The organism is Pararcticibacter amylolyticus (genome assembly GCF_003130405.1).
Classification (GTDB): Bacteria; Bacteroidota; Bacteroidia; order Sphingobacteriales; family Sphingobacteriaceae; genus Arcticibacter; species Arcticibacter amylolyticus.
In genome coordinates this window covers 111276-168946 of sequence record NZ_QEAS01000001.1, presented here as the reverse complement: position 1 = coordinate 168946, position 57671 = coordinate 111276, and the positions used below count along the sequence as shown (strand labels likewise).

General features: G+C 45.4%; 45 protein-coding genes and 1 riboswitch (1 of these 46 only partly in view). Of the genes, 20 read left to right on the top strand and 25 right to left on the bottom strand.

Translation table 11 applies throughout. From position 1 onward, the window contains the following. On the top strand, positions 1-664 hold the 3' portion of the coding sequence (locus tag DDR33_RS00790) for a universal stress protein (protein WP_109413856.1). 188 nt of this gene lie to the left of the window's left edge; the window shows 664 of its 852 coding nt (coding positions 189-852); the start codon falls outside the window, past its left edge; it ends in the stop codon at positions 662-664. A gap of 89 nt (positions 665-753) precedes the next feature. On the opposite strand, the gene DDR33_RS00785 is transcribed toward DDR33_RS00790, so the two are convergent. The 3 genes from DDR33_RS00785 to DDR33_RS00775 all read right to left on the bottom strand — a co-directional run bounded on the left by DDR33_RS00785 (position 754) and on the right by DDR33_RS00775 (position 6472). After that, positions 754-4506: an MBG domain-containing protein gene (locus DDR33_RS00785; RefSeq protein WP_109413855.1), complete on the bottom strand. Its 3753-nt coding sequence runs from the start codon at positions 4504-4506 to the stop codon at positions 754-756. 69 nt (positions 4507-4575) lie between these two features. Beyond that, entirely contained in the window at positions 4576-5490 is a 915-nt protein-coding gene (locus DDR33_RS00780) for a PorP/SprF family type IX secretion system membrane protein (RefSeq protein ID WP_109413854.1), read from the bottom strand. A gap of 67 nt (positions 5491-5557) precedes the next feature. Continuing rightward, positions 5558-6472, bottom strand: a complete 915-nt coding sequence (locus DDR33_RS00775; RefSeq protein ID WP_109413853.1) for a LysR family transcriptional regulator — start codon at positions 6470-6472, stop codon at positions 5558-5560. 92 nt (positions 6473-6564) lie between these two features. Here DDR33_RS00775 and DDR33_RS00770 point away from each other — a divergent pair, with 92 nt between their 5' ends. From DDR33_RS00770 to DDR33_RS00740, 7 genes are all read left to right on the top strand, one after another. Further along, the gene (locus DDR33_RS00770; RefSeq protein WP_109414167.1) at positions 6565-7170 is read left to right on the top strand and encodes an NAD(P)H-dependent oxidoreductase; all 606 of its coding nucleotides are present in this window, start codon (positions 6565-6567) and stop codon (positions 7168-7170) included. A gap of 110 nt (positions 7171-7280) precedes the next feature. Continuing rightward, positions 7281-7868 (top strand): RNA polymerase sigma factor, encoded by a 588-nt coding sequence (locus DDR33_RS00765; RefSeq protein WP_146198671.1) that lies wholly within the window; start codon positions 7281-7283, stop codon positions 7866-7868. A 2-nt stretch (positions 7869-7870) separates the two neighbouring features. Then, positions 7871-8845 carry a FecR domain-containing protein gene (locus tag DDR33_RS00760; RefSeq protein ID WP_109413851.1) on the top strand — a complete coding sequence of 325 codons (975 nt, stop codon included), beginning with the start codon at positions 7871-7873 and terminating at the stop codon, positions 8843-8845. Next, positions 8823-11024 carry a hypothetical protein gene (locus tag DDR33_RS00755; RefSeq protein WP_109413850.1) on the top strand — a complete coding sequence of 734 codons (2202 nt, stop codon included), beginning with the start codon at positions 8823-8825 and terminating at the stop codon, positions 11022-11024. The genes DDR33_RS00760 and DDR33_RS00755 overlap by 23 nt, the downstream gene beginning before the upstream one ends. A gap of 89 nt (positions 11025-11113) precedes the next feature. Beyond that, positions 11114-12532: an alkaline phosphatase family protein gene (locus tag DDR33_RS00750; protein WP_158280603.1), complete on the top strand. Its 1419-nt coding sequence runs from the start codon at positions 11114-11116 to the stop codon at positions 12530-12532. 15 nt (positions 12533-12547) lie between these two features. Beyond that, the gene (locus tag DDR33_RS00745; RefSeq protein WP_109413848.1) at positions 12548-13609 is read left to right on the top strand and encodes a lysylphosphatidylglycerol synthase transmembrane domain-containing protein; all 1062 of its coding nucleotides are present in this window, start codon (positions 12548-12550) and stop codon (positions 13607-13609) included. Between the two features lie 81 nt (positions 13610-13690). Continuing rightward, positions 13691-13791, top strand: a riboswitch (SAM riboswitch). 92 nt (positions 13792-13883) lie between these two features. Continuing rightward, complete coding sequence (locus DDR33_RS00740; protein ID WP_109413847.1) at positions 13884-15047, top strand: cysteine desulfurase family protein; 1164 nt, start codon at positions 13884-13886, stop codon at positions 15045-15047. A 61-nt stretch (positions 15048-15108) separates the two neighbouring features. Here the strand turns inward: DDR33_RS00740 and DDR33_RS00735 are convergent, their stop codons facing one another. After that, complete coding sequence (locus tag DDR33_RS00735) at positions 15109-15873, bottom strand: alpha/beta fold hydrolase (protein WP_109413846.1); 765 nt, start codon at positions 15871-15873, stop codon at positions 15109-15111. Positions 15874-15983: 110 nt separating this feature from the next. After that, the gene (locus DDR33_RS00730) at positions 15984-16595 is read right to left on the bottom strand and encodes a redoxin domain-containing protein (protein WP_109413845.1); all 612 of its coding nucleotides are present in this window, start codon (positions 16593-16595) and stop codon (positions 15984-15986) included. Between the two features lie 257 nt (positions 16596-16852). Between DDR33_RS00730 and DDR33_RS00725 the strand changes: the two genes are divergently transcribed. Further along, positions 16853-18106 (top strand): sulfite exporter TauE/SafE family protein, encoded by a 1254-nt coding sequence (locus DDR33_RS00725; RefSeq protein WP_238387608.1) that lies wholly within the window; start codon positions 16853-16855, stop codon positions 18104-18106. A gap of 96 nt (positions 18107-18202) precedes the next feature. On the opposite strand, the gene DDR33_RS00720 is transcribed toward DDR33_RS00725, so the two are convergent. The 3 genes from DDR33_RS00720 to DDR33_RS00710 all read right to left on the bottom strand — a co-directional run bounded on the left by DDR33_RS00720 (position 18203) and on the right by DDR33_RS00710 (position 20493). After that, on the bottom strand, positions 18203-18847 hold the full coding sequence (locus tag DDR33_RS00720) for an NAD(P)-dependent oxidoreductase (RefSeq protein ID WP_109413844.1): 645 nt from the start codon (positions 18845-18847) through the stop codon (positions 18203-18205). Between the two features lie 60 nt (positions 18848-18907). After that, on the bottom strand, positions 18908-19315 hold the full coding sequence (locus tag DDR33_RS00715; protein ID WP_109413843.1) for an Rrf2 family transcriptional regulator: 408 nt from the start codon (positions 19313-19315) through the stop codon (positions 18908-18910). A 65-nt stretch (positions 19316-19380) separates the two neighbouring features. Then, entirely contained in the window at positions 19381-20493 is a 1113-nt protein-coding gene (locus DDR33_RS00710; RefSeq protein WP_109413842.1) for an endonuclease/exonuclease/phosphatase family protein, read from the bottom strand. An 857-nt stretch (positions 20494-21350) separates the two neighbouring features. Between DDR33_RS00710 and DDR33_RS00700 the strand changes: the two genes are divergently transcribed. The 4 genes from DDR33_RS00700 (at position 21351) to DDR33_RS00685 (ending at position 24721) form a co-directional block, all read left to right on the top strand. Next, a complete protein-coding gene (locus DDR33_RS00700; protein WP_109413840.1) occupies positions 21351-21761 on the top strand; it encodes an OsmC family protein in 411 nt (136 codons plus the stop codon). 146 nt (positions 21762-21907) lie between these two features. Continuing rightward, positions 21908-23284: an ATP-binding protein gene (locus DDR33_RS00695; protein ID WP_109413839.1), complete on the top strand. Its 1377-nt coding sequence runs from the start codon at positions 21908-21910 to the stop codon at positions 23282-23284. A 17-nt stretch (positions 23285-23301) separates the two neighbouring features. Continuing rightward, the gene (locus DDR33_RS00690; protein WP_109413838.1) at positions 23302-23685 is read left to right on the top strand and encodes a response regulator; all 384 of its coding nucleotides are present in this window, start codon (positions 23302-23304) and stop codon (positions 23683-23685) included. Beyond that, on the top strand, positions 23678-24721 hold the full coding sequence (locus DDR33_RS00685) for an adenylate/guanylate cyclase domain-containing protein (protein ID WP_202913621.1): 1044 nt from the start codon (positions 23678-23680) through the stop codon (positions 24719-24721). The genes DDR33_RS00690 and DDR33_RS00685 overlap by 8 nt, the downstream gene beginning before the upstream one ends. A gap of 21 nt (positions 24722-24742) precedes the next feature. Here DDR33_RS00685 and DDR33_RS00680 read toward each other — a convergent pair whose 3' ends face one another. Then, positions 24743-25618: a YitT family protein gene (locus DDR33_RS00680; RefSeq protein WP_109413836.1), complete on the bottom strand. Its 876-nt coding sequence runs from the start codon at positions 25616-25618 to the stop codon at positions 24743-24745. Next, the gene (locus DDR33_RS00675) at positions 25608-26204 is read right to left on the bottom strand and encodes an HD domain-containing protein (protein ID WP_109413835.1); all 597 of its coding nucleotides are present in this window, start codon (positions 26202-26204) and stop codon (positions 25608-25610) included. Before DDR33_RS00675 ends, DDR33_RS00680 begins: the two co-directional genes overlap by 11 nt. Before the next feature lie 94 nt (positions 26205-26298). On the opposite strand from DDR33_RS00675, the gene DDR33_RS00670 reads away from it, so the two are divergent. The 4 genes from DDR33_RS00670 to DDR33_RS00655 all read left to right on the top strand — a co-directional run bounded on the left by DDR33_RS00670 (position 26299) and on the right by DDR33_RS00655 (position 32091). Then, positions 26299-27312, top strand: a complete 1014-nt coding sequence (locus DDR33_RS00670; protein ID WP_202913620.1) for an alpha/beta hydrolase — start codon at positions 26299-26301, stop codon at positions 27310-27312. A 34-nt stretch (positions 27313-27346) separates the two neighbouring features. Then, on the top strand, positions 27347-28414 hold the full coding sequence (locus tag DDR33_RS00665) for a tetratricopeptide repeat protein (protein WP_109413833.1): 1068 nt from the start codon (positions 27347-27349) through the stop codon (positions 28412-28414). Positions 28415-28511: 97 nt separating this feature from the next. Then, positions 28512-31304, top strand: coding sequence for an outer membrane beta-barrel protein (locus DDR33_RS00660; RefSeq protein WP_109413832.1), 2793 nt, complete (start codon positions 28512-28514; stop codon positions 31302-31304). A gap of 7 nt (positions 31305-31311) precedes the next feature. Beyond that, positions 31312-32091 carry a GLPGLI family protein gene (locus tag DDR33_RS00655; RefSeq protein ID WP_109413831.1) on the top strand — a complete coding sequence of 260 codons (780 nt, stop codon included), beginning with the start codon at positions 31312-31314 and terminating at the stop codon, positions 32089-32091. 4 nt (positions 32092-32095) lie between these two features. Here DDR33_RS00655 and DDR33_RS00650 read toward each other — a convergent pair whose 3' ends face one another. Beyond that, on the bottom strand, positions 32096-33340 hold the full coding sequence (locus DDR33_RS00650) for a sensor histidine kinase (RefSeq protein WP_109413830.1): 1245 nt from the start codon (positions 33338-33340) through the stop codon (positions 32096-32098). A 110-nt stretch (positions 33341-33450) separates the two neighbouring features. Between DDR33_RS00650 and DDR33_RS00645 the strand changes: the two genes are divergently transcribed. Beyond that, the gene (locus DDR33_RS00645; RefSeq protein WP_109413829.1) at positions 33451-34791 is read left to right on the top strand and encodes a sigma-54-dependent transcriptional regulator; all 1341 of its coding nucleotides are present in this window, start codon (positions 33451-33453) and stop codon (positions 34789-34791) included. A gap of 2 nt (positions 34792-34793) precedes the next feature. On the opposite strand, the gene DDR33_RS00640 is transcribed toward DDR33_RS00645, so the two are convergent. Genes DDR33_RS00640 through kdpF form a run of 7 tightly spaced genes read right to left on the bottom strand, consistent with a single transcriptional unit; the run spans position 34794 to position 43207 of the window. Continuing rightward, positions 34794-36551 carry a HAMP domain-containing sensor histidine kinase gene (locus DDR33_RS00640; protein ID WP_109413828.1) on the bottom strand — a complete coding sequence of 586 codons (1758 nt, stop codon included), beginning with the start codon at positions 36549-36551 and terminating at the stop codon, positions 34794-34796. A 6-nt stretch (positions 36552-36557) separates the two neighbouring features. Further along, entirely contained in the window at positions 36558-37685 is a 1128-nt protein-coding gene (locus DDR33_RS00635) for a sensor protein KdpD (protein WP_109413827.1), read from the bottom strand. A 6-nt stretch (positions 37686-37691) separates the two neighbouring features. Further along, entirely contained in the window at positions 37692-38759 is a 1068-nt protein-coding gene (locus DDR33_RS00630) for a porin (protein WP_109413826.1), read from the bottom strand. Between the two features lie 25 nt (positions 38760-38784). After that, entirely contained in the window at positions 38785-39351 is a 567-nt protein-coding gene (locus DDR33_RS00625; protein ID WP_109413825.1) for a K(+)-transporting ATPase subunit C, read from the bottom strand. An 8-nt stretch (positions 39352-39359) separates the two neighbouring features. Then, positions 39360-41399, bottom strand: coding sequence for a potassium-transporting ATPase subunit KdpB (gene kdpB / locus DDR33_RS00620; RefSeq protein ID WP_109413824.1), 2040 nt, complete (start codon positions 41397-41399; stop codon positions 39360-39362). Between the two features lie 2 nt (positions 41400-41401). Then, on the bottom strand, positions 41402-43120 hold the full coding sequence (gene kdpA, locus DDR33_RS00615; protein WP_109413823.1) for a potassium-transporting ATPase subunit KdpA: 1719 nt from the start codon (positions 43118-43120) through the stop codon (positions 41402-41404). A gap of 9 nt (positions 43121-43129) precedes the next feature. Beyond that, positions 43130-43207, bottom strand: coding sequence for a K(+)-transporting ATPase subunit F (kdpF, locus tag DDR33_RS00610; RefSeq protein ID WP_109414165.1), 78 nt, complete (start codon positions 43205-43207; stop codon positions 43130-43132). A gap of 436 nt (positions 43208-43643) precedes the next feature. Between kdpF and DDR33_RS00600 the strand changes: the two genes are divergently transcribed. Together DDR33_RS00600 and DDR33_RS00595 are read left to right on the top strand one after the other, a co-directional pair. Then, entirely contained in the window at positions 43644-45527 is a 1884-nt protein-coding gene (locus tag DDR33_RS00600) for an SPFH domain-containing protein (RefSeq protein WP_109413821.1), read from the top strand. A gap of 84 nt (positions 45528-45611) precedes the next feature. After that, positions 45612-46391 (top strand): phosphatase PAP2 family protein, encoded by a 780-nt coding sequence (locus DDR33_RS00595; RefSeq protein ID WP_109413820.1) that lies wholly within the window; start codon positions 45612-45614, stop codon positions 46389-46391. Between the two features lie 388 nt (positions 46392-46779). Here the strand turns inward: DDR33_RS00595 and DDR33_RS00585 are convergent, their stop codons facing one another. The 7 genes from DDR33_RS00585 to DDR33_RS26920 form a co-directional block, all read right to left on the bottom strand. After that, a complete protein-coding gene (locus DDR33_RS00585; protein WP_109413818.1) occupies positions 46780-47538 on the bottom strand; it encodes a LytR/AlgR family response regulator transcription factor in 759 nt (252 codons plus the stop codon). After that, the gene (locus tag DDR33_RS00580) at positions 47531-48595 is read right to left on the bottom strand and encodes a sensor histidine kinase (protein WP_109413817.1); all 1065 of its coding nucleotides are present in this window, start codon (positions 48593-48595) and stop codon (positions 47531-47533) included. Before DDR33_RS00580 ends, DDR33_RS00585 begins: the two co-directional genes overlap by 8 nt. 15 nt (positions 48596-48610) lie before the next feature. After that, positions 48611-49273 (bottom strand): hypothetical protein, encoded by a 663-nt coding sequence (locus DDR33_RS00575; RefSeq protein WP_109413816.1) that lies wholly within the window; start codon positions 49271-49273, stop codon positions 48611-48613. An 11-nt stretch (positions 49274-49284) separates the two neighbouring features. Beyond that, the gene (locus DDR33_RS00570; protein ID WP_109413815.1) at positions 49285-51393 is read right to left on the bottom strand and encodes a TonB-dependent receptor; all 2109 of its coding nucleotides are present in this window, start codon (positions 51391-51393) and stop codon (positions 49285-49287) included. Between the two features lie 157 nt (positions 51394-51550). Continuing rightward, positions 51551-53176 carry a SusD/RagB family nutrient-binding outer membrane lipoprotein gene (locus tag DDR33_RS00565; RefSeq protein WP_238387607.1) on the bottom strand — a complete coding sequence of 542 codons (1626 nt, stop codon included), beginning with the start codon at positions 53174-53176 and terminating at the stop codon, positions 51551-51553. Between the two features lie 4 nt (positions 53177-53180). Further along, positions 53181-56546, bottom strand: coding sequence for a SusC/RagA family TonB-linked outer membrane protein (locus tag DDR33_RS00560; protein WP_238387606.1), 3366 nt, complete (start codon positions 56544-56546; stop codon positions 53181-53183). A gap of 30 nt (positions 56547-56576) precedes the next feature. After that, positions 56577-57203 carry a FecR family protein gene (locus DDR33_RS26920; protein ID WP_394341096.1) on the bottom strand — a complete coding sequence of 209 codons (627 nt, stop codon included), beginning with the start codon at positions 57201-57203 and terminating at the stop codon, positions 56577-56579. Positions 57204-57671 lie beyond the last annotated feature (468 nt).

Genomic DNA, 57671 nt, shown 5'->3' with positions numbered 1-57671 from the left:
TTACCGTGAGCTGACAGAACTTAAAAATGAGTTGTTGTCGCTGGCTTATTCGGGAACGATAGTGGATATTTATGTGGATACCAGGCCGTTCATAGAAGGCATCAAGGTGTTTATCAAAGAAGAATCGATTGACCTGGTAGTCATGGGTACCTCTGGAAAGGGAAAGGTAGAAAGGGTTCTGATGGGGAGTAATACAGTTGCCATTATACGGGAATGCCCTGTTGCCGTTATGATTGTACCTCCCAAGGCTATGGTTGAACCGATAACATCTGTAGTGTTTGCGACAGACCTGAAGGATGTGAGAGAGAGTACGCCGGTACACCGGATAAAATGGATTGCCGCCTTGTTCAAGGCCAGGCTTTCAGTAGTTAATGTGAGTGAAGAGAGAGCTTCTGTTGATGCTGACGTGATTCGCGAACAGCGGGATCTGCATGATGTCTGGACTGCACAGGGCGCGGAGTATTTTTATGTGACGCATAAAGATCCGGCGGCAGGTATAATGGAATTTGCCGAAGCTCATGACGTTCAGCTGGTGATGGTGATTCCGCGTGAAAAGAGCTTTTTCGATAGTTTCTTCGGAAGAAGTGTATCTAATGAACTTGCTTACCATACTACGGTACCTCTGCTGGTATTAAGAGAGAAAGGGCAGAGTGTTTCTGCGTGATACAGGACTTGTAGTATACGCTTCGTTGTCTGTATAAAAAAAGCAGGATACGTTTTCACCGCATCCTGCTTTTTACTATAATGAACTTACTAATTATTGTCGTTGACAAGGGTAATAAATCCCTTGATTGTTTGCTTTCCTTTACCGAAATCGACAATGTAGTAATACGTTCCGGTAGGTAACGGACTGCCGTTGACCGTTCCTTTCCAGTCATTATTGTAATTCATTGTGTTGTACAACAGCTTGCCTCCGCGGTCGTAGATCCGCACGGTATTGCCGGGATACATGTCTATGTTCCTGATAACAAAGCTATCATTAGCGCCGTCTCCGTTAGGCGTTAGAATATTAGTCGCATTCAGCGTTTGATAGTCTTCCAGTACATTTATCGTGATCTCCTGCTCTTTGGAACAGCCGCTTGCATTGGAAACGGTCACTTTGTACGTGTTAGTTTTATCCGGACGTACAGTTAGTGCTGATGAGTTCTGACCGGAGATAATTCCGTTTACGTCAGCCCATACATATTTTGTTCCGCCTGTAGCCGTAAGAATGGCTGTGAGGCCTTTGCTTATTGATGTGCCAATATTTGAAGTAATAGTTGTTTCCGGGAGTGGATTAACAGAAATCTGGAAGTTTCTGCTAAAAGTATCTGTACCGCCGTTTTCTGTACCGCCGTCGTCCTTAATCACAACTGCGACTGTTATGGTGCCGGTAAAGCCATTCTTTACTTCGTACGATAACACGCCTTCGTTGCCGGATGAATAGTTGATCTTCAACTTCCTGAAGGCATCTCCTATAGATGAGTTTACCGAAAATACGATCCTTTGTGCTGATTCCGGACCGGCACTGATTCCAGTCAGCCTGACAGCGTGTTCTCCCGATAAAGCACAAATCTGCTGATTCTCTACTTCATTAAGCTCCGGAACTTCATTAATATCGGAAACCGACACGCTGAACTGTTTATCAAGGCTGAATCCATATTGGGTGGTTGATCTTATTGTTACCATGTAACTGTTTTTAGCCTCATAGTCAAAAGATGCGGCAGTCTTTAATTCATTTCCTGAGATTGTAAAGAACTTGTTATCGTCAGCACCGCTTACGAGCGAATAGGTGAAAATGGCATTGGGATCGTCAGATGTACTGCTGAGCGTCCCTGAAGTAATGCCAGGCTGCTGATTTTCGTATATTTTGCTGACGATGGCAAGCTGGATGTCTTTAGGCGCACCTGGTTTGACTTCAAGTGTGCCGTTTACATACTTTACTTTGTAGTTAGCTGTTTCTAATGGCCCGCTTACTGAGATAGGGTAGAAACCCAAACCTGTGCTGGTGCTGACGGATGTGCTAAGCTGGATGTTGTTGCTGATCAGTGAACTTTCATCTCCCATTACCAGTCCGCTGTATGAAGCTGTAAGAGCAGGGTTTGATAAGCCCATGATTTTATTTTTGTCGTCCGCTGTTACTGTTAACTGAGCTTTACTGATTGTAAAGCTGGCCGGAACATACGTTAAAGCATAGTTCTCATTTAATATCAGGGTGCCTTTTTCAATGGTATATGTTCCGGCAGTTTCACCTGGCAGCCGTTTTAACATTCCTGTAAAGGTGTCTCCCTGAATCAGAGCCTGTGCCGGTGTATAGGTTAAAGCAGGATCTGATTCCCCGTATATCTTCTGATTGGGAACCGCACTGACAGTTACCGGCTTCTGGATGATACTTCCATTTAAAAGAAGAGGGGACAGGCTGTAGTTGTCTTTTGCACTTCCTGTCAGGCTTAGCCCGCTGAATGAAATTGGGATACCTGTTCCCACATTCTTGTCTGCATAAGTGGCTGAAGTATATACAACGCTTACATCGTCACTGCCTACTTTTCCGTTGGCAGAGCCAAGTGTGTTAAAAGTAATGTTAGCAGTCTGATTTCCGTCATAGATTTTAGATACCGGTAATGCTGTAGCAGTAACAAATTTTGCAGTGATAGAACCGGTTACTGTAAGAGGAATTAATGTATAATTATCTTTATTGGTCCCCGCAAGGGCGAGGCCGTTAAATGTTATGACCTTTGAATCTCCGGCATTCTTATCGGAATACGTTGCAGAAGTATAAACTACCGTCACATTGTCATTGCCAATGAGCCCGTCGGCCGGGGTAAACGGGTTGAAACTCACAGAAGCTGTGTTACTGCCATCGTATACCCGGCTTACCGGTGCGTAACCTGCTGTCAGCGGATGTTGTTTTATAATGAGTGAGGCTGCTGTACTTCCTGCGGAATAAGAAGTTGTGGCGGCCTGTTTTGCCGTGATAGTTACTGTCCCTGCTTTCAGGATAGTAATAATATTCCCGTTTATGGAGGCAACAGAAGGATTGCTGCTGATATATGAAAACGCTCCTGAACTGTTGCTTGCCGGTGCCGCAATGGTGACAGGGCCGTCGCCATATGTCGCACTTGCGATAGAAAATGATCCAAAAGCAGGTTGCGGAAGATTGGTTACCGTCAGTTTAAAGGTCACAGAGCCGGTTGAATAGGCTCCAGCTGCCGCCTGCGTAGCAGTGAGCGTCGTTTCTCCTTCAGCTTTCAGCGTTACGGTGCTTCCGCTTATTGTTGCAATCGCGGGATTGCTGCTGGTGTAGCTGAATGAACCCTGGCTGTTGCTTGCCGGAGCGGTTAAAACGTAGGTGCTTTGATCAATATTGACAGATATATCCTGCGGAGCAGTGATCTGTGGGGTGGCAAGTGGCTTGGCACTTATTGCTGAAGATTGACTGCTTTCTTTGTTTGTATTATCAATGGTAGTAATTGAATAATAATAGGTCGTTCCATTAGCAACATCATTATCTGTGTAGGAAGTTCCTGAAGATACGGAGGCCAGGTAGTTCAAAGTGGATGCAGAGGTGCCTTTGTAGACCTTGTAAGCCGTAGCGACTGACACAGCATTCCAGCTTAACCCAACGGTACCATTTCCGGCGGTTACAACTATGTTGGTAGGCGCAGGCGGACCGAAGGTCATCTTATAAATTGAGGAATAGCCATCTGTTTTATACACAGAGCCATCAGCATCCAAGGTAATATAATAGCCTTGGGTGGTGCTAGGCATAGAATAAGTATCGAAGAGCCCGGGACTGATATATTTATATATAAAATCTGCCTGTTTGATCAGATACATTTCACCCGATGATCCTATTTTTAAGTCCTGGATATAGTTGAAACCGGTATTGATAGTTATTTGAGTTCCATTTGGTGCAATTTTATAGACTGTGCCTGAGCTTTGACCGCATACATACACATTTTCCTGCTTGTCTATTCCCAGTGCCAGACCAAGTTGTTGTTTGAGTGTTACTGGTGCAATACCAGGTGAGGAAAGATTGTATTTAAGTAAAGATGAATTGTAGTTTCCTGCTATTACATACAGGTAGTTTCCGTATACTTCCAGGTTTAGGGGCATGGATACCGCTGCAAATTGTGTAATGATTTTGGTAGCAGCGTCAACTTTGTAGATTTTGCCGCCATAACCCGCTATATACATATTTCCGGATGCGTCTAGCGCAACGTCTTTGGGCCTGTCAATAGAACTTTCGGTTGCCGGTCCGTTTAATTTCTCCTGGAAATATCCGGTTTCTTTCCCGGCAACAAGCGTCATGACTCCACTTGGAGTGATTTTATAAACATAACCCGTGTTATCCTCACTTCCGTAATCGGTCACAGCTGCAAAGATATTTCCGCTGTTGTCAAGGCAAAATCCTTCAACACCGCTGAGTTTTGCTCCCTGGGCAACTTTGGTGATGGTTTGTCCGATGCTCATTCCTGTAGAAAAAAACAGGCAGGCAGCGGAAAGTATTAAAAGTTTAAATTTCATCGATTCTTTATTTTGGCCCTTATGGCCTTTTGAAAATTCTTTAGCAATTAATGACGACTTAGGTTAAGCTTATTTAGCCCGCAGCATATGTAAGCGAAGCCCTAGTTCAAATGTTCCGTTTGTGTAGCTGCTGAGAACGCCTGTGTCTGAGGTGTACATCGCGGTGACTGTAAAAAGCTTGTTGTATGTTGCTCCAAGGCCGAGCGATATACTTTTTGTTGTATGATAGATGCCTATTAAATTTACCGCCTCATTTGCAAAAGTGAAATTGGCCCCCATATCAGCTATATCTTCTGAGTCGCGGATACTTCTAAAAGCAACCAAAGGCGTAACACTCATGCCATCGAGGGTATTTGCAAATTTAAATTTGTAGCTCGCCGCTGAGTAAACCGCTGTCTGGTAGGCATCACTGCCATAATCGTCAGACTGGAACAACGACTTCATTTTTGGAACAGCAAATTGTAACGTAAGCCGGTTGTTCTGGTAAGCCGCTCCGAAGTCGCCGTCTATGCTGCTCTTCTGATAGTTGAATTTTCCCACAACAGCATCGTTGGACTCTCCATTGACGGATGCGCCATCAAGACGTTCGTTGCTGTAGCCCGCTGAAATGCCAAAGCTGAGCCTGCTGCCGTGGTTGTTTAAAGGGAGATGATAGGCATAACTTGCCAGAAGCCTGGTGTTGGAGATTAGCCCGGACTTTTCATTGTAAATATTCACGCCGAGACCAAGTTTTTCGTTTACACCATAATCTGCTGTGAATGACTGGATTTTAGGTCCCCCCGGAATGTTCTCCCACTGCTTGCTCATCGCCATATTTAACACTAGCTCGCGATTCAGGCCGGCCATTGCAGGATTAGACAGATACTGGTTGGAAAAATAGCTCCCCGTCATTTGGTTTAACTGCGCTTTTGACGCATTTGCAAAGACGAGGGAGAAAAGGATCGCAGCCCAGAGTCTGCATCTGATTGATAGATATACCGCCATAGATTAAGTTTTCCCCTCTTACGCGGCGATTGGATCAAGGTTACAACAAAGTGATTTTTTTTAAAATTTATCCAGAAAGAGCCAGGGTCCCCATTTCTTTTTCAAAGATCTCTTCTATCTGCGCTATTTCCGCCGCATATATAGTCTTTTTTCGCATGGCAAAATAGAGCGTATTCTCGATAGGTGTTTTTCCTTCCCAAAGTAAACTGATCTTTCCTTTCTCTAGTTCACGTTTTGAGAGAAAATCCGGGATCACGGCAATCCCGGCATTGCCGCTCAGGCATCTTACAATAGAACTCAGGTTGGGGACAATAAAATTCGGTTTGAAATCGGGGCGCCGGCCAAAGTTTTGATGCCAGAATCTGCGCAGGTGCTCCATGTCGCCTGCCGTTCCGTACCAGGTTTGATTGCGGAGCCATTGTTCTGCTTCTTCATACTGATCTGTTTCAATCATGGATGTAAAAGCGTCGCTGTCTGTCTTCTCCCCGGCTATGAGCACTATCCTTTCTTTCGAAAATGGCTTAAAAGTAAGGTTTTTATAGTCGCCTTTTTGCGGTGTAATGATCAGGTCCAGTATACCATTATCAAGATCACTTAACATTTGGGGATAATCGCCAAACTTAATGATCACATTAAATGAAAGTGTCGGGAGGTAGGGTTCCAGTGTAAACTGGAACGTCTCGAAACACATTCCGATACTGATTGTTGGCTTTTCTTTTTCAGTACTTTTGCTGAAGAGCTCCTCTGCCTTTTCCAGCTTTACAAGCGGTTCCTGAATAAAGTTGTAAAGCACTTTCCCCCGTTCAGTCGGAACCATTTTTCTTGATGTCCGGTCGAAAAGCTTGTACCCCACATACGATTCGAGTGAACTGAGATGAAGGCTTACTCCTGGCTGTGATATATAAAGTGACTCTGCTGCACCGGTGAGCGAGCCGGTTTCGTAAATCGCTTTAAACGTTCTGAACCATTCCAGATTAATCATGGTATTTCATTATTTTTATAATACAAAGATATGATTTGTATTATTTTAATGATGTAATTGTGGTTGTTAAATTTGCAGCAGAATGTAAAAAGATGGAAAAGAAGAAGATTTTTATTATCAATGGCGGCCAGGTATTCGGGCATTCCGGCGGCCGGTTCAATAAGGCTATCGCAGAAGCAAGTATTCGTTTTTTTAAGAGCCATTCAGGCTTTGATGTACGCTATATCGATATCAACGAAGTTTATGACCCTGTTCAGCAGGTGGAAAACTACGTATGGGCGGATATAGTGATTTACCATACTCCCGTTTGGTGGTTCCAGCTTCCTCACGGATTGAAAAAGTTTATTGATGTGGTGTTCACCGAAGGCCATAACAAAGGCATTTACAGAAGCGATGGACGTTCATCTGCTAATCCTGATATCAACTACGGAACAGGCGGATTGCTTCATGGCCGGAAGTATATGGTAACAACCTCCTGGAACGCCCCGGCTGCAGCATTTACTTTGCCTGGTGAGTTTTTCATGGAGACCAGCGTGGATGACGGTCCTTTGTTTGGTTTCCACAGGATGAACGCCTTTACTGGCATGACGCCGCTTGAGAGTATGCATTTTCATGATGTGGAGAAGAACGCCAATATTGCCGCCGACATGCAACGATATCAAAAGCATCTTGAAAAGGTGTTCATCCCTTCTAACTAAATAAAACCGGCATCCCTGGTTCTCTGGTACATCTTATATTTTTTATTTCTTTTGTAAGGGTACCTTTGCCTTTATTTGTCTTCCCTGTATATAAGTTGATAATAAAGCCTTTGCAAGTACAGATAACATCCGAAGAAGATATAGTCCGGCTTTTTAACCGGGGAGACAAGCGTGCGTTTGAATATGTATACAAGAAATATCACAAGATGATGTTCCGGTATTCTTATTCTATGTTGCGCGACGCGGATGAAGCAGAGGAGGTTGTACAGACTGTTTTTTTGAGGGTACTGGAAAGGAGAGGTGACATGATGGTCTCCGTAAATTCCCTGGCGGCTTACTTAATGAGATCCGTTAGAAACCAGGGGATGAACGTTATCAGCAGGAAAAAGCTTGAAAGGAAACATCTGGAAAATAACTATCCGCAGGAAGAAGCTGTGAATGTGCACGGAGCGGAACGACTGAGAGAGAAGGATATCGAAAGGGAATACCGGAAAGCATTGAATGACTTGCCTGTGCATTGCCGGACGATTTTTCATCTAAGCCGGGTAGAGGAGCTCACTTACAGAGAGATTGCCGGGCGATTGAATATTTCGGTGAAGACTGTGGAAACACAAATGGGGCGTGCTCTGAAAAAGCTGAGAGTCAGACTGGCTGAATTTTTAATTGTCATCATCATAATAACGAGATTAATTGGATAGTAATGGGAGCTGATTTAAGAAATATGAACGATGCTCTCCTGGCAAAGTTCCTTCAGGGCGAAACAGATCCCGGGGAAAATAAGATGGTGGAGCGATGGCTGGCTGGCGATGTAAGAAACAGGGATTATCTGGATCGCCTGACCGGCGTGCTGGAAATGGATAGAGATGTTGCGGCTGTTGCCGTGCCTGACACCGACCTCTCCTGGGAGCGATTTGAAGAAAGAGCAAATGCCGGGAAGCTATTTGAATACCGCCGGTTCGGGAACCGCTGGTTGAGCGGCGTTGCGGCAATCCTGCTGATTGGGATCGGATTTGGCTGGTTTCTATGGTATAAAACCGGGAATCCGTGGAAACAAAGGCTTTCGAGCGGAAATCAGGTGCTCACAGACACCTTACCGGACGGAACAGTTGTCGCGCTGAACAGGAACACAGATCTGACATTTGAATATGGACGAACCGGCAAAGGGCGAACAGTAGATCTGGATCAGGGGGAGAGCTTTTTTTCTGTAAAACAGGATTCCCGCCGGCCGTTTGTCGTGCGCTATCGTGGTTGTGAGATTGAAGTACTGGGTACTTCATTTAATGTGCGGACAAAAGACAAAGAGCTGGAGGTGATTGTTGCCTCCGGGCGCGTGAAAGTAAGCAGAGCTGGGGAATCAGTATTGCTGGGACGCTCAGAAAAAGTATCAATGAATGTAGATACCGGCCGCCTGAGGAAGTCTGCTAACAAATACCTTCTGTATGATTATTATTTCACAGAGGGACTACATGTTGAAAAGACCCCTTTGTGGATGGTGACCGATGTTCTGAGCAAAAAGTATAATGTAAAGATGCTGATTGCCTCTGACGAACTTAAAAACCGTCTGCTGACCATGAAGATAGATAAAGATACTAAACCGGAAGAGGTGCTGCACGTCCTGTCCGTAGTGCTTGATTGTAAAGTTACCCGTATAAATGGCCAGTTTATTATTGAATAAAGCTCTTCTGATTTTCCTGTTCTCGTTTTTGGCATTCAATGTGATGGGGCAGGGGCCTCTGGAGCGTGAAATGAGTATTCATGCTGACAGGCGGCCAGTGAGAGATGTACTGCAATTAGCGGAAAATAAAACCGGGTGTTTCTTTTCATACGAGAGTACATTGCTGAATGCCGACAGTATTGTGAGTGTTCATGCAAATAGGACGAACCTGAAAGAGCTTTTTAATTTGTTGTTTAAGAAAAGATTTGATCTGATTGAAAACGGAAATAATGTTGTAATCACCCTCCGGCTGCCCGGGCTTACTATTCTGAATCCTGATATCACCGGGAGCGGACAGTCATGGTCGTTTAGCGGCTTTGTGGTGGACGACAGAACTGGTGACCGGATCATGAATGCCAGCGTATACGAAAAGCGGCTGCTGCAGGCTGCGCTGACTGATGACCATGGGTATTTTAAAATGCGTTTCAGGGCTGCTGACGATCACTTGATCCGGCTGACTCTTTCTAAGCTTCATTACCGGGACACCACTATTAATATGCTGGCGACCGTGCCGGTTAGTGCCAGAATTGCAGAAGACAGGAAGCTTTACAGTGACGAAGAGAAGAATATTGAGAGAACAGGTCTGGGTGCATTTCTGACTTCTTCGAGGCAGAGGATGCAGAGCCTGAATATCCGCGGTTTTTTTGCTTACAGCCCCTTTCAGGTATCTCTGGCGCCGGGACTGAGTACTCATGGTTTGCTCAGTCCGCAAATCGTAAATAAGTTCTCGCTGAATGTAGCCGGGGGGTATACTGCGGGTGTCAATGGTTTTGAAATCGGGGGGCTGTTTAATATGAACAAAAAGGATTCAAAATACCTGCAGCTCTCGGGGGTATTTAATCTTACCGGCGGGAAAATGACGGGACTGCAGATTTCCGTTGTACACAATATGGTATTAGATACTGCTACCGGAGTTCAGGTTGCGGGTTTTATCAATCATTCAGAAGCCCTTGTCAGAGGGGTTCAGATTGCGGGGCTTCATAATTACGCGAAGATGCTGAAGGGGCTGCAGATTGGATTGGTGAACATGGCTGATACCTCCTCCGGCGCGAGTATAGGATTGATCAATATAATCAGGAACGGCCATTACAGGGTCTCCGTTTCTGCGAATGACGCGATGAACACGAACCTTGCTTTTCAAAGCGGAACTTCTGCGTTTTACAGTGTAATAAAGGCCGGTATGAATATCAACCCTTCGGAGAAACTATATGCTTTTGGAATGGGATTCGGCAGGGAGTTCTTTCCTGAAAAGAAAGTTTCATTGCTGGCGGAGGCAGATTTTATGCTTGGGAACGCAAGCGGAACATGGGATGATTTATGGGGAAGGTTTGAAACTTCTCTGAGTCTGAAGTTAGGCAGCGGTGTTGAGTTGTTTGGTGGTCCTGTATTCAACTACTACCTTCACAGTCAGTCATTCGCTGTTCCGGGATATAAAAATTTAGGACATGCACCGTCCTTCGAAGAATCGGATAGGATTTATTACGACAAACCTTCCGGCTGGAACCCCCGCCACAACCGTGCCTGGATCGGCTGGCAGGGTGGACTTGCTTTCCGGTCGTCCTTTAAACCTCCCATAAGACCTGCATCATCCCTGCCCGATAAGAATATGGACTGGCTGCTTGGAATAGGTATCAGCGGAGGGATATCTTTTGACTATCCGTATGGGCTGGCTTCAGGGGGGGATATCCGGTTAATGCGTCATTTGGGGGGGAACATAGATGCGATGCTGACAACTGGTGTAATTTACCTGGACGATCAATCAAAGCCTATGAATGAGAGTTATTCATTTTATGCAAACGGATCAGAGTACCAATTAATAATGAAGTATACTGATTTCCTGGCTGTGCCAGTTAAGGGTGGCGTAAGGGCGCTTCTTGGCAGGACTTTCTATGTTGCGGGAGAGGTGGGAGTCGGATTCTGCCGGGGAGGCTTATCCCTTGAAAACAAATCTGAAATACCAGAGGATATCAGGAACTCTGTTTTGGGAAGGTCTCATAACAGATCTTTCGTTTATTCCCCGTCTTTCGGCTTTGCTTTGAAAAATGGCCTCGACCTGGCTTTTAAATTCGAGGATTTTGTTAAATATCCGTCAGCTAAACAATTTGCCGTCCGGCTTGCCTATAACTTTAGAATAAGATAACAGGCGTCCAAAAGACAATCCAATAGGAAAAACTTAAACCAATAATACCGGGGCTGTAAGGGTGGCCCCGTTCTCATTTGTTATCATACGTGTTAACTAAGAAACGGGTCGTGTTTTATCTGGTAGATGGAGCAAGGCCGGATGTCCTGTCGGAACTTCTTTCAAAAGGTGAACTTCCTAATTTTTCCAGGATTGCTGAGGAGGGTACTTACAGGATGGCAACGAGTTGTTTCCCTTCCACCACGGGACCTGCCTACCTGCCTTTTCTTACCGGGCATTTTCCCGGTACAATGGGGATTACCGGTATCCGGTGGTTCGATAAATATGAGTTTAAAAGATCCCGGTTGAATAAGTATGCCATGCGCTCTTATTGCGGTCCGGAAGCAGCCTGGTTTAATACGGATATGCCGGTGGATAAACCAACTCTTTTCGAGTTGACGGGAAGAGCGTATAATTTATATAATATGATCACCAGGAATGTTCCGGATGAGTTTGACCTTGGTAAAAAAGGGAAAGGTTTGCTGTATACCCGTGCCCACTTTCTTAAAAGGCATCACCCCGTAGATTTTCAGGGTCACGCCAGGATCATGGATATGTTCAGGCAAGGAAACGATTTCGATTTTCTCTTTGCCGTTTTTCCCAGTGTTGACTGGGATTCGCACTATTATCATTATCGCGATCAGCGGACGGTTGAGGCTTATAAAATTGCAGACCAGAGTCTGGGAGAAGTAAGAGAGTTCCTGGAGAAAAAGGGCTGGTGGAATGATACGCTTTTCGTTCTTACTTCAGATCATGGCCTGACGGCTACCCATAGTCATCTGGATCTTGGCGACTGGATGGCAGCTCATGATCTGAAGTCCGTTTATTATCCGGTTATATGGAAGAACGAACCAAAGTCTGCTGTAATGATTTCCGGGAATTCTTTTGGAAGTATTCACCTGCTTAATCATGAAGGTGCTCATGTGCTGAGAGAAAAGGAGCTGAGAGAATGCTTTGGCGAAGACAGGCTAAAGGCGCTGCTTTCGGAAGAGGCCTTTAACTTTATTTCATACCGTGGCCAGACTGAGAATTCTTTTTATGTTGAGAACAAGGATGGCAAGGCGTTTATCGAGCATAAAGGGGCAGGGTATTCTTATCGTCCGGTTACTGCCGACCCGTTTGGTTTTGATCATGATCTTCATGCAGAGAACCACAGGGAGGCTTTGGATATAACCTTTGATTCGGCCTATCCGGATGCCCTGGTCCAAATAGCACAGTTGTTTCAAAGCCGCAGGGCAGGCGATTTGGTTACAGGGGCTAAGCCGGGTTATGATCTGCGGGATTTCTGGGAATATCCGGAACATAAGGGATCGCATGGGTCTCTGGACAGGGAGCATATGATGGTGCCTCTGCTGTATAACCAGCAGGGCTGGGCGACTCACGCCGCCCGCACCGCGGATCTTTTCAATACTATTCTCAAATGGAAGGGAAAGGCTGTCAGAGAGACTGAAGGAAACTCACTTTTTTAATTTATCGGCTTTCATATGGAGAGTTTACAGGATAGGGATATTAATAAGAGCTTATTTAAGAGGAAGCTCATCATCAGGGGAAGCCTTTGGCTCGTTCTTTTAACGATCGCGTCTATTGCAGCCGTGTTCTTTTATAATAATACGGGAAGTGCTTTGAGTGCGGTTGCCCGTATTGAACCGGAGTTTATCGCCATCTGCCTGGGTATGGTCTTCGTGGATTTGATGCTGGGAAGCTGGAGGAACCATATTTTCATAAGAAAATTATATCCCGGCTTATCTCATTGGGTGAGCTTCAGGGCCAATGTGGCGAATATGTTCATGGGGGCAATTACTCCTTTTCACAGCGGGGCCGGACCGGCTCAGTTATATGTTTATCACCGGCATGGGGTAAAAGTGCTCGACGGATTTATTGTAAGCCTGATCAATATGGGAGCTACCCTGCTCTTTATGCCTCTCGCAGGGTTCGCGGCAATACTGATTATGAGTAATCATTTGGAAACAGGCCTGGTGCCTGCTTTATTGAAATACGGCTTTACTGTATTCTTTATTTTTCTGCTGGTATTCCTGCTTGCCTTCCTGAAGCCGGTGTGGGTAGGGCGTGGCCTTCAGTGGGCAACTGGTCTTCTGGGCACGATATTCAGAAAGAGGGGGGATAAACTGGAAGCATCGTCCGACAGGTCATTCAAGGGCATAATACGTTACCAGGCGATATGCAGCAAGCTTCTTAGAGAGCATCCTTTTCTTTTTCCTTTAAGCCTGATCATTACTGCTGTATTGTACTTTAATAAATATTGCATGCAATATGTCATCCTGCTGGGACTTGGGGTTCACACTTCGTTCGCGCAGGTGGTAGCAGTTCAGGTTCTCATTCAGTTTATGATCTATTTTGCTCCCAGCCCGGGAGGCAGTGGTTTTGCTGAAGCTGGTATTGCTATCCTTTTTGCCAATATGGTGCCCAAGGCCGTTCTTTCAGTTTTTACATTGCTGCAACGGTCTTTCCTCTTGTTCCTTCCGGCATTAATCGGGGCTTATGTTGTGCTGTCACTTTTAAAGAAGCAGACAGATGAGCAGGGATAGCGGTTTTTATCCGCTTAAATAAATTTTAAAATACTCTATAAAGTTTGTAGAGTATTATTATATTTGCAGTGTGTTCTTTTACACTTATCCAGAAAGACGGAGGGATAGGCCCTGTGAAGTCTTAGCAACCTGTACCAGTACAAGGTGCTAATTCCTGTCCGCTAAGGCGGAAAAGATAAGTTGATACGATTCAGACAGTTCGCATGTCTGCTCTGTCAAACGCAAATCTTTCTCTTTCGATCTGAATAAGCTTAACGTTAAAATTAAACTTATTATGAAGATTTATTTAGACAATGCTGCCACTACCCCTCTCGACAGGGAGGTCTTCGCTGCTATGGGGCCTTACTTCTTTGAAGGCTTTGCCAATCCTTCATCTGCACACGGGCCCGGGCGGGAGGCGCGAAAGGCTGTGGAAAAAGCACGTGCGACCATCGCCGGGCTTCTAAACGCAGAACCATCTCAAATCCTTTTTACTTCAGGAGGAACGGAAGCCGATAATATCGCTATTTATTCTGCTATCCGGGCTTCCGGGATACGCCTGGCTATAACAACGCCTTTCGAGCATCACGCAGTCTTGAATACACTAAAGGCACTTGAGAAGAATGGAGAAATAGAGCTTGTGTATCTGATGCATGATGAGCGGGGCACTGTTTCTTTAAAGCACCTTGAGAGCATTCTCGCGTTTAACAGCCGTGCTTTTGTGTCGGTTATGCATGGAAATAACGAGATTGGCAACCTCCACGACATTGAGCGAATCGGTGAAATATGCAGGAAATACGATGCCTTGTTTCATACTGATACGGTTCAGACTATGGGGCATTATGAATTTGACTTAAAAACTCTTCCTGTTGACTTCATAACGGGGTCGGCACATAAGTTTAACGGGCCTAAAGGTGTTGGCTTTTTGTATGCCGGTGAAAGGACCAGGCTTTTGACCCTGATAAAAGGGGGAAGCCAGGAAAATGGCAGACGGGCTGGCACTGAGAATGTAGCAGGAATTGTGGGACTGGCAAGCGCCCTGGAAATTGCTTACCGCGATCTGGAAGGCGACAGGAAAAGGATTGCTGTCTTAAAAAAGAGAATGATATCAAAGATCAGGGAAGAAATAAGCGGGGTGGCATTCAACGGGAACTCTGCTGATCCTGAAGATAGCATTTATACCGTATTGAGCGTTTCTTTGCCTCCTTTACCGGCAATGTCATCTGCGCTGTCTTACCTGGACAGTTACAATATATGTGCATCCGGGGGGAGTGCCTGTACCGCTCATTCGGGTCATGGTTCCCATGTGCTGAAAGCGCTGCATTATGATTTTGAACGTACCGCTATCCGCTTTTCTTTCGGGAAGTATAATACGGAAGACGAAATTGACTATACTGTTGCAAGACTCTCTGAACTGTATCATGGTGTTCTGCCAAAAGATTTGAAAATTGCAGGTTAAGAAGGATCAATCCGTTAAGAAGATAATAAGACAGGTCTGATAAAATAATTCACCAGGTAGATTACGCTGCCTGGTGATATTTTTTTAAGAAGTCGCCAAGGTGTTTGTTGAATAGTTCCGGCTGTTCCATCATCGGGACATGGCCGCATTCATTAATGAGACAAAGCCGGGCATTAGGAAGGCGTTCGTAAAATTCGTGAGCTACAGAAGGTGGAGTAACCGTATCCTGAAGTCCCCAGATGAGGAGTACAGGGACTTTGATTTTGTCTAAGTGGGGTGACAAATTTTGGCGGCGTGCCTCTTTTGCGGTTCCCAATACCGATATAACTGCTGTATTGCTCTGAACAATGGAGTAAACCTTGTCCACTACAGAGCGCTTTACCACTTCTTTCCGGTGGAATATCTCTTCCACTTTATTGCGGATATACCTGTAATCTTTAATTCTCGGAAAACTTGCGCTGAAGGTCTTCTCATATAATCCTGAGCTGCCTGTCAGGATAAGTTCGCTGACACCCCCGGGGTGTTTTAGCGTATAGAGCAACGCTATATGTCCTCCTAATGAGTTGCCGATCAGTACGGGTCTTTCTATCCTCTTGATTGCTATGAAGTCTTCGAGGCCTGAGACCAGCCTGTCGAGTCCGCCTGTAGCGTATATGTCAAAAAGCGGCAATTCAGGAATATGAACTTTATACTCCGCAGAGAATTCTTTTTTCACGCTTTTCCAGTTACTCAGGCTGCCGAAGAGTCCATGAAGAAGTACAATGTTTCTGGTTTCGGTTTGAGATGTGTAAGATGCGGTTAATGTTCGGGCAGGAGATGCTGACATGATGATTTAATTCTTTTATTTTCCAAAGCTTCCTGTATGAAACGGTGGGTACTTTCCATCCGTCCATTACAGGTAAGCTTATCTATTTAGAATTGTCCCGGTGGTCTTTTTCAGGACGCCAGTCGTCCTTCTTCATTTACAGCCGTTAGCAAATCGCTCTCAGGAAGATTACCCGAGAAGTCTTCAATATGGCTAAAGCTGATCTGCCCTGCAGAACTAATAACATATGCAGAGAGCAGAGGAATATTGGTATCGATGCCTGAAAACAGGTTCCATGTTGGCTTCTCTTCAGAGAAGACACCGAACTTTTCAGCCAGAAGCTGATCGGGATCGTGATAGAAATTGAACGTAAAATCATAGCCATTAAAAGCCTTTAGCAGTTTTCTTGGCGGTTCGGGAGTCACAATAAGAATATTGGCGGTTTCTTCAATACTTTGTTGTAACTTCTCAATCCTTTTAAGGAAGTTAATTCCGTAACCATTCCAGTAGACAGAATAGAATACCACAACCAGGGGTTTCTGATACAGATCTCTTAACTTTATATCTCTTACCGATGTCACGTTTGGAATGAGCCCCAGCCAGTTATTAGCCGAAAATGTAAAGTCAGGAGCAAGATCTCCTTCTTTTAGAGGAGTGTCTGAAATAGGATTTTCTGATTGAAGTGATACCGGTGCGTGCAGTGATTGCGTATAGCTGTTTGCCTTGCTGATAAATGAAAACATAATTGTAGAGTTGAGATTTGAAATGAAAGAGAAAATGGAATTGGAAAAAGTGAATGAATGTTAACAACAACAGAAATTGCTGCACATTCGTGAACAACACATCGTTTGATGTGTGGAAGGAAATGAGTATGTCTTCGCTTTGTTCATTGAAACAAAGGTAGTAAATAAATTTAATCTACCAAATAAGTAGAGTAAAATATTTTTATATATCTTTACGTCCCCGAAGCTGGTATATAGGAGGTTACGGAGATCGATAAATGGATACAGTATATTTAGATAAAGATATTCTGACAAATGAAGGGCTGAAGATCCTTGTTGTTGGCAGGAGTACTGAGGCTGCCAGGGTTATTTCATCCTTGCATAAAAGGAACAAGAGGGTGAATACGCATGTGCTGAAGCAGGCCGGAGAGCAGGCCGATCTTCATTTTGAGGGATCACCGGTTCCTGTCGATGCCGTGCATGAGGATATGACGCCTGATCTTATAACCGCTTATGATCTGATTCTGATCAGGAGTCCCGGTACTTCTTTTACGCGTGAGGTAATACGGCTTGCCAGAGAGAACGGAGTCTTGGTTTCTGTTCTGGATGCTGAAGACAGGGGAAAGAATGTTGCCCGCTTTAATGCCGGGGAGCGGTATTGGAAAAAAATAGCATCAAGGTGTTTATTTGCACTTGGGTTTATTTTAACCGGAAGTGTCATCGCATCGTATTATCCTCTTGGCAATTTGCTTACAGCTATTGAGACATTTGGTAAAAGCCTGGATCTTGACGCTACTTTTGGAGTCATGTTACTTGCAGGCTTTGTCGCACAGATGGTTGATGGGGCCCTGGGTATGGGGTATGGGGTGATTTCTACGACGATGCTGCTTTCTACCGGATTGAATCCGGCTGCGATCAGCGGAAGTATCCATACGGCCGAGATGTTTTCAAGCGGGGCTTCGGGTTTTAGTCATTACCGGTTTGGTAACATTAACAAAAAACTATTCAGAACACTGCTGCTTCCCGGTGTTATTGGTGCTATCGCCGGAGCGTTGCTTCTTTCTTATCTGGGTGAACAATATGGTTCATGGATGCGGCCTGTTTTGTCCGTATATACCTTGCTTCTGGGGCTAAGGATCCTGAGAAACGCGTTTAAAAAGAAAAATGAATCGCGCAAGGTAAAGCACGCAGGATGGCTGGCGGGTGCCGGAGGGTTCCTGGATTCGTTCGGCGGCGGGGGATGGGGGCCTTTGGTCACAAGTACACTTATTTCAAAAGGCAAGACTCCCCGTTACATTATTGGAACAGTCAGCCTTACCGAGTTTTTCGTGACTCTTGGAAGTGCACTTACCTTTTTTGTTATGCTCGGTACCAGTCACATAGAAACCATAGCCGGCCTCATCATCGGAGGTTTGCTGGCTGCTCCTATAGCCGCCAGGCTGGCCGGAAAGCTGAAGACAAAAACGATGCTGATTGCGGTAGGTGTGCTGGTGATCATTTCAAGTTTAAGGATTATCATTAAGGCATTCTAGGAACGGGGCTCCCGGTTCAGGAGCTCCGGCTGTTCTTATTTTCCGCATTCCTTGTAACAGGGCGCTATCGGATCCTGCGCCCTGTGTGTTAAGTTCTTAGTATGCAGCAGTAAACCTTTGGCGTATGAACTTTGGATTTTCCAGTTCATCTGCAATTACTACTGCCACATCTTCTGCAGACATGATACTTCTTCCTTCTTTATTGAAAACCGGGTTTTCAGTTCCAGTGCGATAATTTCCCGTTCTTACACCTGATGTTCCCTGGTGCATCTCGATTGCCGGGCTAAAGAAGGTCCAGTCGAGTGCTTCTTCTTTTCTGATGATATTTAAATAGTCGCGTGCCGCAGTGGCGCCGGCTTTGTATGCTTCAGGAAAATCAGGGCTGTCAACAAGTTGCTGCTCGCCGATATAAAGGCTGCCGGCCCCGCCGATCGTGATAAAACGCTTTACCCCCGACTCTTTTACAGCTTTCTGGATAGCTTGAGAACCTTCCATGAAGTCATTGTAGAGATTGGGATTGGTCCATCCGGCATTAAATGCATTTATGACCGCATCATGGCCTTTTAGTTTCTCTGCCAGTTCCTGATCGTGGAGTACGTCAGATTTGACGGCCTCAACTCCGTTTGCCGCTTCGATTTTTTCTGTGTTTCTGACCAGTACTGTTACCTGATGTCCCCTGCTGGTTAATTCCCTGATGAGTTGTGTGCCTACAAATCCGGCACCAATTAATGCTACTTTCATTTTTGTGTTATTTTATGTGTTGTCTGTAATGAGTTAAGTTACAGTTTTGATTAAAAAAAATCAACTGAACTTCTTTGTAAATTTCTCCAGCGTCATGTTTTCAAGTTTTTTGAGAAGGAAGTTCTCTGTGTCCTGGTATAAATTATCAATATGTTGGTTAATGTCTTTTCCGATAGGACATGCGGGATTAGGAGTGTTGGATTTTCCCAAGACACTTGCCGGCTTCACCGCTTTATAAATGTCGGCAATCCGGATCTCTGATGCTGGTTTTGCCAGCCGCGACCCGCCCCCTTTTCCTTCTTTGCTTTCAATCAGTCCATTGTTTCGCAGGTTGCTGATCTCTTTTCTCACAACAGCAGGATTGATATTGATGCTTCCTGCAATAAATTCAGACGAAAGGAGCTCGTCTTTCATATAAGTCAGAAGCGTCAGGATGTGAAGAGATGTCGCAAATCTTACATTGTTCATACTGTAATATTTATTATTACAGTACAAATGTAAGAAAAATCATTTACACTGAAAAAGTTTTGCGGTTATAATTCGGTATCGGCCAGAACAGGATAGTGGTCAGAGAGCTTCTGAGCGATAATATGATGATAGCGTATGTTAAACTGTGAGCTCGCCAGGATATGATCGATTTGGTATTTTAACAATCCCCTGTAATAAGTCACCGGAAAAAAGCCGCTTCCTTTCTCAGCGAATGCACTTTTCATGCCCCGGGCCATTTGCCGGAATGCAAATGAGGAAGGTGGGTCATTAAAATCGCCGCATATGAGATAAGGATAAGGGCATTTTGCCGCATCATCTTTAACTAATTTTACCTGCTCGCTCCTGGCTAAAAATGCGCGTTTTACTTGTCCTGCAATTCTTTTAGAGGGCCTGATGTTGTCTTCTTTGCCCTTCACAAGACTGCTTATATAATTAAGCTGCTCGTTACGCAGCCTGATAGATTCGAGGTGGACGGCGTAGACTCTGACTGTTTTCCCGTCTATCAGGATATCGGCAAATATACATTGATTCCCACTGGGCTGATCTGAAAAAGCAATCATACCTTTTCCGGTAATAGGGTATTTTGAAAAAATAGCCATTCCCCTGTCGGGCGCTTCCAGTGGCTGAAAGAACGAATAAGGGGTCTGAAGGTGTTTTTTTATGGTGCCTATTCCTTTCGTAGTGTCTCCTGAAATGATGGCAAACTCCTCAAGGCAAACGACATCAGCTGCTGACGATTTTATTAATGATAACATACTGGCCTGGGATTCTTCAGCGGGACTATCATAAATATCCTGAAAATAATGAATGTTCCAGGTAAGAAGCCTCAATGCACCCGGGGATGCTTTTGCTGCCAGTGGCGAAGACGGTTTTAAACTGAAGGTGTCCGACGCAATATTCCAGCCCAGCAGCAAGGCCAGTAAGGGTGCCAGGCTAATCCATTTATTGCGCCGGATAATATTCAAAATGAGAAATGCAAAATTCACCAGGAAAAGAGGCACATAAGCCAGTCCGGCGAAAGCGGGAATCCAGAAAGTATTAGGATCGATGTTTCCTGCGAAATCGCTTACTATCAGTGCAATGGCAGCAATAACTGTCAGGATGGTGATAGTCTTTGTGAAGAAATTATTAAACTTGTATTGTTTCTTTTTTTTCATTGCCAAAATTTCAACAAGAAAAGCAAATTTTTACAAAGGAGCAAATATTAATTAACGCCGTTGTGTGGAAATTGGGTTGCGAAAGGTGTTATGTGCAGTCTCTGATTCTGGTATTAAGCTGGCTGAATGCATTTGACCTGGAGGTAAAATACATTAAAAATAAAACGCAGATTAAATCAGTTGTAGCAAGCTCGCGTTTAAATGATCTGGCAGTTTAAAAATTAAGCCCCTGATGGGCAGGAGCTCAAACTAACCAATTATAAACCTAAATTATTGAAAGGAGTTGCAGGAGAAGGATTCGAACCTCCGAAGCTTTTGCTTCACCTGATTTAATATCTTCCTGTAGTTTTTTTCTTTGTTGATACAAATATAGTAGTTAATTATTGTTTTGTCAAGTAATTTTTTAATAAAAATTGATTTTAATTTAATTTTTTACAACATATGTGGTTTTTTTCGGCAATTTAGATGTGTATTTTATGGGTTAAGTTCATTTTTGACTCTTTTTCTTTAATTTTTATTTAAAATTTTGTGTTTTATAGTTGATGAATAGCCTACTGTGGTGTATTTTTTAATTTTTTTCTGTATTTGAATGTTAAAAGTAGCATAGATCCATTAAGAAGTGCAGGGAAAATGTTCGTGAGGATGATCGGGACATCGTCCTTCTGGAAACCATAATATGTCTATAATGAGTTGCCGGTTAGCATGACAAGAAAAAGAGGTAAAGATACCAGCCACAAGACCGATAATTTGATTGGTGTCTTTCATTGTTTTAGATGTTGTAAAAAAACTAAAGCTATACTCCTTTGTTTTGCTAAGGTTGAAACAGAGGGAAAATACCCGTAAAAACTAATTAAATCATGATCAGAAATGCAACTGCTGTCTGGAACGGATCCGGAAAGGATGGAAACGGACATTTGAGTACTCAAAGTACGGTATTAAACAACACGCAGTATTCTTTTAACTCCCGCTTTGCGGAGGGTATCGGGACCAACCCGGAAGAGTTGGTGGCTGCAGCGCATGCCGGATGTTTTACTATGAAGTTAAGTTTTGTTCTGAATGAAAAAGGTTTTACAGCCGACCAGCTGACTACAACCTGTAAGATCACTTTTGAAAATGGCGCGGTTACCAAATCTCATCTGATTGTAGAAGGGAAAGTTCCGGATATCACGGAGGAGCAATTCCAGGAAGCAGTAAAAGATGCTGAAGAAAATTGCCCTATTTCAAAACTTTTGGATACGGAAATTAGTTCTGAAGCCAAGCTGATTTGATTTTTACACTGGATGTCTCCATTCTGCCGGAGGCATCCATACCTTATCAGGAAAAAGGCATACCATTCCCGGGTAAATTGCTTTCTGTTATACTTCTTTGAAAGAAAAGGATAGTTTGAAAGGAGATTTTAATTACTTTTAGATCCATGTCGCTATTCCCTTTTCTGACAATCTTATTTCTTGTTCAATACCTCAATAAGAAACTGAAAGGATCTTCCGTTTATCCGAAATGGAAAGATATCTTCCTGATTGTTCAGTTTATTATTGTTGCATTGCTGGTTGTTGAAGCAGTTACGTCTTCAAGACCCTGGTTTAACTGGATCTGGAATTTTCTTCTGTTCGTCAGTATCGGTGCTGTACTGAAGGTACATGAGTTCAGAAAGGCCAGGCCGGTAATTGTTGCTGTCTTACCGATGTTTTTCGTTGCCCTGGTTGAAGACTCTGTTAAATTGCTTAACCGGGATTTTTATGAAAGATGGGATGACTACTTTTCAGCAGCAACGTTCTTTGCGGTTGTCTGGTTGCTGGCGTTTGTGTTTATTATCCGGAAACAGCAGAAAGCGCAGGAACAGGAACTCCTCAGGAGATTGGCTGAAGATGCGCAGAACAGGATCATTGCGGAGCGGAAAGCCGCACTGGAGATTGAGGTGCAGGAGCGAACCGGCGAGCTTCTTGCACAAAAGGAAGAGCTTGAAAAAATAGTGCTGCAGCTGCAGGCGACGCAAACTCAATTGGTACAACAGGAGAAACTTGCTTCGTTAGGAGAGCTAACAGCAGGAATAGCCCATGAGATACAAAATCCCCTGAATTTCGTTAACAATTTTGCGGAAGTGAGTGCAGAACTTCTGGAGGAGTTAAAAGCAGGGCCTTTACAAAATATCTCTGAGAGCGATAAAGAATATGCCGATGAAATCCTCCAGGATCTGAAGCAGAATCTCAGCAAAATAGTTTTCCATGGGAAAAGGGCTGACGGTATAGTAAAGGGAATGCTTATGCACTCCCGGACTAATACAGGGAAGAAGGAACCGACTGATATTAATGCCCTTGCGGATGAATATTTGAGATTAAGTTATCATGGCCTCAGGGCAAAAGATAAATCCTTTAATTCGGCTATGCATACCGATCTGGATCCCTCGGTAGGAATGGTTGAAGCCGTACCGCAGGATATAGGGAGGGTATTGCTTAATATATTTAACAATGCTTTCTATTCTGTATCAGAAAAGAAAAAGATACAGCCGGAGACGTACGGCCCTGCTGTGTGGGTGTCGAGCCGGAAGATCGTTTCGGAAAATGGGACGGAAATGCTGGAATTAGTGATCAGGGACAATGGGATGGGTATTCCCGAAACTGTGCTGGAAAAGTTGTATCAACCTTTCTTCACCACAAAGCCTGCTGGACAGGGCACCGGTCTTGGGCTTTCTATTAGCTATGATATCATCACAAAAGGACATAACGGCGAGATGAAGGTCGACTCGAAAGAAGGTGAATTTGCAGAGTTTACCATCCTGCTTCCGCTGGCTTAAAAACAATTAAAAGGAACATGAAGATACTGGTAGTTGATGACGAGGCCGATGTGCAACCTCTTTTTACGCAATTGTTCAGGAAAGAAATACGAAAAGGAGAGGTGGAGTTGAACTTTGCACTCTCCGGTGAGGATGCCCTGTCTTTTCTTACCACAGGCATTTCAGAAGTTGTATTGATTCTGTCGGACATCAATATGCCCGGCATGAGCGGTCTTGAGCTATTGCAGAATATAAGGGAACAGCATCCTCTGGCACCTCCCCTCGTGATGATGATCACAGCATACGGCGACCCCGAAAACCTTCAGCGGGCGCTGGATTTGGGTGCTGACGATTTTCTTACCAAACCGCTTGATTTTAATAAACTGAAGGAGAAAATAAGGAATATAGAATATAATGGCTAAAATATTAGTGGTAGACGATGAAACAGATCTCGAACTTCTTATTAAACAGAAGTTCAGGCGAAAGATAAGAGAGAAGGTATACGACTTTGTTTTTGCAAACAATGGGGTGGAAGCCCTGAGTGCACTGAAAGAGCATCCGGATATCGATATTATTCTCAGTGATATCAACATGCCGGAAATGGACGGCCTCACCCTGCTTACTAAATTACCCGAAGCAAGTCCGTTCACAAAGGCTGTAATGGTATCCGCATATGGAGATATGGAAAACATCCGTACAGCAATGAACCGGGGTGCCTACGATTTTATCTGCAAACCGGTCAATTTTGACGATCTGGAGGTGACCATGGAAAAGACGGTTCAGCATGTGAACCAGTTAAGACAAACAATAGAGGCTATAAGAGAAAACAATATTCTCAGAATGTATGTCGACGAGAATGTCCTTAGCTTTATGACCCATAGAGAATTTGAGAATTCCCTGCTTTCAAATGAGAGTATTGAAGCTTCTGTAATGTTTGTAGATATCTGCGGCTTTACAGCGATCACAGAGAATGTCCCGGCCAATACGGTAGTAGAATTGGTAAATCGCTATTTTGATTTGATTGTAAAGGAAATAATTGCTCAGTCAGGGCAGGTAGACAAATTTATCGGTGATGCAGTGATGGCGATATTCCGCGGAGAATATCATCTTGACAGGGCAATTGAAGCTGCATTATCTGTAAGAGACCAGTTGAAAAACGCAGAAGAGATATCTTACGGGGATAAGAAGTTTAAAGCGGCGGTTTCGATCGGTATCAATTCCGGAGAAATGATATCGGGAAATATAGGGTCGGCCTCCCTCAAGCGGCTGGATTATACCGTCATTGGAGATGCTGTTAATGTGGCACAGCGGCTTCAGTCGGCAGCGCGGGCCGGACAGATCGTGATAAGCGAAAAGGTTTATCGCCAGGTAAACGAGTCGTTCAAATGTAACGAGGTTGGAGAGGTTGTTCTGAAGAACAAAAGCGCTCCGGTGATGATCTACGAGGTGCTCGAATAATTTTAGCGCGTGAATCACCTGCTAATGTCTTTCTTTCCTGGTCAGCACCCCGCCAGCAGCTTCTTTTATGGTATTGGTAAACACGAACGCCTTGGGATCTACTTTATGTACCAGGTTTCTCAGCCTGCGTACTTCAAGCCGCGTTACAACCGTGAACACGATATCACAGGGCTGACTGATGTTGTAGGTTTCTTTCAGAAACCCTCTTTCTCCCTTATAAACCGTTATCCCTTTTCCCATTTCAAGGACCAGCCGTTGTTTTATGTTCTCACTTTCTCCTGATATAATAGTAACGCCGGTGTATTCTTCAAGACCTTCGATAACAAAATTTATCGTTCGCGAAGCCGTGTAATAAGTGAGGACTGAATACAGGGCAGTCGGAAGACCCAGATGCACTGCTGCAATCAGGAAGATGATGATATTTATTCCCAGGATAATTTCGCTGATGGTAAAGCTGCTTCTTTTCAATGTATAAAGGGCCAGTACCTCAATACCATCAAGAGCAAAGCCTCCGCGCATGCACAGTCCGACGCCGATTCCCATAAAGACGCCTCCGAAGATCGAGATCAGTAATTTGTCGGATGTAATAACCGGGTAAGGTACTACAAGGAGACAGATCCCAAGTCCAATGACACAGGCAAGCGTTTTCAACGCAAATTTTCTGTTTACCTGGAATGCAGCAGCTACAATAAAAGGAAGGTTGGCAATGACTATTACTATCGCGATATTAATGTGGTACAACTCATGGATCAAAAGAGATATTCCGGTGACACCTCCGTCGAAGAACTTATTCGGTACCAGGAAGCCCTGTAAAGCAAATCCACAAAATAATATACCCGAGATAGCATAAATGAAGTCTGTTATGACTGGCGAAAAGCGGCGGCCGTTATCTTTCATTGATTGTGTTTGGTGTTTTTGATTTTAATAAGTTGAGATGTGCTGTTTTTTTTTCTTCCCTCTGTTGTATGGATGTCCTGGTAAAATAGTGGTGTTTCCTTAGAAAGCTGATCTGCTGAAGATCCCATTGCTGCCGGGTAAGCCGCGGGTTAATGCTGCGAAGTTCCTCGTAAAGCCTTTCAGAAATAATGAAAAAGTCGTCTCTTCCCAGGTAATCCAGATCAGCATCACAGATAATCTCCGAAAGCAGATCTCCGGGTTTTTGCGGAACCTTTGTTGCCATAATCAGCCTGCAGATAGTTTCAATATCTGCCGGGGGATATCCGAAAGCAGGCAGCATGTCTTTTGCAAGACTACAGGATTTTTCTTCATGATTTTCCGGGCCGGATAAGAATCCTGTATCATGAAAAAGAGCGGCTGCCTGAAGCAGGGAGATTTCGGTCTCATCGAGTCCCTCCCCTCTTCCGATCATTTTCACTGCACTGACCACGTCTTCTGTATGGCCGGCATTGTGATAAGTCAAATGACCGGAGAGCTCATTTTTCAGCTTATTTAGAATAAATGCCTCCGCCTCTTTAAATTGCATGCCTGTTAAAAACTGAATTGCTAAGATATTAAATCTTTCAATTTAAAGACTAAAAAATGCCTTTGCGCGCCATACACGTATAATGTTGCTTATTATGAAGATATTTCCGGCTGGTAAACGAATGAAACTGTTCTGTCTTTTTTTGGGATTTTACCTGCTGGCTCCCGTGGTGAAGGCGCAGATGACTGCCGGTTTAACAGGTAAGCCGGATACCAGCTTTACCAACTACAGTGCATTTAAATCAGCAAAGAAAAAGTATCCTCAGATCAGACTGGTGGAAGAGCAGCCTTCCGCGGATGTAAAGGAAGAAAGGAATATAGTATATTTCAGGACTGGAGGTATAGAGCTTCGGCTGGATGCTTTTTATCCCGCAGGGGGAAGAAAGGCAGGAGGAATTCCCGCCGTCTTAATTATCCACGGCGGCGGATGGAGAAGCGGAAACAGGAGCCAGCATATTCCTCTTGCGCAAAGGCTTGCGGCTACAGGCGTAGCATGTTTTACAGCAGATTACCGTCTTTCGACCGTGGCCCGTTATCCCGCTGCTGTTTACGATCTGAAAGAGGCAGTACGCTGGATCAGGAAGAATTCGCGGAAATATCATATTAACCCGGAAAAAATAGCAGCATTAGGTTTTTCAGCAGGTGGAGAGCTGGCTGCCTTTCTGGGGGTTACCAACGCTGATAAGCGGTTCGAAAACCCTGACGGGAATAAAAAGGTTCCAGCCGGCGTGAATGCCGTCGTCGATATTGACGGAACACTCTCTTTTGTTCATCCCGAATCAGGCGAAGGAGATGATACTAAATCTATTTCGGCTGCTACTTACTGGTTCGGCTATAAGAAGGCAGAAAAGCCGGAGCTCTGGAAAGATGCTTCTCCTTTAACGCATGCGGGAAAGCCCAGCCCTCCTTTTCTTTTTATCAATAGTTCGGTCGACCGGATGCATGCCGGACGTGACGATTTCCGCAAAATATTGCAGTCCTTTAATGTGTACTCAGAAGTGCAGTCATTTCCGGATTCTCCTCATACGTTTTGTTTGTTTGAGCCCTGGTTTGACCCCACTTTGAACTACATCTCGTCCTTCCTGGATAAAGTGTTCGGTATGAAATGACAATAATTCCGTTTTGATTCTCAAATTCCTTAAAATGAAATATAGCACCTGTCTTCTCTTCTTCCTTCTTTTTGCCTGCTCCTGCGTCTTCTCCCAGACAAACATCGAACGCGCTGCAAAGAAAGGCGATCAGGCTATTGAATTAATGGACAGCGGCAAGGCCGATGAATCTCTTCAGCTTCTTAAAGAATGCATGCAGCTCGATCCGGGGAATATTATTTATCCCTATGAATCGGCTTATGCATATTATCTGAAGAAAGAGTATGCAAAAAGTATAGAGATTCTGACCGCGCTGCTGGTTCATAAGGATTGTTTCGGAAGGGTTTATCAGCTGCTCGGTAATTCATACGACTTGAATGGCGACAGGGGAAAGGCTGTCAGTACGTATGAAGAAGGAATAAAAAAGTTTCCTTCTGCCGGAGAGCTCTACCTGGAGCGGGCAAATATGGAGTTAATGCAAAAGCGGTATACGCAGGCACTGCCTTATTACGAGAAAGGTATTGAGATGGCACCCGGGTTTGCGTCAAACTATTACTGGGCTTCAAAGATATATTGCGGCTCTACCGAAGAAGTAAAGGGGATGATCTATGGGGAAATCTTCATGAATATTGAGCGTAACAGCGACAGGACTGCAGAGATCAGTAAGCTGTTGTTTGATACTTACAAAAGTGAGATCAAACTGATGCCCGATAGTTCTTACAGTGTAAGTTTCAGTAAAAGTGCTGCAATTGATATGGGTAATTTCAACAGCGGAAACAAGATGAAGCTTCCGTTCGGTATGGGCGCGTATGAGCCTTTGCTGCTGCTGGCCCTGAAAAACGAAAAAACGATCGACATTAATTCGCTCGACAGGATCAGGACGAGCTTCATGGAGAGATATTTTAACGACTCCTTTAACAAAGCATATCCTAATGCACTTTTTGACTACCAGAAACGCATTGCTGATGCAGGACATTTCGAAGCTTACAACCATTGGCTGCTACTGAAAGGCGACGAAATCACGTTTAATTTCTGGCTTGCAAGGAACAAGGTAAAATGGGACGGTTTCATGCAATGGTTTGCTGCCAACCCGATGAAGCCTGTAAAATCGCCGCAGTTTTAAAATATTGTTGGTGAGTGTTTTAAAATCTGTTAATAAGTGTTAAACATTTTGGTGACTAAGAAATTAGTTATACATTGGCGTCAGAAAAACCAATGTAATGTTAGCCAAAAAAATTCTCCTGAGCCTGTTTTTTTTGCTGCCAGCCTGTCTGTCCGCACAAAGCGGCTTTTCCGTCAAAGGCGTTGTCGGCGATACCGCCTCCTCAATCAAATTGCTTAATACCTCGGTAAGCGTGTTAAGAGCTAAAGATTCTGTTCTTTGCAAGTTCACCAGGGCATCCCGCGAAGGGGCCTTTTCTATCTCCGGTTTGCCGAAAGGTAAGCTTATCCTGCTGGTAACCTATCCCGGTTATGCTGATTATGTAGAGCATTTTATCCTTGACTCAACTAAAAGAGAGATCGATTTCGGTAATATTAACATGATCCTGAAGTCGACCCTGCTGCAGGACGTGATTATAAAAGGGAAGGCCGTTGCCATTAAGATAAAAGGGGATACCACCGAGTACAATGCCGGGAGTTTCGAAATTCAGCCAAACTCTAAGGTGGAAGACTTGCTCAAGCAGTTGCCGGGAATCCAGGTTGACCAAAGCGGGAAGATAACCGCACAGGGGCAGACGGTTCAGAAGGTGCTCGTAGACGGGGAAGAATTTTTTGGTGACGACCCCACACTTGTGACTAAAAACGTGAGGGCCGATATGGTGGATAAGGTGCAGTTGTACGACAAAAAGAGCGATCAGGCAACCTTTACCGGGATAGATGACGGAGAAAGGACCAAGACTATAAACCTGAAATTAAAGGAAGATAAGAAGAACGGATTTTTTGGAAAGTCGGATGTAGGAGGGGGCAATGACCAGTTCTACGAAGGACAGGCCATGTTTAATGCCTTTAAGGGTAAGAAGAAGTTTGCAGTATATGGAACCATCTCGAATACCGGGAAGACCGGTCTGGGCTGGAACGACAACACAAAATACGGAGCTGCTTCGAATGTCGAGTTTACAGATGACGGCGGGATTATGATTATGGGCGGCGGTGGGGATGAGCTGGATTCTTTTGACGGACGGTATAACGGCGAAGGGATCCCCAGTGCAAAGAATGCAGGAGCTCATTACGACAGTAAATGGAATAACGACAAACAGTCTGTCAATGCAAATTATAAAATAGGGTCGCTTGGTGTAGAGGGTTCAAAGGATGTCCTTTCACAGAAAAATCTGTCGGATGGTGTGATCCTCGGTAACTCCAGCCAGTTATTTGATAATTTCGTCACCCGCCAAAAACTGGATGTTACCTACCAGGTGAAGTTTGATACCACCTCTACTTTAAGGGTATCCGTTGACGGTACCGCAAAGAGAAATGAGACCCGGACCAATTATGCTTCTTTCAACAGGAACGGGGACGAAATGATGCTGAACGATGAAAACAGGAGGGTTACGAACAACGGTGATAGTAAGGTTTTCAACGCCAGTGCGCTCTGGACCATGAAGTTTAGAAAAAAGGGCAGGACACTCTCGCTGAATCTTAACGGCTCGATTAACCAGAACGATAGTAAAGGTTTTTTGGCTTCCCGGATCAGGTACTATAAAAACGGGGATTCCACAGGTGTAAGAGATATTGATCAATATAAAACAGGCGATGCTGATAACGAGTCATTTAGGGGCAATCTGACCTATACAGAACCCCTTGCGAAAAATTTTTCTGTTGTATTGAACTATGGGTTTTCGGGCAACAGCAATCAATCAGACAGAAGGTCTTTTAACCTGTCTACTGATGGAAGATACGACCAGTTGGATACCGCATACAGTAATAACTATACCTTCAATCAGTATTCTAACCAGGGAGGGATGATCTTTAACTACAGGAAAGGGCAGAAAACGACCGTCAACTTCGGCAGCCGCGTTTCAGCAGTGAACTTTAATCAGAAAGACGAATATAGGGGTTCCCGGTTTAAACGGAGTTTCACAAACTGGATGCCTGAAGCAAGTCTTCAGCATAGGTTCTCCCAGCAGCGTTCGTACCGGGTAAGCTACAGGGGAAATACTAACCAGCCGGGAATCAGCCAGATCCAGCCTTTGCGTGAAAATACTGATCCTCTGAATGTGACAGAGGGGAATCCAGACCTGAAGCCTTCTTTTACGAACCGTTTTGATATGAACTATAACTCCTACAAAGTGCTGACAGAAAGATCTATCTGGATCAGCGGGTCCTACGGTTTTACGATGGATCCTATTGTGAATAACTCTGTTATAGACTCCTCCGGAAACAGCATCTACAGGTCGTTCAATCTCAAAGACAAGAATTCTACCAACATGTATCTCAGTGCTTATTTCGACCGCAAACTAAAAAAACTTGGGGTCAATGCGGGCCTTAACTTCTATGTAAGTGGTAATACGAGCTATAATTATATAAACAGCGCCCTCAACAAAACCAACTCATATAGTTATTCAGGAGGGATCTCCCTGTCAAAATATAAAGAGAAGAAGTACCAGTTCAATGTATCATTTAACCCTAACTATAACATCAGTGAATCTTCCCTTCAGAAGAACTTAAATAATAATGGGATGGGATATTTCTCGCGGGGGGAGTTTATGGTTTATCTGCCCTGGAAACTGCAATTGTCATCTGACGGGAATTATGAATACCGCGAGAAGACAGAGTCCTTTAACAGCGATTTCAGGCGCTTTATCTGGAATGCCTCTTTAGACAAAACGTTCACCAAAAAGGACCAGTTGCGCTTATCTCTTAAAGGGTATGATTTGCTGAACCAGAATAAAGGGTTTGACCGCTATGCTTCAGGGACTTCCCTGACGGAAACAAACTATACGAATATCAGAAGATACTTTATGCTGTCGCTTATCTGGGATTTTAACAAGATGGGCGGAGCTCCTAAACAATAGAAATATCATGAAACAGAAAATAATTATTCTGAGCTTGTTTTTACTGGTGAGCTGCAATATATGTTTTGCCCAGTATGTACGATTTGTTACGGATGGGGTGATTGAATTTGAAAAGAGCGTGAATATGTACGCCCTGATCAAAAAAGACATGGCAGACAACGCCGGGGATTCATTCTGGCAACAGGCTTACGAGCAATATGTAAAAAGCCAGCCTCAGTTTCTTAAGATGAAAAGTACGCTGACCTTTTCGAAAAATATCACGTTGTTTAAACCTGCGGAAGAGCAGGAAGGGAACCAGCGGCTTTGGTCGAACGATCCGATGGTGAAGCAGAACAATTCCGTATACTCCAACCTGTCGGCCGGAACCAGCATTATTCAGAAGCATGTGTACGAAGAAACCTTTCTTGTTAAAGACAACATTCGCAGGATCAACTGGAAGATAACGGATCAAACGCGGGAAATAGCGGGCTATCAATGCCGCCGTGCCAACGCTCTTATTCTCGATTCCATTTATGTGGTGGCCTTTTATACAGACAAAATTCCTGTGTCGGGTGGCCCTGAATCTTTCTCCGGCCTGCCGGGTATGATTCTGGGAGTAGCTCTTCCGCATGAGAACATCACCTGGTTTGCCACGAAGGTAAGCGACCAGTCTGTGCTGCCTAATGCACTGGCAGCCCCTGCCAAAGGGAAGCAGGTAAACTCCATGCAGTTGAGGGAAACCATCATGTCGGCATTAAAAGACTGGGGAAACTATGCAAAGAAAGCGCTTAAAGCCTTTCTGCTATAGGGCGTCAGATGGTGAACCAGAATGTTGAGCCTTTACCCGGAGTACTGTTTACCCCTATCGTGCCGCCGTGCTGTTTTACTATCTGAGATGCAATATACAGACCTAGGCCCACGCCCTGGAAATACTGGGACGTATCTTCCACACGGTAGAAGCGGTCGAAGATCTGTTTGGATTTTTCCTCCGGAATGCCAATCCCATGGTCGGTTATCTCAATCTTTACTGTGTCATTTTCCGAAGGCTTAAGAGAAATGATTACCAGTTTATTCCCTGGTGAATATTTGAACGCATTGGTAAGCAGGTTGCATATTACCTGGTCCAGCCGGCTCCTGTCTGCAAGAACGGTCAGATGCGGATCTCCGTCTATTCTGATGGAGTGTCTGCTGTCCATGATTCTGAATTGGTCAGCACAGTCTTTTATCATTTCCATCAGGTTAAAACTGGTCTTGTATAGTTCCAGCTGTCCCGATTGTATCCGCGATACATCCAGAAGGTCGTTGACAATATGAGAGAGTTTGTCTATCTGTCTGACGGCCTTAGTTACAAATGGCGACAGGTCTTTCAGGCTCTGCTCCTTAAGGGCAGCTCTTTCCAATAACTGCAGGCATGCTTTTACACTGGTAACCGGTGTTTTTAGTTCGTGGCTGGCAATGCTGATAAACTCATCTTTTTTAGCCATGAGATCTTCAGCCGCTTTTTTATGTATCTGGAGATGACGGGTCTCTTCTTCTGCTTTTTTTCGCTCGCAGATTTCAGCTTCAAGCTGGTCTACTGTTCTCAGGTTAAAAATCATTGGAAGTGCTTTATACAGGGCGAAAACGGTGCTGATTGATACCGCTGCCGTGGCAAAGCGGACAAGTGCACTCAGCCTGTAAGCCGGCCACCAGAAGATCACCGCATCAAGGAAGTGGCTTGTCCCGCAAAGGAAGATAAATGCACTAAACAACCACAGCATTTTTGGAAAGGGAAGGTCTTTCCTCTTGCTGATAATACGGTAGAGAAGGAATGGAATAGCAAAATATGCAGCCCAGATAGCGAAGTCCGACAGAATATACAGCCAGCCATGAAAGTCGCTCCAGATTCCGCAATGCCATCTGGCAGGCCAGCTGTCGGTATTAAATATATGAGTAAAAAATTCTTTTAATTGTCCGCTTAGATCCGCTTTTTGATGATGATCCGGCTTTTGAGGTATACCACAAACAGAAATGCAGGCGTTTGGCTGCTGAGTAAGTGCCCCACTATTTACAATCATATGCGTTAATTAGATTTACCCTTATACGTTGGCCGGGAAAAAAAGATACAGCTTTCTTTAATTTGCACCCTGATCTTTTTAATTCGTTAATTTACAAAATAATATTGTTTATGGAAGGCACGATACTGGTGATAGATGACGAAAAGAAACTGGCCGGACTTCTTTCCCGGATCCTTGAGCTGGAAGGCTACCGTCTTTTACAGGCGTATACAGCAAAAGACGGTCTGAGGATACTCAACCAGGAGGACGTCGACGTTGTTCTCAGTGATGTGAAACTGCCCGACATCAACGGGATAGAACTTGTCCGCTTAATAAAGCAAAGCAAGCCATTTGTTGAAGTGATAAACCTCACGGCGTTTGGCAGCATCGAAGACGGCGTTTCTGCTATCAAAAGGGGGGCCTTCGACTATATCACCAAGGGAGATGATAATGATAAGATCATCCCGCTTGTGGCTAAGGCAATGGAGAAGGTACGCCTGGGAGGCAATAAAGCCTTCCCCCGCGACAAAACCAAAAGGAAATATGGATTCGATCAGGTAATCGGCCGGTCGGCTGCTATAAAAAAGGCGGTTGAACTGTCATTAAGGGTGTCTAAAACTAATACGACAGTTTTGCTGCAGGGCGAAACGGGAACGGGTAAGGAAGTGTTTGCCAATGCCATTCATTATGGAAGTCCCCGGGCAGAAAAAGCCTTTATTGCTGTAAATTGCAGCGGCTTTAGCAGCGAATTGCTCGAAAGTGAACTTTTTGGATATAAAGCAGGCGCTTTCACAGGGGCGCTGAAAGATAAGAAGGGGCTCCTTGAAGAAGCAAATAACGGAACAATCTTTCTGGATGAAATAGGAGAGATGAATCTATCCCTGCAGGCGAGGCTGCTTCGTGTACTGGAAAGTCAAAGCTTCATCAAAGTAGGAGACACAAAGCCAACTACGGTTGATGTGAGAATTATTGCGGCGACTAACCTCGACCTGCAGAGAGAGGCTGAGAAAGGGAATTTCAGAGAAGACCTTTTTTACAGGCTGTCGGTCTTTACAATAGCCCTGCCATCTCTTTCGGAAAGGAGGGAAGATATCGGAATACTCGCAGGATATTACCTGGATGATTTTGCTGAGAAGATGAATAAGCCGCCCTTTTCGATGGACTCCGGATTTATCCGGGCATTGAACACACATCCCTGGAAAGGAAATATACGCGAACTGAAAAATGTGATGGAACGTGTCGCGATTCTTGCAGATGAGCCGGTAGCTACGGCAGATCTCCTTCCTGCAGGTTTTAATGCCTCATTGCCCGACGGGCCTGTTTTTGATATGCAAACCATGGAAAAGCAGCATATTATGAAGGTACTGAGCCATACCGGTGGGAATAAAACGGAGACTGCCAGGCTTCTTGGGATAGGGCTCACCACCTTATACCGGAAGATGGAAGAATATAAGATCCCTGCAGCGAAGTAGTGTCAGCCGGCTGCAGGAATAGCAAAACTGAATTTACTGCCCTCTCCCAATGCGCTTTCTACCCATATCCTGCCGTTTTGGGCCTCTATGAACTCTTTAGAGATTGCCAGCCCCAGGCCCGATCCCGACTTATTTTGCCCATCTGCAGGAATCTGGAAATAACGGTCGAAGAGTCGCTGAATGTATTGATCTTCAATTCCCTTTCCGAAATCTTTTACCGAAAACTCAATCTCACCGTTCACCTGGTTCAACTGGATAATGATCTTTGACTTTTCGCTGCTGTAACGGAGTGCATTCGAAAGGAAGTTGATGAGTACCCACGCAGTTTTTTCAGTGTCTATATTGATATCCGGAAGGTGGTGCCTGCTGATGAGCTCAAGCTGCACGCCTTTCTGTTCGGACTGAAAGCGCATTGCCTCTATGGCATAGTTCACGATTTCAAGGGGATGTGTACGCTTGAGGTTCAGTTGGATGTTCCCTGTTTCAACTTGCGAGAGGTCAAGAAGCTCGGTGGTGATCTTTAGTAACCGGTCAGTATCATCTTTAATATGCGAGATCAGCTCATCCTGCTCCCCGTTTAAATTTCCCACACGCTGGTCTTTAAGGAGCTTCAGGCTCATCTTGATGGATGAGATGGGTGTTTTAAGCTCATGTGATATAGTTGCTATGAAGTTGGTCTTAGCTTCATCCCGCTCCTTAAATTCTGTGATATTCCGTAAAATATACACAGTTCCCGCCGGGACAGAAGTTACCTGGAATGCTCTTTCCGTATCTCCCGCCGGGTAGGCCGGTACCTCTATCTCGCGGCTTTCCATGCTGAAGAATGATTCTTTTCCGTTGGCAAAGATCTTAAGTAACCTGTCGTTCGCGTTTTTATCGAGGATGGTCCTTAGCAGGTCATTCCCGGCGGCTATTTCCGTAGCTACCTGACCTGTTGTTTTTTGCTGATCGAGGTTCAGGATGTTTTCCGCCGCTTTATTAATGAAAAGCACTTCTGCTTTCTCGTTCAGGCCTATGATCGGGTCGTGCATGTTTTCTATGATTGCCTCTATACGTAGTTTTTCAGACCTGATCGTTGCCAGGCTGCTGTTTTCCCACTCATCAAGACGCGAGGCCATTTCGTTGAATGAAGCAGCAAGTTCGGCGAACTCATCATTTGTTTTGAAATGCAGCCTTTGTTTGTAGTTCCTGCGGCTGATCTGCCTGATGCCTTCAGAGAGCTCCCTGATCGGATTTGCAACATAGCCGGGAAAATTGACAACAAAGGTAAATAGTATCAGGAACGTGAACGAGCCTATTAACCCCAGGTAAGCAGCGGCTTTATTAACCGACTCCTGTGCGGCATTGTTCTTCCTCACTATAGCCTGCATGTTAAGGTCTTCAATATTCAGAAGATGTTTTCTTACCCGCCGCAGAGCAGCGTCCCGTCCGGTGGCAGAGGTTGTGCTGCTGTTAAGGATCTTAACCTGCTCCTTAAGTGCCAGCACTTCTTCGCTTTCTCCTTCTTCGGTGACATTGCGGGACTCAGAAAGGAAGTTGCTGTTAAATGTTTTTAATGCTCCGCCCTTAAGAGGAACGTTGTGCTCATTCAGGATCTCCTCCATTGCACGGGTATACCGGAGTGTTTCGTAGTTATCTTTCAGGATCACTTTCGAGCTTTCAGATATCCGGTTGATATAGTAAATGCCCATCGCACCGAATGCCATGATAATGACAAACAGAAAGCCAAATCCCAGTCTCAGCTTGGTTTTTATTTTCATTGTCTTTTATGATAATATAATTAAATCGGTGTCCGTAACAGCGATCTTTCTTAAAAGCTGGCTAAAGATAGCTGTCCGCAGTATTACCTGGAGCAGGTTAAGATGCGGCCTTCCGATACAAATGGTGGTTACCTCGCGTTTTTCTGCCTCCGTCATAATGGTGCGGGTGATCTCATTGCTTTTGATCTTCACTACTTCAGCGCCCAGTTCTGTAGCCAGCTTGAAATTATTGATCAGATGCCGCTGCTTGTCCAGCCGGATCCGCTGCCCGCTTTCGCTGTCTGCCTGGACATAAAGAACGATCCACGGTGAGCGGTAATAAGAAGCAAGCCTTGCTGTTTTGCGGATAACGGTCCTGGCAATCTCCTGGTTGGATGATATGCAAGCCATGAAGCGTTCTGGCCTTAGTTTTATCTGCTTTGGGATCTCTGTATCAATTTTTTTCTCAAGGTGATGAGCAACTTCCCTCAATGCCAGCTCGCGGAGCTGAAGGATCTTGTCTGATTGAAAAAAGTTGCTGAGAGCCTGCCTGATTTTGCTGCTGTCATAAATTTTACCTTCCCGGAGGCGCCCGATCAGCTCATCGGCAGTGAGATCAATATTCACGATCTCGTCTGCCATTTCCAGCACGCGGTCGGGAACCCGCTCAGAGATCTTAACGCCGGTTATTTCCTCCGCTTCCCCGTTCAGGCTTTCGATATGTTGGATATTAAGTGCAGAGATCACATTGATCCCGGCTTCCAGTATATCGGTTACGTCCTGCCATCTCTTCGCATTTTTACTCCCTTCGACATTCGTATGAGCGAGTTCATCGACAATCACCACTTCCGGGTGCCTGCTGAGAATAGACGAAAGGTCCATTTCTTCCAGTTCTTTGCCTTTGTAAAAGATGGCCCGCCGCGGGATCAGGGGAAGGCCTTCCAGGAGAGCATGAGTTTCGGCTCTTCCGTGGGTCTCAATGTAACCGATCCTGACATCGATGCCGTTACGCAGCAGGGCATGAGCCTCCTGTAGCATCCGGTATGTTTTACCGACGCCGGCGCTCATGCCAATGTAGATCTTAAATTTTCCCCGCCTTGATCTTTTAACAAGCTCAAGGAATTGCCGTACCGAATCGTCCCTGCTTTGATCCATCAGATTCTAAAATGCTACTGCGATACTTCCTGTTATGGCAGCATTGTAGTTCACAGGATTACCGTCTCTTATAAATAACTTGTCTTTACTGTCATATACCTTGCCTTCCATTCTGAAAAGGGCGTTTGGAAATGGCGCGTAATCTACGTTCAATGAATAGCCTTTTGTATCAAAGCCTGAGGGTGTTCCTGTAGAAATGATCGCACCATCCTTGTCCCGGTAGTATTCAAATCTGCCGGCCACGGCCCACTTTTCTGCCATCCGGTACCTGACAATAGCCACCGGTGAGACCACATGCTGATAGTGGCTGCTTCCCTTCGTGCTTTGCTGCATTCCGTAATCCAGGCCAGCTGTTAATCCCAGATCCTCCGTCATTTGTACAATGCCATAGAAGTTATGGTAGAACCTCTTTACCCTGACGGAGTCGGCACCTTCTGAACCAAGATAATTGCTGTAGTTAAAAGTGAGACTTGAGGAGGGTTTCCAGGTGAGTTGCAGTCCTCCCGCAGCCTGGCTGTTCCCATCCTGCCTGTTCATCCGCTGCCATCCGTTAAGGAACAAAACAGCAGCAGAAAACTGTCCGTTATTTGTGCTATAGGAGAGCTTCGCCCCTGATTCATAATAAGGGGTATTTTCTGAGGATATATTCCTGGTTAACACCCAGCAGTCTTTCGAAACGGCGCTTTCAAAACCGATATGCGATGAAAAGATCCCCGCATCAAGCCAGAAGTTTGCATTCCCGGAAAGTTTTATCCCCGCATTCGCTTCAAAGATATTCTTAAACACTCCTGGTTCTGCTGCAAGATTTGCGTTGCTGTAGGTACCTGCCATCAGGGCAAGGTTCGCCCGCATATTTCCATTATCGAACGCCGCTTTTACAAAACCCAGATTGAGGTTCACTTCGTTATGCCTGTTATGCGAATATACAAATCCGGGACGGTTATTATCCGACGGTTTATTAAAGTCGTAGCCGTAGTAGGTCTCCAGGTAACCCGAGATTTTCAACGGGTTTTCCTGGGAATAAGAGGTACAGGCTGCTCCTAAAGCAGCGCAAAATATAAGAGCTTTTTTCATTTGAATGATTTGCTTGTAGCAGAAATTACCTTGAAAGGTTGTCAAGGGAACGATTTAACTTAAGAACGTTTACTCTTGAGGGGCCGAACAGGTTGAGGAAGGGAGGTGTTGTTGCCTGATCTACGAGTTCTTCAAGTTGTTCGGCACTGATGCCGCGGGCTTTTGCTACCCTGGAGATCTGAATTCTCGCCCCTGCTACCGATATGTCGGGATCAAGACCGCTGCCGGAGGCTGTCACCATATCAGCAGGGATTTCATTCTTCTTCAACCCGGGATTATATTTCAGCAAGCTGTCGATCCGGTTGTTTACCTCCTTCAGGTAGTCTGCATTAGACGGGCCTTTATTGGACCCTGCTGATCCTGCAGCGTTATATCCAACTGACGAGGGCCTTCCCCAGAAATATTCCGGCCTGGTAAACGACTGTCCGATGTTAGCATACCCGATCTTCTTTCCGTTTTCAAGGATTGCGGCACCGTCACCTTTGCCTTCCGAAAAGCGGGCTATGAAAGCGACAACGAGGGGATAGATCACGCAGAGTAATACCAGCATGATCAGAGTGAGTCTTAGCGACTGAAAAAAATACTTTTTCATTTTATGAATCAAATAAAAAGTGCAACGAGATAGTCAATCATCTTGATCCCGATAAAAGGGACAATTACCCCTCCGATGCCATAAAGCAGGAGGTTCCGGCGAAGGAGGGCGGATGCACCCAGGGGTTTGTAAGCCACGCCCTTCAGCGCCAGCGGGATCAGGATCGGTATAATAATAGCATTGAAGATCACGGCTGAAAGAATAGCGCTCTCGGGACTGTGGAGTGCCATGATGTTCAGTCCCTGAAGCGCCGGGATGGAAGCGATGAACAGTGCCGGAACAATTGCAAAATACTTGGCGACGTCATTGGCAATGGAGAAGGTTGTCAGCGTGCCCCGTGTAATCAGCAGTTGCTTGCCGATCTCAACAATTTCAATAAGTTTCGTAGGGTCATTGTCCAGGTCTACCATGTTTCCCGCCTCTTTGGCGGCTTGTGTACCGCTGTTCATCGCTACCCCGACATCGGCCTGGGCGAGGGCCGGAGCATCATTTGTTCCGTCTCCCATCATCGCCACCAGTTTTCCCTGGGCCTGTTCGTGTTTGATATAGTTCATTTTATCTTCAGGCTTTGCCTCGGCAATAAAGTCGTCGACACCCGCCTTTTCGGCGATGTATTTTGCTGTGAGAGGGTTGTCGCCGGTTACCATCACCGTTTTAACGCCCATCCGGCGAAGCCTTTCAAAACGTTCCTGGATTCCCGGCTTGATAATGTCTTGGAGCTCAATGACTCCCAGCGGCTTCCCGTTTTCCGAAACCACCAGCGGAGTTCCCCCGTTCGATGAGATCCTGGTCACTTCCTTCGCTATATCTTCACTGAACTCATTCCCGGAGTTTAATGCAATATTCCGGATCGCATCGGCTGCTCCTTTTCTTATCCGGGTGCCATCACTGAGGTCCACGCCGCTGGAACGGGTTTCCGCAGTAAACTTTACAAACGTCATGGAAGAGCTTTCCGGCAAATTGAACGCACCCGGACGAAGAGTCTGCCGGGCCAGTTCGACGATCGATTTCCCTTCGGGGGTTTCATCGGACAATGAAGCCAGGAGGCTGCTTTTAACAAAATGCTCTTCAGTTACGCCGGGTAAAGAATAAAAGTGTGTAGCCTTGCGGTTTCCGATGGTAATGGTGCCCGTTTTGTCGAGCAGGAGGGTATCGATATCACCGGCAGTTTCTACTGCTTTGCCCGATTTTGTGATGACGTTTGCCCTGAGCGCCCGGTCCATTCCAGCGATTCCTATTGCAGAAAGAAGTCCGCCGATAGTGGTTGGAATGAGACATACAAACAGGGAGATCAGTGCAGCTACCGTAATAGGAGTATTGGCATAATCGCCGAACGGTTTCAATGTAACGCAGACGATGATAAAGATCAGCGTAAAACTGGCAAGAAGGATCGTCAATGCAATTTCGTTAGGCGTTTTTTGCCTGGAGGCTCCTTCAACCAGAGCGATCATTTTATCAAGAAAGCTTTCTCCCGGCTGGGAGCTTACTTCAACTTTGATCCTGTCGGACAGAACTTTTGTTCCACCCGTTACTGATGATTTATCTCCTCCCGATTCCCTGATCACCGGGGCTGATTCTCCTGTTATGGCCGATTCGTCGATCGTGGCAATGCCTTCGATAATCTCGCCGTCTGTGGGGATGATATCTCCTGCCTCACAGAAAAATACTTCTCCTTTACGTAGTGTAGCGGAAGAACGGGTTTCTACGGAACCATCGGCCTTTATGACTTTCGCAGGGGTATCTTCCCTCGTTTTGCGGAGGCTGTCAGCCTGTGCCTTTCCTCTAGCTTCGGCTATCGCTTCAGCAAAATTGGCAAACAGTACTGTCAGCAGGAGAATCAGGAATATGGTGAGGTTGTAGCCAAAAGAACCTTGTCCGCTGTTGCCGAAAGAATAGACGCTGATATATAGCATGACGGCTGTGCCGATCTCCACGGTGAACATCACCGGGTTTCTGACCATGAGCCTCGGATCTAATTTTATGAATGATTGCTTCAGTGCGGCACTCACGAGTGCCGGCTCAAATAACCTGTTGGATTGTTGTTTCATTTTTATTTAAGCATTGAAAAATATTCTGCCAGCGGGCCTAATGCCAGGGCAGGGAAATAAGATAGAGCATTCAGAACAAGGATCACCGCGAGGGTCATTATTCCGAAGGTTATGGTATCAGTGCGGAGTGTACCTGCCGACTCCGGTATGTACTTTTTCTGGCCAAGGAGCCCGGCGATAGCTACTGGCCCGATGATCGGCAGGAAACGACCGAGGATCAGTACAAAGCCTGTCGAAACGTTCCAGAAAATGTTATTATCTCCCAGTCCTTCGAAGCCGGAGCCATTATTGGCGTTGGAAGAGGTCATTTCGTACAGCATTTCCGAGAATCCGTGAAACCCGGGATTATTGAGCCAGCTGGCCGGTTTAACAGCCCAGTCAGCATGGCCATAGTCTGTATAAACAAAGCAGGCGAGTGCCGTGCCTGCCATGATCAGCAGCGGGCTCAGCAGGGTGATTAACGCCGCAATTTTGACTTCCCTGGCTTCTACTTTATGCCCGAGGAACTCCGGCGTACGGCCTACCATTAATCCGGAAATGAAAACAGCGATGATGAGGTAGATCAGATAATTGAGGACGCCAACTCCGCAACCGCCGTAGAAAGAGTTGATCATCATTGCAAGCATCTGCCATAACCCGGTAAGGGGCATGGTGCTATCGTGCATGCTGTTTACAGATCCGGTGGAAATGATAGTCGTTACTGTACTCCAGTAAGCCGAAGCAGCTGGCCCGAAACGCACCTCCTTACCTTCCATTGCGCCAGTTGACTGACTGATGCCCATCTTCGCAATAGACGGGTTCCCCGAAAGTTCACTGCTGATAGTTGGGATCAGTAACAAAAACAGGCCTGCGGTCATGACCCCGAAGATGATCCAGCCAAGTTTTTTCCGGCGAATGAAGTAACCAAAGGCGATCACCATTGCAACGGGTATGATCACCTGTGCGATCATTTCGACCATGTTTGTCAGATAAGAGGGATTTTCAAGAGGATGCGCGGAATTTGCACCAAACCATCCTCCTCCGTTTGTTCCGAGATGTTTTATGGCGATCATCTGTGCAGCTGGTCCCCTGGATACGTTAACGGTATCTCCCTGTAAAGAGACATATTGGTCTTTGCCTTTATAAGAAGCCGGCGTCCCGCTAAAAGCAAGGATCAGTGCGATGATTATTGAAAGAGGAAGCAAGAGGCGCGTAATGGAGCGTACAAAGAATTCCCAGAAATTTCCGAGAGAAGTAACAGTCTTGTCCCTGAATGCTTTGAACACCACAATGGCTGATGCAATACCCGTGGCTGCACTGGTGAAATGAAGGAACATCAGGACGAAATGCTGGGTGAGGTAGCTGACCCCGGTTTCTCCTGAATAGTGCTGCAGGTTGCAGTTGACGACGAAGCTGATGATCGTATTAAACGACAGATCGGCACTCATGCCCGGATTGCCGTCGGGGTTCAAAGGAAGCTTATCCTGGTACAGTAGCACAAAGAAGCCATAGATCAGCCACACCGAATTAATCGTGAGCATCGCTTTCATGTGTTGCTTCCAGTTCATCTGCTCACGTGGATTGATCCCCGAGAGCTTGTAGATCCCATTTTCAAACGGGCTGAGAAAGTCTGTCCAGACTTTCTCTCCTGCAAATACCTTCGCGAGGTATTTTCCCAAAGGTATCGCAATGACCAGTGTGATCAGGAATGTTGCGGCGATACCAAGTAGTTCTGTGTTCATGATGATTTTTTAGAATTTTTCAGGTCTGAGCAGTACATAGACCATATAGATAAATACTGCGATTGCGATAATAAATAGTGCTGTCATTACTTTAGATTTTTTCGAACCAGTCAACAGTTTTAAAAAAAAGCCACATGCATGCAAGCAGAGCCGGAAGAAGTAAGAATATCATAGTTTTTTCATTTTTAGAGAGCTGTTGACAATGGGGGTGCCAGTTTGATTTAGTGTTAGATAAGTGGTTGATAATAATCTGTTTATTTCGTTTTCTTATTGCGCTGAGGTTTCGGTTTTTTTTCAAAATGGAAAGCTTTTTTTTCATTTTGAAAAAGCCGGGAGTAAACTGAGATTAATTGCCGGAGCTGCGATGGCAGCAGAGCCTTGCAGGACGAGAAAGAAATTTTTCAATTATTATCAATACTTAAAAGATATATGTAATTTTAATCTGCCGCAGCTTAGGTGATGAAATGCTGCAGATATGATCCAAAGCCCGTACCTAAAGGGTGTTTGCTTAAATCTTCAAACAATGACCGGTTTATTTTTTCAATTGATTTGGGTGCTGCCTCTTATCGCAGCGCTGGTACTTTACAAATTAGTTCTGCGGGTTTTCTTCGGGATGGTAATAGTTCCCGATGACCGCATAGGTTTGGTGGTAAAGAAGTTTGCGCTCTATGGCAGCGATAAAAGGCTGCCGGATGGGCGTATTATCGCGACCAAAGGAGAGGCTGGTATGCAGGCTCAGCCTCTCGCGCCCGGTTTATACTGGGGAATGTGGCCCTGGCAATTCGGCATTACAATGGCTCCTTTTACCATAATAGAGCAGGGGAAACTCGGACTGGTAAAGGCGAAGGACGGAGCCTCTCTTGACACAGGACGCGTCTTAGGGCGCCCGGTTGAGTGTGACAAGTTCCAGGATGCACAGGCTTTTCTTGACAATAAGGGGCAGAAAGGCCCGCAAGCAGCATTTCTTACCCCTGGCAGCTACCGTATTAATACATTCCTGTTTGATATTGTGATGGTAGATATTACACAGATTCATGAAAATAAAGTAGGTATTGTTACTACCCTGGATGGGGAACCTCTCGACAAAGGAGAAATCGCGGGTGGATCAGTCGCCGGGCACCGGAATTTTCAGGACCCCATGGCTTTTATCAGCGCAGGGGGAAAGAAAGGGCTGCAGGAAGATGTAATTCTGGCTGGAACTTATTTTCTCAATCCCTGGTTTGTTATTGTTGAACAGGTGGAGATGGTGCATATCCCAATTGGGTATGTCGGCGTGGTTAACTCATTTGTAGGACCAGAAGGAAAAGATACCAGCGGGGATAGTTTTAAGCACGGGAACATAGTTAAAAAGAATGAAAAAGGGGTTTGGGATGAACCTCTCGATCCCGGCAAGCATCCTATTAACATTTATACGCATGCTGTTGAAGTGGTACCTACTACAAATATTGTTTTAAACTGGGCCAACAGCCGCACGGAAGCTCACGAACTCGATAAAAACCTCAGTACGATAAGTGTTCGCTCATCAGATGGTTTTACATTTAACCTGGATGTTTCTCAGATTATCCATATCCCAAGAAATGAAGCACCGAAGGTGATCGCCCGGTTCGGGAATATGCGAAACCTTGTATCGCAGGTACTCGAACCGACTATTGCCAATTACTTCCGTAATTCAGCACAGCGAAGTGATGTCATCGAATTCTTATCAAATCGCTCGCAGAGACAGGAAGATGCCAAAGGGCATATCTGTAAAGTGCTGGCTGACTATAATGTAGTAGGGGTAGACACTCTTATCGGGGATATTGTTCCGCCGGAGGCATTAATGAAGACCCTCACTGACCGGAAAATCGCGGAGCAGGAAAGAGTGACCTATGAAATTCAAAGAAGTGCTCAGGTAGAGCGTAAAGAGTTTGAAAGCGCCAAAGCAGGTGCAGATATGCAGCCGGAAATTGTTAAGTCCACCCGGCAGGTCGAGATCAATACCCAAATGGCTGCGGCAAAGGTTGCTGCAGCAAAGGGAGATGCAGAATCACGGGTGATTAATGCAAAGGCCGATGCCGAGAACAGGATGATCAATGCGAAGGCAGACGCGGAAGCAAAGATTGTCATTGCCAAGGCTGATGCATCTGCAACCGAAGTAAATGGTACTGCAGAAGCAGGTAAGATTAAGGCAATAGGGCTTGCAGAAGCTGAAGTGACAAAACAGAAGACCGAAGCAATGGGTACTGAACAGTATGCTATCGTAAGGGTTGCTGAAGCATTGGCTGTTAACGGGGTTAAACTGGTTCCTGAAATCCTTGTAAGCGGGAAAGAAGGAGGGAACAGCGGGCTTGTAGATGCCTTGATTGGTACAGAACTGTTTAAAAAGCTTCAGAGTGAAAGTGAAAAGAAGGAATATAAAAAGGAATGATGATGTACGCAATAAAAAAAATAAACGTTTAAGTTGTATCAAAGTAAATCAGAACTCTTTATCGGAACGAACGTATAAGTATATATGAAACGTCTGCTCGTTGTTTTATTACTATTATCTTCTATTTCTAAAGCTCAGACAAGCGATTCACTTACCACCGGTATGCAGAATCCCGACCTGTTTTCAACAGAGGAGAATGAAGCAAAGAAAGATATCAGGATGGGACATATAGTAAGTTATATCCCGCCGGCTGTCTGTGTAGGGTATGGTTTTATGGCCTTAAATAACAATGTTCTGAGAAGGGTTGACCGCAATGTTTATAACGATATGAGGGATGATCATCCGAACTTCAGGACTGATATCGATGATTACATGCAGTATTCCCCGCTTGTTGCTGCTTATGCTCTGACCTTTAGTGGTATAAAAGGAAAAAATAACCTCATGGATCAGGCGGCACTAAGCTTCCTTTCCCTGGGGATAGCAAAAGGTTCCGTATGGTTTTTTAAGGATAAAGTGAGACAGCTCCGGCCTAACCAGGAGTCATATAATTCATTTCCCTCCGGGCATACTGCAACTGCATTCGCTGCTGCTGAAATTATGAACCAGGAATTCGGAGACCGTTCTGCCTGGTATGGAATTGCTGCCTATTCAGCCGCAACAGCAACCGGTATCCTGAGGGTGTACAACAATGCGCATTGGTTTAGCAACATTATTGCCGGCGCCGGATTTGGTATTTTATCGGTCAAAGCCACTTATGCCCTGTACCCCCATTTGAAAAACTTATTGCAAAAGAACAGGAATGTCGCCCTTACCCCATATTACTCTGCGTATGGAAGAGGCTTGTCGCTTACAGCGACCTTTTAGAAGGAATTTAACATACTTTTCTCCATAAAAAAAGCCACTCTATGGTGGCTCTGATATTCAGAAAGGGAAGTTCTGACTATAACCCTTCTATTTCATCTGAGGACAAACCGGTGCCTTTTGCAATATCCTCTACCGAAATTCCCAGTTTCTTGAATTTCATGGCAATGGCACGTTTCTCTTCGCGCATTTTAGCTTCAGCTTTACTGCGTTCTTTCAGCTATCATCCGTTCTTTCTCTGCTCCTCTGGCTTCACCTATAGCTTCGCCTCTTTGGAAAAGGAAATCCTTTTCTTCCCGGAAAAATTGACTTACTGCTTGCATAACCTTCTCAAATTGTGGTTGTATACTGCTTCGTAACTGTACAAAGATACGTAATTGTTGAAAGACAGCTAAATATCAAAATGTTCTCTTAACACTTCCCCGTACCGTCGGCTTGAGCTGAGCTTCATCTTTTCTTTGTCTTTCATGACGAAGATCAGCGAACCATTAAAACCTTTCCGGATTTCCGAGATCTGATCTGTGTTGATCAGGGTACTCCGGTTGATCCTGATGAAAGTATCCGGTAGCTTCTCTTCAAGACTTGTAACTGTAAAATCAGTGAGATGCTTTTTTCCGTCGACGCAGCAAAGGAATACGTACTTGTCTTCCGCCTGTATATAGGCTATCTCCTCCGGTTTAACCAAAAGTATCCGGTCCCCGATCTTTACAGTGAGTGTTTTCCGGTCTTTTTTGACGTTTAGCTGCCTCAGAAGCGATTCAATGGGAAGGCTTATTTCTTCCGGCTTACTTATCTTTTCAAGCTTCTTAATGGTAAGTTCCAGCCGCTCCATCTCCACAGGTTTGAGAAGGTAGTCAATGGAATCTTCTTCAAAAGCTTTTATCGCATACTGGTCATAGGCTGTTGTAAAGATCACCCGAGGCGAATGTTTTAACCTTGAGAGCATTTCAAACCCGTTGTATACCGGCATTTCAATATCCAGGAAGATCAGGTCAGGCCTGAGATCTTCAATTTTTTTTAATCCGTCTTCCCCGTTAACTGCTTCACCTATGATCTCCACGGTGTCGCTGTAGTTTTTAAGGAGCCGGATTAACCTGAGCCTTGCCAGCTCTTCGTCATCAATAATAACGGTTTTATATTTCTTACTCATATCGGAGAGGAATCAGGATCTTAATCTGCTTTACCGGCTCATTGGTGATAGATACCTGGTAGTTATCGCCATATAACAGTGAAAGCTTGTCGTAAGTACTCTGCAGTCCGTACCCGGTTTGCAGTTCATCGGGAAAAGGCGTGCCGTTGTCGGCAACTGCGATCTCAACAGACTCACCTTGCCGCCGGATCCGGATAGTGAGCTCACCCTTTTCTGCTGTATTCTTTAACCCATGTTTTAATGCGTTTTCTACGAGAGGCTGAATGAGAAAACGGGGGATTCTGGCGTTCATAAGCTCGTCATCGACATCCAGGTTGAAGTTTATCCTGTCGCCGAAACGTATTTTCTCAATATCCAGGTACGTAATTCCTGTCTCCATCTCATCCCTGATCTGCACCATATCTTCGCTGTTATGGTTGATACTATACCGGAAAAGCTTAGATAGTTTGAGTGTCATGGACTCCGCTTTATCGGGGTCGTGATGAATCAGGCTCGCTATTGAATTAAGAGCATTGTACAGGAAATGAGGGTTGATCCTGGCGTGGAGAGTTGCGAGCTCTGCCTGCGTTTTAAGCTGGGTCAGGCGCATCATGTCCAGCTCCTTTTGTTTGATCTGGTTCTGCAGGGAGGCTCTTTGCGAATGATGAACAAACCTGATGGTGCAGATAATGATCACAACCAGGGCACTGAAGAGCATGTCCTGGGGATGAAAGAAATAGTACGGGACTCCGTGTGTGAACGAAAGAATGAAGAAGGACAGTTCCGTTCCTGCTGCCATACCCAGCAGGCAGGCGACATAAAAGACGATGATGAAAGATATTCTGTCATACCTTAGCTTCAGGAGGGACTGCGCAATCAGGATCGCGTTCATCACGCAGAGCGAGATCATTACACTAAAAATTATAGTCGAAAAGAACATTCTCGGCTCTACAAGCTTCCCCCTCAGCGCAGAAATAAAAAGAGATATCAGGACGCCAATTACAATCCCCCCTAACAGATTGTTAACATTGGTTATGAGCCAGCCCTTATGGGTGTATTTAGCCCCTCTTTCACGCATTTCTTATAAAATATATTATTTGCACTGTGCAAGCAGTTCGTTATTTCTTTCTTTACCCCAGTTTGGAGCCATGCTGCTATCCGGTTTAAAGGTACTGAATTTTGTAGCTGCTTTTTCCAGGAGTGGTTTTGCAGCTTCTTTGCCTCCGCCGAATGCAGCAGGGGTGTAAAATATGTTTTGTCCTTTCACCAGGTAAGGCCTGGGGTTCTCGGGGTTCAGAGCTATCGCTTTGTCTAAGGAGGCGGCAGCGCTTTTCATGAAAGACATCCTGTTCATAGGGTCGATGGACATTTTCATAAACTCAATGTAGCCCCTGACTGTATAGATCTCGCTGTTCCCGGCGGAAAGCGAGTCTGCTTTCGCAATCTGATCCAGCGCTTTGTCGAGAAGAGGATCCATATTTTCCTTCTTTCCTGTAATGCCTGCAATGAGATTACAGTAAGAGGCATAATACGATGGCATCCATTGTGTGTTTTCTGCCCTGGCAATCCTCTCAAAATGATTTGCGGCTGCGGCGAACTCATCGGGGCTTTTTGCCGACTGAAGCAGTTGCAGGCCTTTGCCCATCGCCAGCTGGTACTTTTCAGACTGTGCGAACGAAGTAAACGATACAAAGAGAAGCAGGACGATGGTGTTGAGTTGGATGAGTTTCATGTTCTTTTTAATTATTTGGTTCATGTAAATTGCTTTTAACGTACAAAGGTGTTGTCGCCGATGGTCATCAGTAATCCGATGAAAAAGTCGCGTTGAGCGGCCGGTTGGATGGCTTGTCTGAACTGACCGTCCCGTGAATAGTGATAGCCGTAAACATTGTTGAATCCCGGAACGTTGGTCGCCGACAGGTACACCACTGTAAATTGTTTCAGTATATGAGTAAGATAGCTGACATTGAGACTGAGATTGTTGAAGTTGCCCGTTTTATCCCCCAGGTAAACCGGATTTGCGGGATTAACGTATGTTCTGCCGGTAGCGAACGTGTACGTAGAGCTTATTTGCGAGTTCAGCTTTTCAAAGAATTGCTTGTAAACCACATTTAAGGTATGTTTGGCAGCAAAAGGAGGCACTGCCCTGCTTGGGTAAGTACCGAAGATCCGCCTGGTATCAAGAAAAGAATAAGAGATCCAGTAATCGGCGTTCCGGATACTTTTCCTGTCCCTCCAGAACAACTCAGCACCTCTTGCATAGCCGTTCCCGGTATTACTGAGCTGTCCGTCAAAATCCCTCGTAAGCCTGGAATAATCTTTATAATAAGCTTCGGCACGGAAGGTATAATCAGAGTTGCTGTACTGGTAGTTCAGAATGTAATGATCTGCTTTTTCGAAATCCAGAGGCTGCATAATGAGGTAATCATCTTCAGGATTCTGATAAAATTTGCCGTATGCGAGAGAGACCTGGCTGAACGAACCTGTCCTGTAACCCACAGATGCCCTCGGTGCGATGTTATACTCATCCAGCCAGGAAGAATATTCAGATCTTAAACCAACCCTTGTTGCCAGGTTAGGTGTGATGAATATTTCAGCTTCAGAAAAAGCCGCCGTTAACTGGTCTTTGTACTGCCGGGAAAGCTGGTTCATCTCTTCCGCTCTTTTAAAAGCAAAGCTTTCTGCTCCGAATTTGATATTTGAGAGAGAGGAAAGGTAGTGTGTTGCTACCAGTCTTCCCTGGAAAACCCGGTCCGTCCGGTTGTACCGGTCTTCTTTTTGCAAACCGTCATCGGAGGTATTGCTGAACGCAAGTCCTGCCTGGATCTTCCAGCTCTTTGCCAGGTAGTCCTGGTAGGAGGTATTGATGTACGTGTTTTTGTTGGTATTACTGAAATAGTCTGTCTCCTGAGGGTTTTCTGTATCAGTCACATTAAGCCCAAGGGATGTTCTGCTGAAATCGCTATACCATTTGAACATGCCGGTATCCGATGTCTTTAGCTTGTACTGCAGCGTTGCTCCGTACTGTTCCGGCTCCTTATCCCAATCCCGGTCTTGTTTGATCACTGAAAAGGCAGGTTTCAGATTATAATAGAATCCACCTGTAGTTAGCGCGCTGTTCTTAAAGCGGATGTTCTGATCTACGCCGGCACCAACGGACAGTAAAGAAAGTCCGGTAGTGGTTTTCTCGGGCAGGTCTTTGCTTTCAAGAAGCAGAGCAGACGAGAGGGCCTGCCCGTATAATGCGGAGTAGCCGCCGGCAGAAAAAGAGGTGCCTTTGAACAGGAAAGGAGAGAATCTTCCCCTCGATGCCTGATCGGGCACTTGGGTGTTAAAAGGATTCTTAATCAGCATGCCATCAAAGAACGTTTTTGTTTCCGCTGCTGATCCTCCTCTCACAAACAGCCCGCTTTCAGTAAAGGAGGTCTGTGCTCCCGGCAGAGTTTGCAGGGCACTGATGATGTCGGCATTGGAGCCGGCAGTTGTTGCAACGTCCAGCGAACTCAGGATGGTTCCCCGCTTTTTATCCCCGGTTTCGAATGTTCCGGCGGTGATCGTAACGGCGTCGAGTTCATTCACTTTCTTCCTCATCAGAACGCTGAGGTTTACCGCTTTGCCGTCGAGTTGTAATTTCACGCTATCGTCCTGGTAGCCGGTTGCAGAGTAGAGTAAGATAAACGCTCCTTTCTCTTCTGTGCTGAACAAGAATTTCCCGGTGCTGTCGGAAGTGGCACCGTCATACGTGTTTTTGAGTATGATATTGGCCTGTTTAATGGGCTGGCCTTTCTGATTCTTTATAGTGCCGGATATGATAGCTTGTGAGAACCCGCGGAATGCGGTAAAGAGGATCAACGTTGCAAGTAAATAGTGTTTCATCGTATTGTGCGAATGCTGAACGAAGATGCATCTGCACCAGGTTTATCCGAAGGTTTTCCTGACAAGAGGACGGAAAGCGGAGATAAGCGGAGGAAAAATACAGATAAGGAAAAGGGAAGATTAACGGACGACGACAGCGTCGTCCGTTAATTTCATGTTATTTATCCCACCATACACGCCCGGTTAATTTATCTCCACCGGTGACGGAAGATGAGGCTGCGTTGTAGTTATCGGCATTAGTTAATGCTTCCGCCGCGGGATAGGGGAACCTTCTCGGAATAGTTCCGCCCGTATTGTTATTCGGATATATTACCGGATTAAGCTGGGGATATCCGCTTCTTCGCCAGTTGCTCCATGTCTCGTAAAAATCCAGCATGGTAACGGTATGTGCCCAGTATTGATTATTGATCATCGACAGGCCGTTTGCCGCGTTATAAGGGTGATTGCCTGCAAATTGATCTGCTTCTGTCTCGCTGATAGCCATCGCCTCGTCATACTGGCCGAGGAAGGTAAGTGCATTTTTAAGACCCTCTCGGTAATGTGCTGCCGCCGATCCGCCGATAGCCCATCTTTGAGCGGCTTCTGCCAGCAGGAATTCCGTTTCTGCATACGTCAGGATAAACGTTGGTCCTGTTCTCTTGATCATTCCCGGGCTGGGAGAAGAATAATCAATAAAAGAAGTAAAGGATGGATGCTGCCTGATGTCCTGCGCCGCAATGCCGCTCAGATCTTTCCCATTGGGCATCCCTTTCTGTGCCGATGGCGCAGAGATGGCGTTTGGATTCTGGTCTTTGTCCTTTGTCGATTCGTCGGGGTATAGCCTTGTTACTGCTACTTTGCCCAGGCGTGGATCATTCGTCGCTTTCAGGAAGTTTATAAAGGTATCAGACCATCTTACATAAAAGTGTTCCTGTCCTCCGTCACCTCTCAGTACCTGGCTGTTCCGGTTCTGGGTTACTCTGCCTCCTGATTCGTCGTGTATGATAAAAGCGTTGTCTCCGTTGCCCGTCATCGTGTTGCCCACAGCTTTCTGTGCAAATGTTTTGGCGGTATTCTCATCAACTTTAGTTAGCCTCATGGCCATTCTTAACAGGAGGCTATAGCCAAAACGCTTCCATTTTCCGATATCACCTTTATAAATGGCATCCCCTGTGATCGTTCCGCCGTCATTCCCAAGAGCTGCACTGGCTTCTTCCACTTCCTTGAGTAAACCGGCATAGATGGATTGCTGGCTGTCGTACTTAGGATAATAATTATTAGTGTGATATCCCATGCCGGCGTCTGTATATGGCACGTCCCCGTAGAGATCAGTTATACGCTCCATCACAATTGCTCTCCAGATACGGGCTACCTGGTGCAGATTTTTATACTGAGCTTTGTCCTTTGTTATCTCTATAAGCTCGGTGACGGGTTTAACCTGTTCGGTATACGCTCCTACTGCAGAGGTTCCCCAGTAAGCCGAGGTATAGCCTTCATTGAGAATATATTTATCGCCCGCCCAATAAGAAATAACAGTGGAAAATCCCTGCATCATAGTCGAACAATAAATGAGATTAGCCCGCCATGTGTCGTAAGCAAAGTCGGTGCTTCCTGTATAGTTAAGCTGAGCAGAGGTAAGCAGAAAGTTCGGGTTAAAATTGCCGCTGCTGTAGCTTATCGGGTCTGTATTTATTTCTTCAAAGTCCTTGGTACAGGAAACACCCGTAAACATCGCCAAAAGGACCAGGATATATTGATAAATATTGCTGAATTTCATGATGGTGGTATTTGATAATCCTGACATTATACTAGAGTTTTACACTTAGGTTGAGCCCCATGCTGCGGACAGGAGGAAGTCCCCCTAATTCCAGGCCCGGAAAAGTAGCGTTATAGCTTGACTCGGGATCAATGTTCTCTGTTTTCTTCATGAGTATAAAAAGATTCCGGCCGACAAGGCTGAGGGTTAATCCCTTGATCCTGTTTTTGAAAAGCCGGTCAGGAAAAGCATAGCCGAGTGTCAGCTGCCTGAATTTGATGAAACTTGCATCCTCCACAAACTCTTTCGATACATTGTTGGCATAATTGCTGTAATAAGTCGCGGCATTGATCACTGTTGTCCCCGTTCCCCACGTGCCTTCCCTGTTCTCAAGTGTAGCCTGGTGAAGTCCGTTAATATACCCGTAATAGTCTGTCGCCGAGAAGATTTTTCCACCCCATTTGCCGTCGATAAGTGCACTGAACCTGAGGTTTTTGTATGAAAACTCATTGTTCCATCCGGCTGCCCAGTTATTGATCGCCGAGCCGAACGGTTGAAGGAGGCCTCTTTCAGGAACTCCGTTGCTGCCGCGTACTATCTGCCCGTTCCCATCGTACTGGTAATCGTAAGCCATCACTTGCAGCAAAGGCATATTAAGGATGTGGCTAATAAATCCTACTCCTGAGCGGGAAGTAGCAAACGGCTGGCTCCTGGTTCCTGATGCAAGCGATTGCAGGTTGTTATCGTTATACGAGGTATTTACCGAGGTAGTCCATTTAAAATCTTTGGACTTTAAAATATCAGCAGAAACCAGTGCTTCGAATCCTTTATTCTGTATTTTTCCTGAATTAAGGATTGCACCTTCATATCCTGTTGTAGGGCTTAAGATTACTTTCACAATCTCATCCCAGGACCGTTTAGTGTACCAGGTTAAATCGACAGTAAACCGGTTAAGGAGCCGCAGCTCGGTACCGATCTCGAATTCGCTTGCACTTGAAGCTTTAAGGGAAGAGTTTGGAATGGCCGGGTTGGATATATTACCCAGAGGCTGTCCATTGAGAGCCTCGCTTCTGATGATATATGCAAGCTGCGTGTTATAAGGGTCCGTTGCTTGTCCAACCCATGCTATTCCGGTGCGCAGCTTGCCGAAATTGAGGAAGCCGGGTTTCCAGACCTCTGAAAAAACGAAAGATCCGCTGACCGAAGGATAGAACGTAGAAAGCTTATTGTCCTTACCGGGAGTAGCAAGCGTTGAAAACCAGTCGGTTCTCGCCGTCCCTGTTATAAACAGCATACTTCTGTAGGCAACTTCAAGGCTTCCGTAGAGCGATTGAGTCTCCATGTTGGTGACGCCTCGGGTGACAGATTTGTTTGTCGCATTGCTTATGTTATACACAAACGGTATCGCATAGTCTGAACCATTGTTGGTGGTCTGATCCGATTCCGTCTTCCTGTAACTTGCACCGGCATTTAGTGTTGCCGTCAGATCCTCAGCAGCTTTAAATGATTTGCCTATCAGGACGTCTGTATTAATGTCGGAGAACCGTGTATTCTGTTCAGCTATTTTACCTGCTGCATAATACGCAGTTCCTGATGGTACCACATTTTTGTAAACATCAGTATAGTAGTCCTGTCCCCCTCTAACCTGGAGAAACAGCCCGTTATCAAAAGTGTATCTCAGGCTGGCTGATCCCAGGAAGCGGTTTCTGTTGGTGTTATTCACAAAATTGTATGCAGCAAACCAGGGGTTCGTGTTGTAAACATTTCCTTCATTATAGACGAGTTCTGCTCCGTTAGCCGTCGTGCCTGGTTTCAGATCGTTTACATTAATGCTCGTTGGAAGAAACGTGACATTGAAGTTAGCATTTCCTGCACCATCCGAAAGCATGGGCCTGTTATGAGCCTGCTCCAGGATGTAGTTCGCTTTCGCCTCAACTGTCAGTCGTTTACTGGGATTGAAATTTCCTGAAAGGTTGAAGGTCTGCCTGTTGAGACCCGAATTGGGCACCACAGAGTTATTGTCAAGTGCACTGGCGGAGAAGCGCACTGTTCCTCCGTCAAATGTTCTGTTTAATGCGAGGGTGTTTGTCCAGCTTCCTCCGGAGCGGTAAAAGTCCTCAATGTTGTTTCTTTGTGCTGCGTAGGGCCTTGATACCCCATCGAACTGAACTACGTCAGAACCGTCAAGCTTAGCCCCCCAGCTGGATCCGCCGGAGGTGGCGGCTTCTTTGGCATCAGCCGGTTTCCTGTTATTGGCCCCCTGGCCGTAAACATACTGCCAGTTTGTTCTGTCCATTGCCTGTTCCCCGACATAATTGGAGTTGTATTCAATCTCGTTTCCCTTGCCGCTCTTTGTTGTTATCAGGATTACTCCAGCCTTTGCACGGTAGCCGTACAATGCAGAAGCAGCGGCTCCCTTTAAAACTGAAATGCTTTCAATGTCATCCGGGTTGATATTGCCGATGGCATCGCCCATGTCAGGCGCATTATCCCATTGGCTGCCGCTATTTCCATTAGGGTTTTTATTATTAATTCCAACTGGCTTGTTTTCCATTGGGATCCCGTTAATGACATAAAGAGGCTGGCTTGTCTGGCCGAGACTGGAAACACCCCGGATCAGGACATTGCTGGCGGAACCTGCGCCTCCTGAGGTCGCGCCAACATCAAGGCCTGCCACTTTTCCCACCAGTGAATTGATCATGTTGTTTTCTCTTGCCTGGGTTAAAGAAGCTCCTTCAACCTGGGTGACAGAATAACCCAATGCTTTTCTTTCTTTTTTTACTCCCAGGGCAGTCACTACCACTTCACCTAACTGTTTTGTATCGGGGGAGAGATGAACAGTAAGGAAAGTTCCGGATGAGACAGGTATTTCCTTACTGATATAACCGGTAAAGGAAACTAACAAAATGCTGTTTGGTTCTGCTGTGACCGAAAACATCCCATTCATGTCTGTTGAAACGCCTTTCGCTGTACCTTTTACTTTTATGGTTGCACCAGGCAGGGCTACTCCGGCATCATCCGTTACTCTTCCGCGCACCGCAACGGGCGGAGTGTTTATAACCGGTACTTCGGACATCCCCGGATCAGCCCTGCTTATGGCGATCACATCTTTATCCACAATTTTGAAGCTGAGCGCTGTCTGATCGGATAGTTCATCCAGCAGCTCGGTAATTGTGCGTTCTCTCGAAGGGATACTTACCCGCTTATCCTGATCAATATCTTCCCTGTTGTAGGAGAACCGCATCTGCGTGACTGATTCGATTTGCCGGAATGCGGGGATGATCTTCTCTCCGGTAAATCCTATCCGGATAGTTTGATTAACTTCTGAACCCATCACTGAGCTTGCCAGAAGTAGTAGTCCCAGCAGGAAGATCCGGCCGGATGCATGAGCGTAAATTGGTAGTAGTTTAATTTTCATGCTGATTCGTGAGTTAAAGGGTCTATGATGCTATTGATTTTCTTTGAATTGTATTTGAACCACGTTGTTCTGAATGATATAATCGAATTTTTGAGAGAAGCTTAAGGCTTCCAGTACACTATGAAGGTTCTTGTCGCGGAATTCACCCGTAAAATGTTTAGCAGAAGAAGGTGTGTTGCCGAGTTTTATTTCAACGCCGTACAAATCTTCTATCTGTCCGATCATCTCAGCGAGGCCTGCGTCTTTAAATGAAAGGATGTTTTGTTTCCAGTTATCTATGTCCGGTACCTCAACCTGGTGTTTTTCAGGTATGTTGTCTTGCTTTTTTCTGATCACAACTTCCTGGTTAGGTGTAAGAACGATCGTATGAGGTGATCTGATCCCGGCAATAAACCGCTCGACTTTCACTTTTCCTGTTAAAAGTGTTACCCTGCTGGAGCTTTCTCTTTCATAATTCCTGATCATAAAAGAGGTTCCCAGGACGGTGGTGGAGATATCGCCCGACTTTACAATAAATGGCCTTGTCTTATTTTCTGCAACCTCGAAAAATGCCTGCCCCTTCAGATATACACGCCTTTCGGACTGGTTGAAGTTTTTTGAAAGGACTAAGGAGCTTCTGTCATTCAGAGTGACAATGGACCCGTCGGGAAGCACCATCTTCTTCTTAATAACGGCCTTTTCTTTTGATCTTTCCTGCTTGCTGCTATTTGCAGCAAGTCTGGTCTCCTTTGCGGCCTGGTAACGGAACCAGAATACAGCAAGCAGCAGCAGGCATGCCGCCGCTGCCGCAATGCGGACAGGCAACCTGAATATTTTCTCACTCAAGGGCCGCTTAGCGGTGTGGTGACTAAACAGCGACTTAAACTTTGCTAACTCGGCCCCGTATTGCTGCCGGTCCTGGTGGTCCTGCTGTAATAAATGAAACAGAAACTGCGCTTCTTCTATAGCCTCTTTTTTATCAGGATTGTCAGCAATCCATTTTTCCCAGAAATCTATATCTTCTCTACGGCCCGCTGTGCAGTAATTAAGGAAAGATTGATCGGTTAAGAAGTCTTCTGTCGTGTAATTCCTGTAATTCATGGATGGCTTTTTCTATAAGAGAGAGCCACCCTTCATTTTTACCGG

What these genes read in the sequence shown, in the direction of transcription:
- DDR33_RS00745 (WP_109413848.1), top strand. Translation starts at nt 12,548, where the DNA reads ATGGAGAGTTTACAGGATAGGGATATTAATAAGAGCTTATTTAAGAGG.
- DDR33_RS00580 (WP_109413817.1), bottom strand. Translation starts at nt 48,595, where the DNA reads ATGCGTGAAAGAGGGGCTAAATACACCCATAAGGGCTGGCTCATAACC.
- DDR33_RS00785 (WP_109413855.1), bottom strand. Translation starts at nt 4,506, where the DNA reads ATGAAATTTAAACTTTTAATACTTTCCGCTGCCTGCCTGTTTTTTTCT.
- DDR33_RS00635 (WP_109413827.1), bottom strand. Translation starts at nt 37,685, where the DNA reads ATGGATCAAAGCAGGGACGATTCGGTACGGCAATTCCTTGAGCTTGTT.
- DDR33_RS00690 (WP_109413838.1), top strand. Translation starts at nt 23,302, where the DNA reads ATGAAGATACTGGTAGTTGATGACGAGGCCGATGTGCAACCTCTTTTT.
- DDR33_RS00720 (WP_109413844.1), bottom strand. Translation starts at nt 18,847, where the DNA reads ATGAAAGTAGCATTAATTGGTGCCGGATTTGTAGGCACACAACTCATC.
- DDR33_RS00760 (WP_109413851.1), top strand. Translation starts at nt 7,871, where the DNA reads ATGGGAGCTGATTTAAGAAATATGAACGATGCTCTCCTGGCAAAGTTC.
- DDR33_RS00685 (WP_202913621.1), top strand. Translation starts at nt 23,678, where the DNA reads ATGGCTAAAATATTAGTGGTAGACGATGAAACAGATCTCGAACTTCTT.
- DDR33_RS00630 (WP_109413826.1), bottom strand. Translation starts at nt 38,759, where the DNA reads ATGAAAAAAGCTCTTATATTTTGCGCTGCTTTAGGAGCAGCCTGTACC.
- DDR33_RS00775 (WP_109413853.1), bottom strand. Translation starts at nt 6,472, where the DNA reads ATGATTAATCTGGAATGGTTCAGAACGTTTAAAGCGATTTACGAAACC.
- DDR33_RS00575 (WP_109413816.1), bottom strand. Translation starts at nt 49,273, where the DNA reads ATGAACCAAATAATTAAAAAGAACATGAAACTCATCCAACTCAACACC.
- kdpF (WP_109414165.1), bottom strand. Translation starts at nt 43,207, where the DNA reads ATGACAGCACTATTTATTATCGCAATCGCAGTATTTATCTATATGGTC.
- DDR33_RS00695 (WP_109413839.1), top strand. Translation starts at nt 21,908, where the DNA reads ATGTCGCTATTCCCTTTTCTGACAATCTTATTTCTTGTTCAATACCTC.
- DDR33_RS00560 (WP_238387606.1), bottom strand. Translation starts at nt 56,546, where the DNA reads ATGAAAATTAAACTACTACCAATTTACGCTCATGCATCCGGCCGGATC.
- DDR33_RS00725 (WP_238387608.1), top strand. Translation starts at nt 16,853, where the DNA reads ATGGATACAGTATATTTAGATAAAGATATTCTGACAAATGAAGGGCTG.
- DDR33_RS00640 (WP_109413828.1), bottom strand. Translation starts at nt 36,551, where the DNA reads ATGAAAATAAAAACCAAGCTGAGACTGGGATTTGGCTTTCTGTTTGTC.
- DDR33_RS00730 (WP_109413845.1), bottom strand. Translation starts at nt 16,595, where the DNA reads ATGTTTTCATTTATCAGCAAGGCAAACAGCTATACGCAATCACTGCAC.
- DDR33_RS00660 (WP_109413832.1), top strand. Translation starts at nt 28,512, where the DNA reads ATGTTAGCCAAAAAAATTCTCCTGAGCCTGTTTTTTTTGCTGCCAGCC.
- DDR33_RS00735 (WP_109413846.1), bottom strand. Translation starts at nt 15,873, where the DNA reads ATGTCAGCATCTCCTGCCCGAACATTAACCGCATCTTACACATCTCAA.
- kdpA (WP_109413823.1), bottom strand. Translation starts at nt 43,120, where the DNA reads ATGAACACAGAACTACTTGGTATCGCCGCAACATTCCTGATCACACTG.
- DDR33_RS00625 (WP_109413825.1), bottom strand. Translation starts at nt 39,351, where the DNA reads ATGAAAAAGTATTTTTTTCAGTCGCTAAGACTCACTCTGATCATGCTG.
- DDR33_RS00770 (WP_109414167.1), top strand. Translation starts at nt 6,565, where the DNA reads ATGGAAAAGAAGAAGATTTTTATTATCAATGGCGGCCAGGTATTCGGG.
- DDR33_RS00740 (WP_109413847.1), top strand. Translation starts at nt 13,884, where the DNA reads ATGAAGATTTATTTAGACAATGCTGCCACTACCCCTCTCGACAGGGAG.
- DDR33_RS00595 (WP_109413820.1), top strand. Translation starts at nt 45,612, where the DNA reads ATGAAACGTCTGCTCGTTGTTTTATTACTATTATCTTCTATTTCTAAA.
- DDR33_RS26920 (WP_394341096.1), bottom strand. Translation starts at nt 57,203, where the DNA reads ATGGTGCTTCCCGACGGGTCCATTGTCACTCTGAATGACAGAAGCTCC.
- DDR33_RS00780 (WP_109413854.1), bottom strand. Translation starts at nt 5,490, where the DNA reads ATGGCGGTATATCTATCAATCAGATGCAGACTCTGGGCTGCGATCCTT.
- DDR33_RS00570 (WP_109413815.1), bottom strand. Translation starts at nt 51,393, where the DNA reads ATGAAACACTATTTACTTGCAACGTTGATCCTCTTTACCGCATTCCGC.
- DDR33_RS00565 (WP_238387607.1), bottom strand. Translation starts at nt 53,176, where the DNA reads ATGTCAGGATTATCAAATACCACCATCATGAAATTCAGCAATATTTAT.
- DDR33_RS00650 (WP_109413830.1), bottom strand. Translation starts at nt 33,340, where the DNA reads ATGATTGTAAATAGTGGGGCACTTACTCAGCAGCCAAACGCCTGCATT.
- DDR33_RS00665 (WP_109413833.1), top strand. Translation starts at nt 27,347, where the DNA reads ATGAAATATAGCACCTGTCTTCTCTTCTTCCTTCTTTTTGCCTGCTCC.
- DDR33_RS00600 (WP_109413821.1), top strand. Translation starts at nt 43,644, where the DNA reads ATGACCGGTTTATTTTTTCAATTGATTTGGGTGCTGCCTCTTATCGCA.
- DDR33_RS00645 (WP_109413829.1), top strand. Translation starts at nt 33,451, where the DNA reads ATGGAAGGCACGATACTGGTGATAGATGACGAAAAGAAACTGGCCGGA.
- DDR33_RS00755 (WP_109413850.1), top strand. Translation starts at nt 8,823, where the DNA reads ATGGCCAGTTTATTATTGAATAAAGCTCTTCTGATTTTCCTGTTCTCG.
- DDR33_RS00655 (WP_109413831.1), top strand. Translation starts at nt 31,312, where the DNA reads ATGAAACAGAAAATAATTATTCTGAGCTTGTTTTTACTGGTGAGCTGC.
- DDR33_RS00680 (WP_109413836.1), bottom strand. Translation starts at nt 25,618, where the DNA reads ATGAAAGATAACGGCCGCCGCTTTTCGCCAGTCATAACAGACTTCATT.
- DDR33_RS00675 (WP_109413835.1), bottom strand. Translation starts at nt 26,204, where the DNA reads ATGCAATTTAAAGAGGCGGAGGCATTTATTCTAAATAAGCTGAAAAAT.
- DDR33_RS00715 (WP_109413843.1), bottom strand. Translation starts at nt 19,315, where the DNA reads ATGAACAATGTAAGATTTGCGACATCTCTTCACATCCTGACGCTTCTG.
- kdpB (WP_109413824.1), bottom strand. Translation starts at nt 41,399, where the DNA reads ATGAAACAACAATCCAACAGGTTATTTGAGCCGGCACTCGTGAGTGCC.
- DDR33_RS00585 (WP_109413818.1), bottom strand. Translation starts at nt 47,538, where the DNA reads ATGAGTAAGAAATATAAAACCGTTATTATTGATGACGAAGAGCTGGCA.
- DDR33_RS00670 (WP_202913620.1), top strand. Translation starts at nt 26,299, where the DNA reads ATGAAGATATTTCCGGCTGGTAAACGAATGAAACTGTTCTGTCTTTTT.
- DDR33_RS00710 (WP_109413842.1), bottom strand. Translation starts at nt 20,493, where the DNA reads ATGAAAAAAAAGAAACAATACAAGTTTAATAATTTCTTCACAAAGACT.
- DDR33_RS00700 (WP_109413840.1), top strand. Translation starts at nt 21,351, where the DNA reads ATGATCAGAAATGCAACTGCTGTCTGGAACGGATCCGGAAAGGATGGA.